A 57,047-nucleotide genomic window follows, 5' to 3' on the forward strand; every position below is an offset into this window, starting at 1 on the left:
AGTTGGCGCTGTACAAGGTCAACTACCTCCATCTGCACCTGTCCGACGACCAGGGCTGGCGCATCGCGGTCAACAGCTGGCCCAACCTCGCCACGTACGGGGGCAGTACGGAGGTCGGCGGGGGAGCGGGCGGCTTCTACACGCAGGCCGACTACACGGCCATCGTCGCCTACGCCTCCTCGCGGTTCATGACCGTCGTCCCGGAGATCGACATGCCGGGACACACCAACGCCGCCCTGGCCTCGTACGCCCCGCTCAACTGCAACGGCGTCGCGCCGCCGCTCTACACGGGCACCAACGTCGGGTTCAGCTCGCTGTGCGTGTCGCTGCCGTTGACGTACACCTTCATCGACCAGGTCGTCGGCGAGCTGGCCGCGCTGACCCCCGGGCCGTACCTGCACATCGGCGGGGACGAGGCCAGCTCCACCAGCGCCTCCGACTACACCTCGTTCATCGGGCAGGTGCAGCAGATCGTCGCCGCGCACGGCAAGGCCGCGGTCGGCTGGCACGACGTGACCAAGGCGCCGCTGCAGCCGTCCACCGTCGCCCAGTTCTGGGGCACCACGACGACCGACACCAACGTGGCGGCCGCGGCCGCGAACGGCACCAAGGTCGTCATGTCGCCGGCCAACAAGGCCTATCTGGACATGAAGTACACGCACAAGACCAAGCTGGGCCAGACCTGGGCCGGCCTGATCGAGGTCAACACCGCGTACGGCTGGGACCCCGGCGCCTACCTGTCCGGGGTCACCGGCTCCTCGGTGCTGGGCGTCGAGGGCCCGCTGTGGACGGAGACCATCGTCACCTCCGCCGACATCGACACCATGGCGTTCCCACGGCTGCCCGCCCTCGCGGAGCTCGGCTGGTCACCGTGGTCCACGCACGACGTCACCGCGTTCGACCAGCGGCTCGCCGCGCAGGGCCCGCGGTGGAAGGCGATGGGGGTGTCGTACTACCACTCACCGCAGGTGCCCTGGCCCGCGGGCTCCTGAACCGTCGCGCCGATCGCGGGCGGTCCCGTCCCCACGGGACCGCCCGCGGTCAGTTCCGGTACGCGGCGGCCGCGAGCTCCACGAACGAGCGGACCAGCGGGCCGGCGTCGCCGCCGCTCCACGCCACGACCGCCCGGCTCGGCGGCATGTCCGCCAGCGGCACCACCGCCAGGCCCCGCCCCGGCTCGTGGCCGAGCAGGGTCATGCCCACCGTGCCGTTCCACAGCACGGCCTGCCGGCACTCCTGGACGGCCCGCACCACCGGGCCCGCACGCTGTTCGCCGCCGTTCCAGTACGCCTGCCACAGCGGGTCGGTGCCGGGCGGGAACCGGAACCACCGGCGCGGCGCCAGGTCGGCGAGCGTGAGGTCCGCGCGCGCGGCGAGCGGGTCGTCGGCCCGCAGCAGCGCCCCCACCGGGTCGGCCCGCAGTTCCCGCACGCGCAGCCCGGTCCCGTCGAACGGGCCGCGGGTCAGGGCGACGTCGACGAGGCCGGCCCGCAACCCGCAGGTGGGGTCGGTCAGATCGGTCTCGCGGATCCGCACCTCGACGTCCGGGTGCCGCCCGCGGTACTCGGCGGCCAGCCGGGTCACGGCCGGATCGGCGCTGTCGCCGAGCAGGCCGACGGTCAGGCTCGCGTGCCCGGCCGCGGCGGCCACCCGGACCGCCAGGCGGTCCGCCCGGTCGAGCAGGGCCCGCGTCTCGTCGAGCAGCACCGCTCCGACGGCGGTGAGCCGCACTCCGGCCGGCGAGCGGTCGAACAGCACGGCGCCGAACTCCGCCTCCAGCTGCCGGATCGCCCGGCTCAGCGGCGGCTGGCTCATGTGGAGTCGCGCCGCGGCCCTGCCGAAGTGCAGCTCCTCGGCCACGGCCACGAAATAGCGCAGTGTACGCAGCTCCATGCTGCAACGATACCCGTCGGGTATCGGCGTTCCGCAACAGGTCCTGGACGCCCGCGGCACCGCGCCGGTGCAATCGGGTGCATGGACACCGCCTACTGGATCGTCGCGGGACTGCTCGCGCTCTTCTACCTCTACGGAGGCGCCCTCAAGATCGTCCGGACCCGCGAGCAGCTGCTGCCGATGATGGCCTGGGTCGACACCACCCCGATGCGCGCCGTCAGGGCCATCGGCGCGGTCGAGGTGCTCGGCGCGGCCGGCCTGGTGCTGCCGCCGGCCACCGGCGTCGCGCCCTGGCTCGCGATCGCGGCGGCCGCCGGCTTCGTCGTCCTCCAGATCGCCGCGACCCGCGTCCACCTCGCCCGCGACGACCGCGACGTGGCCCTCAACGGCGTCCTGCTGGCGGTCGCGGCCGTCGCCGTGTGGCTGGCCACCACCTGGCTGTGACGCTCGGGGGAGGGGCGGCGCTCGTGTGGCAGGGCCCACGGGCTGGTCCGATAGTGAGGAGCGGGGGACGCTTCCGAGACTCCGGGATGAGCCATGGACCGCTACCCCCCGATCGCCGACCACGGCCTGGTGGGCGATCTGCAGAGCGCCGCGCTGGTCTCCGCGGAGGGCGTCGTCGACTGGTTCGCCGCACCACGGTTCGACTCGCCCAGCATCTTCGCCGCGCTGCTCGACCACGACCGCGGCGGCTACTTCCGGTTCGGCACCGAGCACCCGGACGTGGTGCGCAAACAGCTCTACCTGCCCGACACGGCCGTGCTCGTCACCCGGTTCATGTCGCCGGACGGGGTCGGCGAAGTGATCGACTTCATGCCGCCCGACGGGTCCGGCACCGCCACCGACCGGCACACCCTGTTCCGCGTCGTGCGGGCGGTCCGCGGCGAGGTGGAGTTCACGATGGAGTGCCGGCCGCGCTTCGACTACGGGCGGGCCGAGCACGAGGCGCGGGTCGACGGCGCGAACGCGCTGTTCCGCGCGCCGGGCACGGACGCCCACCTGCGGGCCACGTTCGCGCTGGAGGCCGACGGCACCGACGTGCGCGGCCGGGTGGTGCTGAAGGCCGGGCAGACCGCGGGCGCCGCGTTCACGGTCTGCGAGGCCGGCGGCGAGGCGCCGCCCGCACCGACCTTCGACTCGGTCGCCGAGGAACTGCGGCGGGTCGTGGAGTTCTGGCAGGGCTGGCTGCGCAAGTCGCGGTACAGGGGCCGCTGGCCCGAGCTGGTGCACCGCTCGGTGATCACCCTCAAGCTGCTGACGTACGCCCCGAGCGGCGCGCTGGTGGCGGCGGCGACCATGGGCCTGCCCGAGCAGGTCGGCGGGGAGCGCAACTGGGACTACCGCTTCACCTGGGTGCGCGACGGATCGCTGTCGGTGCGGGCCATGCTCGACCTGGGCTTCGCCGAGGAGGCCACCGCATTCGTGCACTGGATGACGGCACGGCTCCAGGAGCGGGAGGGCACGGCGGACGAGCCGCTGCAGACGATGTACCGCATCGACGGGGACCCCGATTTGTCGGAGGAGACCCTGGACCATTTCGAGGGCTACCGCGGCTCCGCGCCGGTGCGCGTCGGCAACGGCGCCGCCGACCAGCTCCAGCTCGACATCTACGGCGAGGCCGTCTACGCGCTGTCGCAGGGCCGCGAGATCGGCCAGCAGGCGTCGTACCGCGGCTGGAAGTCCTTCGCCACGACGCTGGACTGGCTGGCGGACCACTGGGACCGGCCCGACGAGGGGATCTGGGAGACGCGCGGCGGGCGCAAGGACTTCACCTACAGCCGGGTGATGGCCTGGGCCGCCTTCGACCACGGGCTCAAGCTGGCCGAGGCGTTCCGCAGGCCGGCCGACATGGAGAAGTGGCGGGCCGCCAGGGACGCGATCTACGAGCAGGTCCTGCACCGCGGCTGGAGCGACAAGGAGAAGGCGTTCGTCCAGCACTACGACGGCGACGTGCTCGACGCCTCGCTGCTGCTGATGCCGCGGGTCGGGTTCGTCACCCCCCGGGACCCGCTGTGGCTGTCGACGCTCGACGCCATGGGCCGCACGCTGGTCTCCGACAGCCTCGTCTACCGGTACGATCCGGCCGCCTCGCCCGACGGGCTGCGCGGTTCCGAGGGCACCTTCAGCCTGTGCACCTTCCTGTACGTCGACGCCTTGGCGCGCGCGGGCCGGGTGGCCGAGGCCCGGACCACCTTCGAGAAGATGCTGACCTACGCCAACCATGTCGGCCTGTTCGCCGAGGAGATCGGCCCGAGCGGCGAGCAACTGGGCAACTTCCCGCAGGCGTTCACGCACCTGGCGCTCATCATGGCGGCGACCACCCTGGACGAGGCACTGGACGAGGCGCACGCGCGCGGCCGCTGACACCGGGACCGGCCGCTCCCGGGACGTCGCGGCTCCGACCACCCGTCACGAAATGTCCCTATATTGCCCTGCATGGCGATGATCGGTAAGAGCGGACCGCAATGGCAGGACAGGGTGCGCAGGGATCCCTCGCTGCTGGCGCCGCTCCTGGTGACCGTGCTGCTCGGCGGCCTCTCGCTGCTCACGCCGCACAACGTCCCGTTCACCCGGCTGCTGCCGACCGCACCGGCGCTGGCCGCCGCCCTGTGGACCGTCGGGCCCACGCTGCTCCTGGGCCTGGCCTGCCTGGCGGGTGTGTCGGTCTACGCCGTGGTGACCTCGGACCACTCCATCCTGTTCACCGCGGGCGCGATCGGCGCGGTCACCGTCGCCGCGACGTACGCCAGTTACCTGCGGCTGCAGCGCGAGACGGCGCTCACCGGGGTGCGGGCGGTGGCCGACACCATGCAGAAGGTCCTGCTGCGGCCGATCCCCGCCCGGGTCGGGGTGCTGGAGACCGGGAGCCTCTACCTGGCCGCCACGCCGCACGCCCGGGTCGGCGGGGACTTCTACGCGCTGGCGGACACCCGCCACGGCATCCGGGTGGTCATCGGCGACGTCCGCGGCAAGGGCCTGCCCGCGCTCGCCGCCGCGGCGGCCGTCCTCGGCTCGTTCCGGGAGGCCGCGTACGAGGCCGAGACCCTCACCGAACTCGCCCAGTGCCTGGAGACCACGCTGGTGCGCGACGACGCGTCGCTCGCCCACGGGGACCCGGCCGAGCTCTTCGCCACCGCCGTCCTCGTCCAGATCCCGCGCGACGGCAGTCAGGCCGCGCTGCTGACCTGCGGCCACCCGCCGCCCCTGCTCGGGCGGCGCGGCTCCGTCGAACTCCTCGACACCGACGACCCCGCCCCGCCGCTCAACCTCGGGGGCATGCTCACCGCCGCCGCGACCCCGCGGCCGTTCGTCTTCGGCGCGGGCGACCAGCTGCTGCTCTACACCGACGGCGTCACCGAGACCCGCAACGCCGCCGGAACATTCTTCCCCCTCGCCGCCTGGGCCCGCGACCACCTCGACGGATCGCCCCGCCAGGTCCTGACCGGCCTGCACCACGCCCTGGTCAAGCACAGCGGCAACAACCTCAACGACGACATCGCCGCCATCGCCATCCTGAAGACGGCGTGACGGCGTGACGGTGCGACAGACCCTAGGACCGGTAGTAGTCCTCGATCGGGACGCGGGCCTCGGAGAGCAGGGCCGGACCGTCCTGCACGACGTCCGGCCACGCGCCGGACGCCGGGTTCAGCTCGACCAGTTGCTCGGTCGAGAGCGCGTAGACGACGCGGCCGAGGCCGGAGCGCACGATGCCGCCGGCGCACATCCCGCACGGCTGGCAGCTGGTGTACATCGTGGTGCGCGCCGCCGTCGCCTCGTCCAGTTCCCGGGCCGCCCACCGGGCGAGTTTGAGCTCGGGGTGGGCGCTGATGTCGTTGTCGCGCCGCACGGTGTTGTGGGCCTCGGCCAGCACCTCTCCACCGGGCCCGGCGAGCAGCGACCCGTACGGCGCGTCGCCCTGGGCGACCGCCCGTGCCGCCAGACCGACGGCCCGCCGCAGCAGCGCCTCGTCCTCAGGGGTGATCATGCGGTCTCCTCCAGCGTCGGGTCGGCCGCGCGTCGGCGGGGCCGGGCGGTTCGGGCGGGCGGTTCTGGCGGGTGGCGGCCGGGTCACGCCGGGGCGCCGCCGGACCACCCCGGGATCGTCGGCAGCACCGCCTCGGCGACGCGGAACAGCACGTCGTCGTCCGGAACCGCCCCGTCGGCGCGCCAGAGGGTCACCTCGAACGAGCCGCCGCTGTCCTTTGTATCGCGGGCCACGACGAGACTGTGCTCGGGGACGCCCGGGCTGCTCTCGCTGTCACCCCCGCCGAGGCTGATCCGCATGCTGATGGTGCGGTCCGCGTACACGACCGCCGGGCGGCCCAGCAGGGTGTGCCGACGTGCCGACTGCCCCAGCAGTGTCGCGGCCTCGGCCACCGGGAGGCGGTCGTAACTGGCCTGGAGCGTCACCGTGTAGGTGTCCAGCTCGACCCGGGCCGAGGGTGTGGCGATCTTCGAGCCCGAGGCGAACGTGAAGGACCCGCCGCTGGAACTGGCGGACTTGGCCGTCTCCGCCGGCGTGCCCAGCAGTTCGGGGAGGTCGGCGCGGTTGAGCGCCGCGCACAACTGCCCCCCGGAGGCGTGGCCCGGCGCGATCTTCTCCTTCTCGTCCCACTCCCGGCACTTGGCGGGCCGGGCGGAAGCACCAGAGGTGTTCGACGCGTCCGAGGAGGAGGCCTGCAGCTTCCACAATCCGACGCCGAGTGCCGGCACCAGCACCAGGGCCGCCACCACCTGCTTCCACGCACTCGTTGCCGTTGCCGTTGCCGGCACGGTGGTCCCATGGGTCCCGGAAGTCCCGTCGGTCTCTCCGGTTCTCGCGGTTCCCGCGGGCGCGCCGTCGTCGTCCGTCATGTCCCCCACCTGTGGCGATTCCCCCATATGCGGAGGCGACCCTAGCCCTTGGCCTACGGGCCGACAACCTGTGACCACCGGGCGGACGGGCCGGACCGGCCGCTTCCCGCGACCGGCGGGCGGCCCGTGGGACACGCCGCTCCACCCCTCGCGTGTTCGATTTATGTTCGAGTAGGGTGGGCGGAGACGCGGGAGGTGGCCGGTGGGGACAGTGCGGCAGGCGGGAGCAGTGGGCGCGCACGTGCTGCACGTGCGGTGCCGGCCCGGCACGGGCGAGGCGGAGTACCGGGCGCTGCTGTCGCTGATCTGCGACATCTCGCCGGTGCTGCAGGTGCTGCCGCCGTCCGCGGCGCTGGTCGACGTCGCCGGTGCCCTGCGGTACTGGGACGCCTCGCCGTACGACCTCGCGCAGCGGATCCGGGTCCGCGCGCTGGCGCATCTGAACGTGGACGTGCGGATCGGCGCGGGGCCGAACTGGACGGTCGCGGCGATCGCCTCCAAGGGGCCGCTGCCGGTCACCGTCGTCACTCCGGAGCAGGTGCGCGGCTTCCTCGACCCGCTGCCGGTCGGGATGATGCACGGCATCGGCCCGGTGCAGGAACGCGAGCTCACCTCGTTCGGGCTGCGCACCATCGGCGCGCTGGCCGCCGTCCCGGAGTCCACGGTCCAGCGGATCCTCGGCGGCCGGGCCGGACGCCTGCTGCGCGACCGGGCGCACGGCGTCGACCCCCGCCCGGTGACCCCGACCGGCCTGCCCGGCACGACGAGCGAGCGCCGCCTGTTCGACGCCGACACCCTCGACCCGGCCCTCATCCGCGCGAGCCTGCTGGAGACCGCCGTCGTCCTGGGCGACCGGCTGCGCCGGCGCGGCCAGATCGCGGCCGGGCTGGCCGTGGAGGTCGCCTTCGCCGGCGGCTCGACCGTCAACCGCACCAGGCAGCTGCCGGAGCCCTCCCACCACACCGACGACCTGCGCTCCGCCCTGTACCGGATGGTCGACGGGCTGCACCTGCAGCGTGCCCGGGTCCGCGGGATCACGGTCACCGCGGAACGCCTGCGTCCGGCCGGCACCGCCGGCGGCCAGATCAGCCTGGAGCGGGTGCGGGAGAACCGGCTGCGCGCCGAGCCCGTCATGGACAAGGTCAACGCCAAGTTCGGCCCCGGCGCGGTGCGGCCCGCCACGCTGGCCTGGCGCAAGGCCGGCTGACCGGGGGCGGCCGCCGCCCCGCGCCGCGGCGCCCTGCCGCCACCCGCACCGGCCGCCTCACCCGAACCGGCAGGACCCGCGGGATCCTCCGGACCCGCCCGGATCGGCTGAACCTGCCGGATCACCCGGACCTGCCGGATCACCCGAACCGCCCGAAACGGTCGTGGAGCGTCCCGCACCCGGCTGTGAACGCGTCGGACATCAGCACCCAGACAGGCGCATGTCGTCAATTTCCTTCAGTGCACGAGAATGTGGTGACTCATCAGGTCCTCGTCCCTACGGTGAACCGCGGCGGACTCCGTGCCGCCGACCGTGTGACCCGTGACGACAAGGAGAGCTCCGTGGCCATACGCCTGATGCCCGCAGAAAGATCCCGGCCGCCCCGCAGAAGGGCGGCCGTCGCCGTGAGTACCGTCCTTCTGGCCGTCGGCGCCGGCTCGTTACAGCCGCTGTCCGCGCTCGCCGCCACCCCCGCGTCCGCGCCGCACTCCGCCGCCGCGGACGCCCCCGGCACCTCCACGCTGGTCAAGACCGCCCAGAACGTCACCCACCCCGGCCAGTCGACGGCCGGCCACGGCGACACCGTCAACTGGACCGTCGGCTACCACAGTTCGGCCTCCGCCGACCCGGCGTCCGCCACCATCACCGACGCGATCCAGGGCGCCGGCGAGAGCCAGAGCTTCGTGCCCGGCTCGCTGAGCGTGCCGCCCGGGTGGACGCCCTCGTGGTCCACCGACGGGACCACGTTCACCTCCGCCGATCCCGGCGCCGCCACGACCGCCGTCCGCGCGACCGACCCGGCCGCGACCTCCGACGGCACCGGCGTGCGCGCCTCCCTGCTGCCGCCGGTGCAGGCGGCCGCCCGCTCCACCGGCGGCGACGGCTTCACCCCGATCCTGTACCGCACCCCGTCGGGCGACGTCGAGGCGTGGAACATCTACCACCACACCGGCCCGGCCGTACCGCTCGTGGTCTGCAACGACCTGTCCAGCGGCCAGGCGTGTGCCGGCGGACCCTGGCCGCGCCCGCTCAACACGACGCCCGGCCCGCTGGGCAGCGGCAGTACCGGCAACGTGTACACGCCGCTGACTCCGCAGTACGTCCTCGACCCCGGCAGGCCCGGCGTCGTCTACTACCCGGCGGTCGCCGCGGGTGCCGTGGGCGTGGGATGCCTCGACATGGGCGCGCGCGCCAACTGCGGGTTCGTGCCGCTGCTCGCCTCGAACGGCACACCCTCCAGCGCCAACGGCCTGGCGGGGATCGTCGCCACCGGCGGCAAGGCCTACGGCGTGGCCAGCACCGGGCAGGTGCTGTGCATGGACATCGCCGCCAGGGCCGCCTGCTCCGGGCAGCCGTTCGCGCGGATCGTGCCCCCGAACCACGATGTTCCCGGCAACACCAACGCCCTGTACCAGGGCTCCACCGTGGTGATCGACGGGAAGGTGTTCGCCTCGTCGGCTCCGCAGAACGGGTCGACGGCCGGTGGCCCGCCCGCCCTCGGTTGCTTCGACCCAGCCACGGGCGACGTGTGCGCCGGCTGGACCACACCGCACCCGGCCGGGCCGTCCGCGTCCGCCTACACGTACAACGCCTTCGGGACCTGGGACGCCGCGGGCCACGCCACCGGGGTCTGCACGACCGACACCACCGCTGGCACCCCGGCCACGTCCTGTTACGCGCTGGACGGCAGCCCGGCCGCCGCCCCCGCCACCGGCCTCGACGCCCTGAGCGCGGGGACCCTCGTCTTCAACCCCGAAGTGGTGAGCACCGACGGCGACCTGCGCAGCTACTTCGCCGTCTGGGGCGGCCCGAACCCGGGCGACACCCTCTGCTACAGCTGGACGCACGCGGCGCCGTGCGCCGGCTTCCCCGCGTTGGCCGGGCACCCCGGCGTCAACGGGGGAGCGACCCGCGACTACGGCTACTCCTACGACGCCACGACCGGATGCCTCATCGGGCTCGGCGACGCGGGCGTGCTGTTCTCCATGGACCCCGCGTCCGGCCGCTCCCCGTGCGTGCACAGCGGCGCCACCGTGGAGTTGCGCCCCAGCGCCTTCTACTGCGACGGAGCCGGCGGCCACGTCCAGGGCTACACGCAGGCGCGGCTCGAGGACATCGACCTCGCGCACGCCGACCTGACCGCCTCGACGGTGACCGTGTCCGACACCGGCGGTGACGTCGTCGCCCGGCCCGCGCTGCCCGCGAACGGCATCATCGACCTGTCCGGGATCTCCGCGGCCGACCATCCGTCCCTCACCGTCACGGTCCAGCTGGTGCTGACCGACACCAGCGACTTCACGACGGACAACCACCCGGCGCTCACCGCGTCGTTCCAGGGCGACGACCCGCAGGTGTGCCTGCGCACGATGGTCGCCGCCGACTGCGCCACCACGCAGGTGACCGACACCGCGACCGGCGCCGACAGCACGGGCGCGCTGACGTCCAACGCCGTGTCCGTGGACGTCGAGCCGGGCGCCTCGTGCCGGCCGCACGTCACGGTCGACAAGCAGATCTGCACCGTGGCCTCGCCGCACGCCTGCGGACCCGGCGGCGCCGGGCCCTGGGCCAAGACGAGCCCGGTCGGGCTCCTGGGCCTGCTGGGCACGGCCTACTGGCGGATCACCGTCACCAACGACGGCCCGGTGGACGCCGTCGGCGTGACCGTCAACGACCACACGACACCGCAGTGCCACATCGCCGCGGGAACGTTCACCCTGGCGGCGGGGGCCAGCGCGCAGGTCTGGTGCAGCTCGTTCCTGCTCGCACTGCCCCTGACGAACACCGCGAGCGCGACCTACGGCGCGGCGCTCGACCCGCCGGGCACCCCGCCGGTCACGTCGGCCCCGTCGTCGGCCATCGCCTGCTCCCTGCTCTGCATCCTCGCGAAGGGGGACCGGGCCGCCTGAAACCGCCGGCCCGTCGCGCGCACCACGGTGCGGCGGGCCGGCACCCACCCCCTGGCAGCGGACTCACAGCCATCACCTAAGGTAAGGCTCACCTAATTCTTCAACGGTGAACCACATTCAGGGAGTCCTGCCATGCCATCTGGGCGCCGCGCCTCTGCCGCCCTCGCTGTCGCCATCGCCGCCGCGCTGGGCCTCGCCGCCTGCGGCGGATCCGGCAGCGGGGCCAAGGACAGCTCCGCCGGCTCCGGCACTTCCGCCGCGAAGGACTCCAAGTCGGTCGCGCAGGGCGGCAAGGACTTCGGCGACGCGGCCGACAGGACCGCCGCGCTCGGCACCGACGCCCGGCCCGGCCAGTGGCCGCGCACCGTCAAGCACGCCATGGGCAGCACCGAGATCAAGGCCCAGCCCAAGCGCGTGGTGGTCCTCGACGTCGGCGAACTGGACAACGTCGTGTCGCTCGGGATCAAGCCGGTCGGCCTCGCCGTCACCGAGGGCTCGCCGAAGCTGCCGTCCTACCTCAAGGGCGAGGCCGGCGACCCCGCGAGCGTCGGCACCATCAACAGCCTGAACCTGGAGGCGATCAACAACCTCCACCCCGACCTGATCCTGGGCAGCCAGCTGCGCGCCGCCGACTCCTACGACGAGCTGTCGAAGATCGCCCCGACGGTCTTCTCGATCCGCCCCGGCTTCACCTGGAAGCAGAACTACCTGCTGAACGCCGCCGCGCTCGACCGGACCGCGCAGGCGAAGGCGAACCTGGCCGCCTACGAGGCGCGGGCCACGGCACTGGGCGCCAAGCTCGGCGCGAAGAAGCCGACCGTGTCGATGGTCCGCTACATGCCCGAGGGCAAGATCCGGCTCTACGCCAACGACTCCTTCATCGGCACCATCCTCAAGGACGTCGGCATCCCGCGGCCCAAGAACCAGGACATCAGCGACCTGGCCGCCGAGATCAGCGCCGAGAACATCGACAAGGCCGACGCCGACTACATCTTCACCGGCGTCTACGGCGACCCCAAGGCCACCGACAAGTCCAAGGCCCAGGGCAACCCGCTGTGGAAGAACCTCCGGGCGGTCAAGGACGGCCACGCCCACGACGTCCCCGACGAGACCTGGTACCTCGGCCTCGGCGTCACCGCCGCCAACGCGGTGCTCGACGACCTGACGACCTCTCTCACGGCCTGACGGAACCCGACCCCACGGAACTCCCGGCGCGGGGGAGCGAGGGCTCCCTCGCGCCGGCACGAAGGAGAGTGAACGCGGCGGATGGCGCGACCCACCCGTAGCCGTATCGCCTGGCTGATCGGATGCGCGGCGCTGCTGCTGCTCGCCGTCCTGCTCAGCCTCGCCGTCGGCAGCCGGCAGATCGCCCCCAGCGAGGTGGTGCAGGCCCTGCTGCACGGCGGGACGAGCAACGACGCCGAGGTGGTGCGGTCGTTGCGGGTGCCCAGGACCGTCGTCGGCGTCCTCGCCGGCGCCGCGCTCGCGGTCGCCGGCGCCGTCATGCAGGGGCTCACCCGCAACCCGATCGCCGAGCCCGGCATCCTCGGCGTCAGCCAGGGCGCGTCCGCCGGAGTGGTGTGCGCCATCGCGTTCTTCGGCGTGCACACCCTCGGCGGCTACGTCTGGTTCGCCTTCGCCGGCGCCGCGCTGGCGGCCGTCGCCGTGTACGCGGTCGCGGCCGGCGGCCACCGCGGCGCGTCCCCGGTCAAACTCGCGCTCGCCGGCGCCGCGATGAACGCCTTCCTCGCCTCGGTCGTCTCCGGCATCGCCACGACCGACGCCCGCGCGCTGGACGAGTTCCGGTTCTGGCAGGTGGGCTCGATCAGCGGCCGCGGCACCGACGTCATCGAGCGGATCTGGCCGTTCGTCGCCGCCGGCCTGCTGCTGGCCGCGCTGATGGCCCGGGGTCTGGACGCGCTGGCCCTCGGCGACGACGCCGCGCGCGCCCTCGGCCACGACGTGGCCCGGCTCCGCGTCCTCGGGGCCGTCGGCGCGACCGTCCTCACCGGCGCCGCCGTCGCCGCGGTGGGGCCGATCGCCTTCACCGGCCTGGCGGTTCCGCACATCGCCCGCGCCCTGGTCGGGTCCGCGCACCGCTGGGTGCTGCCGGTCGCCGCGCTGCTGGGCCCGGTGATGATCCTGTTCTCCGACGTGCTCGGCCGGATCGTCTTCCCGCCCTCCGAGGTGCCGGTGGCCGTGACGACCGCGCTGCTCGGCGTCCCGTTCCTGATCGCGCTCGTACGGCGCAGGACGGTGGCCGCCGCGTGAACCGCACCACCGCCGGCGGTACTTCCGCCGCCGCTCCCACCGTGCCCGCCGCTCCCACCGCCGTCCGGTCCGCGGTCCGCCCGGCCGGCCACGCCGTGCTGCGGGCCGGTCGCGCCAGCTTCCTGGTGCACCGCAGGGCCGCGGTCGTCGCGACCCTCCTGGCCGTGCTGCTGACGGTCGCCGTCGTGGCCTACCTGTGCGTGGGGGAGTCCTTCGTCTCGCCCGTGCAGGCGGTGGACGTGCTGCTGGGCCGGCCCAGTCCCGACACGTTCGTGGTCGGGACGCTGCGGCTGCCCCGGCTGGTCGTCGGCCTGCTCGCCGGCGCCGCGTTCGGGGTCGCGGGCGCGCTCGTGCAGACCGTGGCCCGCAACCCGCTGGCCAGCCCCGACGTGATCGGCGTGACCCACGGCGCGGGCGCGGCCACCGTCGCCGCCATGAGTTTCGGCCTGGTCTCGCACACCTCGCTGCCGTACGTGTCCGTGGGCGGCGGCCTCGGTGCGGCCCTGCTGGTCTACGCGTTCGCCTGGCGCCGCGGCCTGAACGCCTCCCGGTTCGTGCTGGTCGGCATCGGCGTCTCGATCGCGCTCGGCTCGCTGACCCAACTGTTCCTCACCAAGGGCGACTTCCTCGTCGCCCAGCAGGCCAAGGTCTGGCTGACGGGCTCGCTCAACAGCCGCGGCTACGACCAGGCGGCGCCGCTCGGACTCGTGCTGCTGGTGGCGGTCCCGGCCGCGTTGTGGGCGGCCCGCGCCCAGCGTGGCGCGTCGTTCGACGACGACACGGCCGTCGCGCTCGGCATCCGGCTGGACCGGCTGCGGCTCGGACTCACCGTCCTCGGGGTGGTGCTGGCGTCCGTCGCCACCGGCGCCACCGGGCCCGTCGACTTCGTCGCGCTGCTGGCCCCGCAGATCGCCCGCCGGCTCACCCGCACCGCGCAGATCCCGCTGCTGTCCTCGGCGCTGACCGGCGCGCTGGTCGTCGTCGTGGCGGACCTGCTCGCACGCCGGCTGTTCTCGCCCGTCGAACTCCCTGTCGGCGTGCTCACCGCCGCGGTGGGCGCCCCCTATCTGATGTGGCTGATCGCCCGCACCCGAGGCCGTTCCGGAGGAAGCACCTCATGAGCCGTACCAGCCGACTCACCGCGCGGGCGCTCACGCTGGCGTACGAGGACCGGACCGTCGTCGACGGCCTGGACCTGGAGATCCCCGACGGCCAGGTCACCGTGATCGTCGGCCCCAACGCCTGCGGCAAGTCCACGCTGCTGCGGGCGCTGGGCCGGCTGCTGAAGCCGCGCGGCGGCGCCGTGCTGCTCGACGGCGCGGAACTCGCCCGCATCCCCGGCCGGCAGCTCGCCCGGACCGTCGGCGTGCTGCCGCAGAGCCCGACCGCGCCGGACGGCATCACCGTCGCCGACCTCGTCGCGCGCGGCCGCCAGCCGCACCAGAAGTGGTGGCAGCAGTGGTCGGAGGCCGACGAGCGCGCGGTCGCCGAGGCACTGGAGCACACCGGCACCGCCGAACTCGCGGACCGTCCGGTGGACGAACTGTCGGGCGGCCAGCGGCAGCGCGTGTGGATCGCGATGGCCCTGGCCCAGGACACCGACATCCTGCTGCTGGACGAGCCGACGACCTACCTCGACATCGCGCACCAGGTGGAGGTGCTCGACCTGGTCAGGCGCCTCAACCACGGCCGCGGGCGCACCGTCGTGGCCGTGCTCCACGACCTCAACCAGGCTGCCCGCTACGCCGACCACCTCATCGCCATGAAGTCCGGCCGGATCGTCGCCGAGGGCTCTCCCGCGGACGTGGTCACCACCGACCTGGTCCGCGACGTGTTCGGGCTGACCTCGGTGATCGTCTCCGACCCCGTCACCGGAAGCCCCCTCGTCGTCCCCGGCGTCCCCTGGCAGCCGCCCGCCCCGGAGTGAGGCGCCCGCGCCGCGCCGGCGCATGGGGCGGCGGACCGGACGGCCCGGTCGGGCTCCCCGAGGAGGCGGGTCAGTGCTTGCGGTAGTGGGGGCCGCCCATCAGGAAGAGCAGCAGGGCGACGGTGAAGGCGATCACGCCCAGTGAGAAGCCGATGGTCTCCAGCGCGCGCATCCCGGGACCTCCTCGCGAGTGCGGGCGGTGGCCTGCGGCACCGTGCCGCGGAGCCCGTGGCCCGTGGACGAAGCGGCCGAAGGCGCAGGTCACGCCGACCCCGGCCGCTCCCACCGTCGCACGGGCGCCGGCACCGCGCAGGGCGGCGTCTCGCCGGTCGGACTGCGCGTCCCGGCCTTCGGACCGGGGCCTGTGCGACCGGATTTTCGATTTCGTCATAATGGGCCGATGCGCCGACTCGTCCTGCTCGATGCCCCGTCCAATCTCGGCCTGCGGCCGCCCGCGGAAGGAGTGGTGCCCGGGTGCTACAAGCTGGCGGGAGCGCTGCGCGAGCAGCGGCTGCTGGCCCGGCTGGGAGCCGCCGAGGGAGGGGTGGTGGTGCCGCCGCGCTACGACCGGGGCAACTGGAAGCCCGGCGACGGGGTGTTCAACGCCGCCGCGATCGCCGCCTACACCCCCAGGCTCGCCGACCGCGTCGAAGGGCACGTGCGGGCGGGGGAGTTCCCGGTGGTCCTCGGCGGAGACTGCTCCATCCAGCTCGGCGCCTCGCTCGCGCTGCGCCGCATGGGCCGGTACGGCATCGCGGTGATCGACGGTTCCGCGGACTTCCGTCACCTGGGCAACGCCCCCCACGTCGGCGCGGCTGGCGGTGAGGAACTGGCCCTGGGGACCGGCCGCGGGCAGGCGGACCTCACCGACCTGGAAGGGCTGCGGCCCTACCTGCGCGAGAGCGACGTGCGCGTGTTCGGCATCCGTGACTACGACCCGGAGCGGGCCGAACTCGCCGCGGCCGGGATCGCGAGCAGCACCGTCGGGGAGATCCGCGAGCGCGGCCCCGAGGAGGCGGCCGCGGACGCCCTGCACGTCCTGGAGACCCCCGAGCTCGACGGATTCTGGGTGCACCTGGACGCCGACGTCCTCGACCCTGTGGTCATGCCGGCCGTCGACAGTCCCGATGACGGAGGCCTGCTGCCCGGCGAACTGGAACCGCTGCTGCGGACCCTCGTCGCGTCCGACCGGTGCGTCGGACTCAACCTCACCATCTACGACCCCGACCTCGACCCGGACGGCACCTGCGCCGCGCTTCTGGCCGACCTGCTCGTCTCCGCGCTCACCAGAGCCTGACCGCGACCGCGGCGCATCTGTCAAGGAATCCTTGACGGTCCGCATCTGTCAAGGCATCCTTGACGTGTGGCCGAACCATCGCCGTCGCTGACGGAACTGAGCACGTCGCTGGCCGAGCGGGCCGCGGCCCTGTCCGCGTCGCTGGGGCACCCGACCGCGCCGCCCGCCTACCTGGACCTCGTCCGCCAGGCGACGGACACCGACGGGCTGGCGGCACAGGTGCTCAAGCTGTGCGTGCAACAGGCCCGCGACGCCGGCCACACCTGGCAGGAGATCGGCGACCTCCTCGGGGTCACCCGGCAGGCCGCCTTCCAGCGCTTCGGCAAACCCATCGACCCCCGCACGGGAGAACCCATGGACAAGACCGTGCACATGACGGACGCCGCGGAACGCGCGCTGGCGATCGTCACCGACGTGCTCGAGGACCGCATGGACGACGCCCGGCCGTCCTTCAACGCCGAGGTGCTCGCCGCGTTCACCGACCAGGTGCGCGGCGACGCCCTCGCCTCGGTGGCCGGCCTCGTCGGCGCCTTCGAGGGCTACGGCGACGGCGAGCCGTTCGTGCGCCGCATCGGCGACCACACCGTCGTCGACATCCCGCTGCGCTACGAGGCCGGCGACATGAAGGCGCGGGTCGCGTTCGACGCGGACGAGAAGGTCGCCGGCCTCTTCATCGTGCCGCCCTCCACCCCCTGACCCGCCGTGACCGACATCGCCGGGTGGGCCGGACGCGCCGGGTGGGCCGGCCTGGCCGGCATCGCCGGCGGCTCCCCGCCGTCCCCGTGGGCCGCGCTCGTGCCACTGGTGGCGCTCGTCCCCGCCGTCGTGTGCATGATCGACATCACCCGGCACCCACACACCCGCGCCCTGACCCCGCGGGCGTGGCTCGCGATCTGCGCCTTCGGGAACGTGGCCGGGCTCGTCGCCTATCTGAAGTACGGCCGCGACGAGGACAGATGACCGCCGAAGTGCCGGCAGGGTGAGTCTCACCGTCCCCCGCCGTCGGCCGGGCCCATGCGGGCCGCGGCACGCACCCCGGGCTCCGTCACTCCTTGACCGAGCCGGCGTTGGAGCCGCGGACGAAGTAGCGCTGGAAGCAGAAGAACAGCGCGGCGACGGGCAGCGTCGACAGCAGCGCCGCGGCCAGCTTCAGCGGGTACTGCGTGCCGCCGCCGAGCCCGCCCGACACGAAGTGCGCGAGCCCCGTGGTGAGCGTGTCGTAGCGGCTGGACTGGGTGGACACCAGGAAATGGGTGAACTCGTTCCACGAACCCTGGAACGACAGCACCGTCAGCGTGATCAGCGGCGCCTTCGACATCGGCAGCACCACCGACCAGAAGATCCGCGGCACGCCCGCCCCGTCGATGCGCGCCGCCTCCTCGATCTCCCGCGGCAGCGACTCGAAGAACTGCTTCATGATGAACACGCCGCCCGCGTCGACCAGCAGTGGCGTGATCATGCCGCTGTAGCTGTCGAACATCCCGAAGCTCTTGAGGACCAGGAACTTCGGGATGAGCAGCACCACCGGCGGCACCGACATCGCCGACAGCAGGAACACGAAGAGCGTCCTGCGGCCCGCGAACGGCAGCCGGGCCAGCGCGTAGCCGGCCATGGAGTCGAACAGCACCCGGCCCGAGGTGACCGCCACCGTGACGAAGGCGGAGTTGCCCAGCCATCGCAGGAACGGCACGCTCTCGACGCCGCCGCCCGCCCCGAACAGCCGCCGGTACGCCGCGACCGTCGGGTTGCCCGGGAACAGCGTCATCGGGTGGGCGGCCGCGTCCGGGTCCGTCTTGAGGCTGGTGGCCAGCTGGATGAGGAACGGCAGCACGTAGAGCAGCGCGAAGGCGCACAGCGCGAGCCGGCCGGCGATCCGCGCCGGCCGCGGGAAGCGGCCCAGGACCGGTCGTTCGTCAGCCACGCGCCCCCACCTCCTCGCGCGGTGCCCGGAGCGGCCCGCGCCCACCGCGCCGCAGACGCCGCCCGCGCCCACCGCGCTCGCGCAGCACCCACCGCTGCAGCCCGGCCAGCGGCAGGATGATCGCCAGCAGCACGAATGCGATCGCGGCGCCGTGGCCGTAGTCGGCGTTGTCGAAGCCCGACGAGTACGACAGGTACGCGGGGGTGAGCGTGGTGTTGCCCGGCGCCCCCTTGCCCATGACGTACACCTGGTCGAAGACCTGCCACGTGGCGATCAGACCGAGTGTCAGCACCAGGAAGACGACCGGTCGCAGCGCGGGCAGCGTGACGTGCCGCAGCAGCTGGCGCCGGTTGACCCCGTCGAGGGCCGCCGCCTCCTCCAGCGAGCGGGGGATGCCCTGCAGCGCCGCGAGGAAGATCAGCATGAACGTGCCGGACGTCGTCCACACCGACAGCAGGATCAGGGTGCACATGGCGACCGACGGCCCGGAGAACCAGTCCGCCCACGACAGCCCCAGCACGCCGTGCCGGGCCAGCGGACCGCCCGGGTGGTCGGGGTCGGTGAAGCCCAGATCACCCAGCACCAGCCACACCACCCCGCGCGGATCGGCGAACCAGTTGGGGCCCTTCACCCCGATCCACGACAGCATCCGGTTGACCGAGCCACTGCCCTGGAAGAGGAACAGGAACACCGTGGACACCGCGATGGAGCTCGTCACGGACGGGAAGTAGAAGACCGTGCGCGCGACGCCGCGCCCCCGCATCATCCGCTGGTTCACCACGATCGCCAGGCCCAGCGCCAGCACCGTCTGCGCCGGGACGGTGAGCAGCACGTAGTACGCCGTGTTGCGCAGCGAGGTGGCGAACAGCGTGCGGCTCAGGCCGTCGCTGCTGATCAGGTCGCGGTAGTTGCCCAGACCCACGAAGTCCGCGTGCCCGGTGAACGGGTTCGACTGGCCGTCCCAGTGCAGCAGGCTCACCCACAGCGCCATGAGGATCGGCAGTGCCATGAACAGTCCCAGGACCAGGACCATGGGCGTGACGAACAGCCAGCCCCATGCTCCCTGGCGTATCCGGTCCCGCACCGGCCGGCGGCGGGTGACCGCCGCCGACCGGCGCGGTCCGGCCGCCGCCGGCGTGCCCAGCAGGCCGCTACCGGCCATTCTTCAGCACCTGTCCGCCGTTGCGCTGCAGTCCTTCGAGGATCTGCGCGGACGAACTCGTGCGCAGCGACTGCAGATCGGTGTTGAACTGGGTGAGCACCTGGTTGAACCCGGCGATGGTGACCGGCCGTTGGGCGTAGGCGATGCCGTCGACCCAGGCCTTGGCCGCCGGGTACTTCCGCGCGTACGTGGCCAACGCGTCGGTACGGGACGGCATGACGCCGAACGCGTCGGCGAACGCGAGCTGCTGGCCGGCCGACGTCAGGTGGCGCACCAGGTCGACGGCGGCCTTCTGGTGGCCGCTCCTGGCCGCCACGCCCCAGCAGTTGCTGAACACCAGAGTGCCCTTTCCGGCCGGGCCCGCGGGCAGCGGCACCACCGTGTAGCCGACGCTGGGGAAGTCCGCCTTCATCGCGCCGGCCAGCCAGTTGCCCTCGATCGTCATCGCGGCCTTCTTCTTGCCGAGGGCCTCGCCGCCCCACCCCGCGTCGACGTCGGACGCGTACTTCAGGGAACCGGCGGACATCATCGACTTCACGAAGTCCAGTGCCTGCCTGTCGGCAGCGCTGTCCGCGGTCATCGCCGTCTGGCCCGGGTCGGTGATCCAGCCGCCGGCCTCCTTCATCAGGGCGCCGAGCCGCTGGTAGTCGGGCGTGGTCACCAGCCCGGTCACGCCGCCCTTCGTCAGCTTGGCGGCGACCTTCGCCAACTGCTGCCACGTCGTGGGGTAGTCGGCCGCCGTCAGCCCCGCCTGCTTCCACAGGTCGGTGTTGATCGCCAGGCCCAGCGTCGAGCTGTCCTTGGGCAGGCACACGAGCTTGCCGCCGTAGGAGAAGGAGTCGCGCAGCGGGCCGGAGAACGCCGAGGCGTTCGGGATCTGGTCGCCGTAGGCGTACAGCGAGCCGCCCTTGGCGTAGTTGGCGAACTGGTCGGAGTTGACGTAGAAGACGTCCGGGGGCTTGTTGCCGGCGAACGCCTGCCCGAGCTGCTGGTTGATGTCGCTCGCCAGCTGCACCGTGACCTTGTTCCCGGTCTGCCGTGCCCAGGCGGCGGTGGCCTGCTTGACGGCGGCGGTCTCCGCGTCGCCCGAGGTGGCGATCATGACGGACAGGCTCTGCGGCGAGCCGCTCGACGACTGCTTGGGGGCCGAGGAGTCGAACCCGCCGCCGGACGAGCAGCCGGTCACGGTGAGCAGCACGGCGGCCGCGCAGGCCGCGGCCGCGCCGCCGAGCGATCGTGAAATGGGCATGCGTGATCTCCTGACGTAGGCGGTGTGCGCGGGCAGATGAGGTGCGGGGGAGTGCCGGAGGAGCCGGGGACGGGGGACGACGGGAGGAGCCGGCGCGGCGCGGACGGCCGGACGCGGTCCCTGAACGGCGGCGGGGAGGAAGGTCGGAGGGGGGAGGCGCGCCGGAGCCGGCGCTCAGATGCTGTCGCGGACGACGAGTTCGGGCGCGAGCAGCACGTGCTCGGCCGGGCGCTCGACACCGTTCAGCCGGTCGAGCAGCAGCCGCACGCACTCCCGGCCGACGGCCTCGATGGGCTGGGCGAGGCTGGACAGCGGCGGCCAGAGCATGGTGGCCGTCGGCGAGTCGTCGAAGCCGACCACCGCGACGTCCCTGCCGGGCGTGCGGCCGCGCCGGTGGAGCGCCTGATAGCACCCCACCGCCAGGGCGTCGCTCGCCGCGATCACCGCCGTCGCGCCGCCGTCCAGCAGGCGATCGGCCGCCTCGGTGGCCGGCCCGAGGTCACCCGGGCTCTCCACCCGCCGGTTGCGCACCGGCAGGCCCAGCGCCCGCATGGCCTCGTGCCAGCCCCTGGCCCGGTCGTCACCGGCGCCCGAACCCCTGGGCCAGCCGAGGAAGCCGATGCCGCGATGGCCCAGTGACGCGAGGTGGCGCACGGCGGCCGCGGTGCCGGCGGCGCCGTCGATGTCCACCCAGTCGCCCACGTCCCGGCCCGTCCAGGTCCGGCCGAACGCGACGAAGGGGACGCCCTTCTTGTGCAGCCACGCCTGGCGCGGGTCGCCCCGGTCGGTGCCGCTCAGCACGAAGGCGTCCGCGCCCTGCTCGTCCAGCAGTTGCTGGTAGCGGTCCAACTCCTCGTCCTGCGGCGCCGAGAACAGCACCACCCGGTACCCGGCCCGGTCGGCCGCGTCCGAGATGGCGTGCAGGAACTCGTCCAGCACCGGGCTGGCCACCCGTCCGGCACCGGGCCGGATCCCGTAGCCGATCAGCCGGCTCGCCCGGGTGCGCAGCGCCTGAGCGGCCCGGTGCGGGCGGTAGTTGAGCTCGTCGATCGCCCGGCGCACCCGCTCCAGGGTCTGCGGGCGCAGCAGTTCCGGGGCGTTGATCGCGTTGGAGACGGTCTGCCGGGCCACACCGGCACGCGCGGCGACCATCTCCAGCGTCACCGTGGGACCCGCCTTCGGCGGCACGGAAGGGCTTGCAGGCACAGGCACGTCCCGGATTCTGGGGCTCTTGCGGGTTTCCGTCCATCGTCAGGCCGGTCGCTCCTCCTTGGAGCGTTCCAAAAACTGCTGTCGCCGGTCTTGCCAGCGGGCATGATTTCTTGGAACGCTCCAAAAACAGCATCGATGGCAGAGAGGATCGGCCTCGTGGACGCACCTGTCAAGGCTCACGACGGCTTCGCCGAAGGTGAACCGCCGCCGCCACTGCAGCCGTTCCTCCACGACGCGTGCGTCTCGCTCGCCGCGCCGAGCCTGTGCGTCTCCGGTCCGGACGGGGCGATACGCGGCGGCGCCGACGGCTTCTACCACGGTGACCGCCGCCTGCTCTCACACCTCGACGCGACCGTGGACGCCGTCCCCATGGCGCCCCTCGGCGCCGCGACGCTGCCCGACGGCGAGACGGTGTTCCGCACGGTGCTGCGCGGCCTTGCCGAGCAGACCCCGGACCCCGCCGTCGTCCTCGAACGCCGGCGGACGCTGGCACCCGGGCGGCTCACCGAGCGGTACACGGTGCGCAACGCCGGCGGGCTCAGCGCGCGGCTGCGGCTCACCCTGACCGCGGCCGCCGACCTGTCGACGATGGAGCAGGTCAAGTCGGGCCGCCCGGCGGCTGCTTGGCCTGCGCGGCCGCTGCCCGACGGCGCACGGTGGAGCGACGGCGCGGTCACCGGCACGCTGACGCTGTCCGCCCCGCCCGACGAGCGGACCGTCGAGGCCGGCGGCGCCGTGACCCTGGCCTACGACCTCCACCTGCGGCCCGGCACGGCGTGGACCGTCGTCCTGCGCTGCGACGCGGAGCACCGCGACGGCGACCTGTTCCCCGCCCCGGCGACCGGCACCCGCTGGTGGAGCGTGCCCGCCGTCTCGGGTCCGGACCACCGGCTGGCGCACTGGGCCGCCCGGACCGACCGCGACCTGCGCGGCCTGGTGCTGAGCGATCCCCTGCGGGCACAGGACGTGTTCCTCGCCGCCGGAGCCCCCTGGTACCTCACCCTGTTCGGCCGCGACGCCCTGTGGTCGGCCCGCATGCTGCTCCCGCTCGGCACCGACGTCGCGGCGGGCACGCTGCGCACCCTCGCGCGGCGGCAGGGGCGGGCCGACGTGCCCCGGACGGAGGAGCAGCCGGGCAAGATCCTGCACGAGGTCCGCCGCGACGAGCCCGGGGGGCCCCGTGCCGGCGGTCTGCCACCGTCGTACTACGGCACGGCCGACGCCACGCCCCTGTGGCTGATCCTGCTGCACGACGCGTGGCGCTGGGGCATGCCCGACGCCGAGGTCGAGGCCCTGCTGCCGCACGCGGAAGCGGCCTGGAACTGGCTCGAACGGTACGCCGACGCGGACGGCGACGGCTTCCTGGAGTACGCGGACAGCACCGGGCGCGGGCTGTCCAACCAGGGGTGGAAGGACTCCTCCGACGGCATCCGGTTCCGCGACGGCCGGCCGGCCGTCCCGCCGATCGCGCTCAGCGAGGTGCAGGCGTACGCGTACGAGGCCGCGGTGAAGTCCGCGGCGCTCCTCGACGCGTTCGGCAGGCCGGGCGGCGAACGCCGCCGCGGATGGGCGGCCGAGCTGCGGGAGCGCTTCCGCGCCCGCTTCTGGGTCGAGGACGCGGCGGGCCGCTATCCCGCGGTCGCGCTCGACGGCGGCAAGCGGGCGGTGGATTCCCTCGCCAGCAACATGGGGCACCTGCTGGGCACGGGACTGCTCGACCCGGAAGAGGCCGCCCTGGTGGCGCGGCGGCTCGTGGGACCGGCGTCCGGCATGGACTCCGGGTTCGGGCTGCGCACCCTCGACGCGGCCGCGGCAGGCTTCAACGCCCTCGGTTACCACACCGGTTCGGTGTGGCCGCACGACACGGCGATCGCGGTGCACGGCCTGGTGCGGCAGGGGTTCACCGAGGAGGCGGGCCGGCTCGCCGCCGGACTGCTGGGCGCCGCCGAGCAGTTCGGGTACCGGCTCCCCGAACTGTTCGCGGGGTATCCGCGCGAGGAGCAGCCGCGGCCCGCGCCGTACCCCGCGGCCTGCCGGCCGCAGGCCTGGGCCGCGGCCTCGTGCGTGCTGCTCCTGCAGGCCCTCTTCGGCCTGGAGGCGGACGCCCGCGCCGGCAGCCTGCGGCACGCGGTCCGGGTTCCGCCCGGGTTCGAGGGCGTGACCCTGCGCGGCGTCCGCGTCGCGGGCCGGACCTTCGCCCTCTCCGCCGCCGCGGACGGCACGATCAGCCTCCACGAGGGGTAGCCGCGGTGGCGGCCCCGAGCACGGCACACCGCTCTCACCGTCTCACCCGCCCTAGCCGTTACCGCGGGGGCTGCTTGTAGGGAGTGACGGCCTCGGTGGTGGCGGCCATCGCCTCGGTGGTCTGGTCGAAGGTGCGCTGGGCGACGGCGATGTAGAGCAGGTCGAGCACGGCCATCTGCGCGTGGCGGCTCAGGATGGAGCTGTGGCCGGGCGCGTCGTGGCGGACGCACGTCGCCAGCAGCAGGTCGACGCGCCGCGCGAGGGGAGCCTCGGGATCGTTGGTGAGCGCCACGGTCGTGGCGCCGCGGGACGCGGCCTCGGCGGCGAGGTCGATGACCTCGCGCGTCCGGCCGCTGTGCGAGATCGCCAGCATCACGTCGTTCGGCCCGAGCAGCGCCGCACCCGTCAGGGCGACCTGCGTGTCGCTCCAGCACCAGGCGGGAACCCCGATGCGGAAGATCCGGTGCTGGAACTCCGAACCCATGCCGGCGCTGCCGCCCATGCCGCACACCTCGACCCGGCGGGCCCGGGCGATCGCGGTGGCCGCCTCCTCGACCGCGGACAGGTCCAGCCGGGACAGCGTCTCGCCGACGGAGTGCCGCACCGCGGCCGAGATCGCCTCGGCGACCTGCCCGAGCTCGTCGTTCTCCGAGATCTGGCGGCCCATGTTCGCCTGCCACGTCTCGCGTTCGGTGCGTCCGGTGTCCGCGGCCAGGGCGATCCGCAGCGCCGAGTACCCGGGCAGGCCGAGCGCGCGGCAGAAGCGGGTGATGCTGCCGGTGGAGACCCGGCAGGCGTCCGCCAGGTCGAGGATGGTCATCCGCGCGACGGCGGCGGGGTCGTCGAGGATCAGCGCGGCGGTCGCCCGCTGCGCCTCCGGCAGGCCGGGCAGCAGTGCCCGGATCCGTTCGACGACCCCGTCGTCGGAGAGCTCGGCGGCAGTGCGCATGGGGGGACCCTCTCGCAGACGGAAGCAAACAATTATTCTTCACAGTCCGCGAGTTGGGTGTCAACGTTGCGCGCACACCATTGACGGACCGGGTCGAGTGGGGGCACAGTCCAGCCGCGGAGAATAATTTTTCTCCGACCGTGACCGTGCAGCACCACCCACCTTCCGAACCTGGAGTGCGCACCCATGACATCCCTTGCCGAGCCCAGGCGCCGCCGGACCGCCGGACGAGCCCGGGGCAGAGCCACCACCGCCCTGGCCGCACTGCTGACATCCGCGGGGATGGCCGCGACCGCGCTGGCCGGACCGGCCGCCGCGGCCCCCGCCCCCGCGACCGGCACCGCCGCCGACGCGGCGCCCGCGCTGATCCCCGCCCTGCAGGACTGGACCCCGGGCAGCGGGGCCCTGCACCTCGGGCCGGACACCCGGATCGACACCGACGCCGCGGGCGAGGCCACCGCCCGCACCCTGGCGGGGAGCCTGCACGACGCCCGCGGCTGGGTGGTCCCGGTGGTCCGCGGTCCCGCGAAGCCCGGTGACATCGTGCTGCGCACGGACCCGGGCCGAAGCGAACTCGGCTCCGAGGGCTACCAGTTGAGCATCGGCGACGAGGCCGTCATCACCGGTGCCGGGGCCGCCGGCCTGTTCTACGGCACCCAGAGCGTGCTGCAGATGCTCACCTCCGGCACGGACCTGCCCGCGGGCAGCACCACGGACGTGCCGTCGTCGCGCGAGCGGGCGGTCGGCGTGTGCGCCTGCTACACGTACAACACCGACGCCTGGTTCACCCGCCTGATCAAGGACATGGGGTACCTCAAGCTCAACACCCTGCACCTGGAACTGAAGGTCAAGAACGACCAGTACCCGGCGGTCAACACCTTCTCGTACTACACCAAGCCGGAGATCCGGCGGCTCGTCGCGCTCGCCGCGCGGTACCACATCACGGTGATCCCGGAGATCAACTCCCCGGGCCACGTGGACCCGTACCTCACCCCGTACCCCGACCTGCAGCTGAAGAACGCCGCGGGCACGCCCGACCCCACGCGGCTGGACGTCACCAACCCCGCCTCGTTCGCGTTCTACACGCAGCTGATCGACAACGACCTCAGCGTCTTCCCCGGCCCGTACTTCCACATGGGCGCCGACGAGTACATGATCAACTCGGCGTACTCCAACTACCCGCAGCTGCTGGCCTACGCGCGGCAGAAGTACGGCGCGAACGCCACCCCGCAGGACGCGTACATCGACTTCATCAACCGCGTCGACGCGTACGTGCGCTCCAAGGGCCGGACGCTGCGGATCTGGAACGACGGCCTGACCGGGGCGAACACGATCCCGCTCAACAAGGACATCGTCATCGAGCACTGGCTGCCGGAGAAGGAGACCACCCAGCAACTGCTGGACTCCGGCTACCAGGTGATGAACGCCACCGACGCCTGGTACTACGTGCGCGGCGGCTACCAGCCCGACGCGCAGCGGCTCTACAACGCGAACTGGTCGCCGCTGGACTTCGCCGACGGCACGGTCACCGACCCGGACTCCCGGGTCACCGGCGCCGAGTACATGGTCTGGCCCGACAACTACGGCAAGGAGAACGAGAACACCGTCCAGCAGCGGATGTTCACCTCGCTGCGGGCCTTCGCCCAGGGCACGTGGGGCAGCCCGAGGCCGGCCGCCGACTACACCGCCTTCACCACCCTCGCGGCCTCCCTCGGCCACGCCCCCGGATGGGGTCCCCAGTGGGTGCAGCCCCTGCCCGCCGGCACCTTCCGGATCCACGGCACCGCCGGCGCGCTGACCGCCCCCGCGACGGCCGGCTCCCCGCTCGGCATCGACCCGAACGCCCCGGCTGGCAGCGGCAACTGGCAGCTCCAGCCGACCAGTGACGGCTACTACCACCTCGTCGCCGCGGACAGCGGCCTGTGCGCCGACGTCAGCCGCGGCCAGACGAACAACATGCACGTCGTGGAGCAGGCCGGCGCGGCCGCCACGGCCGAGACCTGCGGCACGTCCGAGAGCCAGAAGTGGCAGCTCGAGCCGGCGCCCGGCGGCTACCGGATCGTCGACGCGATCACCCAGCAGGCCCTGGACGCGCCCGGTTCCGGCGCCGTCGTCCAGCAGCCCCGGGACGCCGCCGCACACGACGTGTGGCACTTCGAGACCGCCGGGGGTGCCGCATGATCAGCCGCAGGGACCTGATCGCCACCGGTACCGCGGCCGCAGCGGCCCTGGCGACCTCCGGACTGGCCGCCACCGCGGCCCGGGCGGCGGACGGCGGCACGCCGGCGACGGGCACCGGCGCGGGCACCGCGGGAAGCGGCGGCGCCGAGCGGATCAAGCCCGCCTCGATCCTGCCCGTCGACCCCGCCGACACCCCCGAGCGCATCATCGCCAAGGCCGCGGCGATCGTGCCCCGGCCACCCCAGGTCGCCTGGCAGGAGCGGAAGGTCACCGGCTTCACCCACTTCGGGATGAACACCTTCACCGACCGCGAGTGGGGTTCGGGCTGCGAGGACGAGGCGACGTTCGCGCCCACCGCCGTCGACATCGACCAGTGGATGCGCGCGTACGCGGCGGCGGGCATGCGCCAGGTGATGCTCACCGCCAAGCACCACGACGGGTTCGTGGTGTACCCCACGCGGTACACCAACCACTCGGTGGTGGCCAGCCCCTGGTGGTACCGCGGGGCGCCCGACGCGACCGCCGCCGCGGCCCGCGCACGGGCCGCCGACGCCCGCGGCGACGACTACGCCGCCTTCTGGAAGATCCGCGGCGAGGGCAACGTCAACCCCGACGGCGACATCCTCGGCACGTACCTGGCGGCCGCCCGCAGGGCCGGGCTCAAGGTGGGCGTCTACCTGTCCCCGGCCGACGGCGCCGAGCTCCCGCACGCCTGGCACGAGACGTTCGTGGCACAGATCGTCGCCAAGCACGACGCGGGCAAGCCGCTGAGCACCGAGGAGCAGTCGACGTACGACGACCGCGACCGGACGCCCTCCGGCATGGGCCGCTACGGCAGCGGCAGCACGGTCACCGCGCGCACCATCCCGACGCTCGTGGAGGGCGACGACCGCGCCGGCGCGGTGGCCGCCGGACGGCTGCCGGTCTTCCGGGTCACGGCCGACGACTACAACGCGTACTACCTCAACCAGCTCTACGAGCTGTTCACCCAGTACGGCCCGATCGACGAGCTCTGGCTGGACGGCGCCAACCCGTGGACGTCCAGCGGCATCAGTGAGGCGTACGACTTCACCACATGGTTCAGGCTCATCCACGAACTGTCGCCGGACACCGTGACGTTCGCCGGGCCGCAGGGCACCCGCTGGGTCGGCAACGAGGGCGGCACCGCGCGGCTCACCGAGTGGAGCGTCACCCCCGCGACCGCCGACCCCGCCACCGCCCACGGCGAAGGGCTGCTGCCGCGCGGCGCCCAGGTCACCGACATCGGCTCGGACGCCGCGATCACCGCGCCCGGCGTGAAGTACCTGCAGTGGTTCCCCGCCGAGGCGGACGTGTCGATCCGGCCCGGCTGGTTCTGGCACGCCGACGAACAACCCAAGACGGCCGAGCAGTTGGTGAGCCTCTACGGGACCTCGGTCGGCCGCAACGCGGTCCTGCTGCTCAACGTCCCGCCGAACACCTCCGGCCGGGTCGACGACGCGGACGTCTCCGAACTCACCAGGTTCGGCACGGCGATCGCCGCCACCTACCGGCGGAACCTGCTCGAAGGAGCCAGGCCCGCGGCGCTGGCCGGCACCCTCACCGACGGGCGCCTCGACTCCTCCTGGCAGCCGCCCGCCCGGGCGACCACGGGCAGCTTCGTGCTCCAGCTCCCCGACGGCGTCGAGTTCGACCAGGTCCTGCTCGGCGAGGACATCACCCGCGGCCAGCACGTCCAGGGGTTCACCGTCGAGGCCGGCGACGGCACGACGTGGACCCCGCTGGCCTCCGGCACGACGATCGGCTACTCCCGCATCCTCACCGTCCCCCTCCAGACGGGCCCGCACGCCCTCCGCGTCACCATCACCGAGGCCCGCGCCACTCCCCACCTCTCCACCCTCGCCCTCCACCGCACCGCCCCGCCGCCCCCCGCCTCCTGACCCACCCCTGCCACGGGGCCCGGACCACCGGTCCGGGCCCCGCGGCGTGGCACGGCGGGACCACCTTCCGGAGAGCCGTCTCTCTGGCCGAACTCGGCGACTGGGAGGCGGTGTTGACAGGGCGGGCGTGGTCCGTCGCAGGGCCCGCTGTAGTGTCCTGAGCTCCGTGCGAGCTCCTGTGGAGGAACGATGTCCCGTCCCCTGCTTCCCCGTCCTGCGGCGGGCGAGGTTCTGATGGTCAGCACCTGCTACGAGGAGGGCGGGAGCCTGTGGGGGGCCGTGCTGGAGGGTGTCGGAGGGCGGCGGGAGGGGGATGTGGTCGTGCTCGGGGAAGGCGCCGTGCGGCTGCGGCTGGTGGGCGACGACGCGCTGGACGAGGTGTACGCGGGCGGGGTGCCCGCACTGTTGCCCGGGGAGCACGGCGGGGCGGGGCCCAAGGTCGTGGTCCTGGTGGACATACCGGCGGTGTACGGCGGGGGAGAGCCGCTGCTGGTGGACGTCGCTCAGGTGCCGGGGCGCGGGGTGCGGGTGACGGCGCCGCGACTGGCGGAGGTGCTGACGGAGCTGGAGGAAGGCGCGCTCGGCTTCGACGACCTGGTGCGGCGCATGGACCTGTACGGCCTGTACGAGGGTGACGGCGGCCGGCCGGCCGTCGCCGCGCCCACCGGCCTTCCGCACCGGGCCTTCCCCCAACTGCCGCCCACCGCAACGTCCTTGCTGGTCCGCACCTCCTTCGACGACGAGGCGGGCTGGCAGGCGCTGCTGTCCGAACTCGGCGGCGTGGACGCGGACGGCATGGTGGGCGCCGGGCTGGACCCGGACGAGATCGACGTGGACCACTACCCGCTGGAGGCACGGGTCGTCGACGACCGGGCCTACGAGGGACTGTGGCCCGGACAGGTGCCCGCCCTGGTACCGCCGGGGGAGGAGACCGTCCTCGTCGCCCTCGCCGACGCCCGGACGTTCAGCGATCCCGACCACCCGCTGACCGCGGTCGACCTGTACGACACACCCGGGCAGATCGCCGTGCTGCCCTGGTCCATGGCCGGCTCGCTGGCCTGCAACCTCGAACTGGCCAACATGGACTTCCACGAGTTCGTCCTCGCGGAGGGCGCCGAACCCTGGTGGGAGTGAGACGCCCCGCGAGCGGCGAACCGCCCGCGGGACACCCGGCGCACGCGGCAGGTCAGGTGGCCGCCTGGCCGTCCTGGGGCGCCAGGAACTGCATGTCCAGCTCGATCCTGACGGTGTTGCCCACGGACAGCCGGTTGAAGTCGAAGCCGAAGTCGGGGAGGTGGATCTCGCCCGTCGCCTCGAAACCGGCTCGCGGGATGCCGTCGAGGGGCCCGTCGACGAGCCCGCCGAACTCGACCGCGAGCGACACCGGCCGGGTCACGTCACCGATCGTCAACTCCCCGTCCATGGAGTAGTCCTCGCCCGCGCCCGTGATGCCGGTCGACGAGAAGGCCATCGTGGGGCGCTTCTCGACGTCGAGCAGGTCCGCCGAGCGCACGTGCGCGTCGCGGTCGGCGTGACCGGTGTCGAGGGAGGCCGTCGCGATCGTCGCCGAGACGCGCACGTCGTTCAGGGACTCGCCCACGTGTAAAGCGGCCTCCAGCTCGGAGAAACGGCCGCGCACCTTCGCGATGCCCAGGATGCGCACCGTGAAGTGCACGCCCGAGTGCGCGGGGTCCATCGTCCAGTCGCCCGCCCGCAGAGGCAGTTCCGTTGCTGAAGTGGTCTGTGTGGAAGCAGAGTGGGAATCAGTCATGCGGCCGACTATAGGCAACTCGGCCACCGTGCAGAGGCGGTTCAGGCCAGCGACGACCGGCTCGCGAGCACCCGTCGCGGGGCCGCCGTCACCGGGCGGCGGCCGCGCGGGAGGCGCCGGCGTCAGCCGATCCTCACGACCTCGCCGCCGGTCGCCGAGACCGTCGAGGACGTGGTGCACGCCGGTGCGTCGGTGCAGGCCGGCCACATGATCGCCTTGTTGGCCACGTACACCGAGCCGTCGCGGCCGGCCAGGAACCCGGTGGGCGCGAACAGCTTGCCCTGCCCCAGGACGGTCCGGGTGCCGTCCCGGCCGATCTGCACGACCGCGCCGATCGGGTCCCCGGGCGGCAGGAAGCCCGTGGTGTCCAGCTCCGTCACGTAGAAGTCGCCGTTGGCGCCGAAGCCGCAGCCGCTGATGGCGCTGAACCCGCTCTGCCAGACCGAGAGCCGCCCGGTGTGCGGTGCGTACCGGTACACCTTGGCGGCGGTGTTGTCGTTGCCGTACCCCGTGATCTCGCCGACGTACACCGAGCCGTCCGGGCCGACGTCCAGGCAGGACGGCACGGCGTCGGTGCCGGCCGGGGTGTCCGGGATGAACGACAGGACGCGGACGTTGCCGTGCGCGTCGACGGAGTCCAGCGTGTTCGCCGACGCGTCCACGACGTAGAAGCCGCCGCCCGGCCGCGGCTTGAACGCGTACGGGTTGGCACTCGGATAGTCGTTCGGCTCCAGGTCCTTGTGCTCGACGGTCCACGCCCAGTCGTACGTGCCGGGGTCGGCGACCACCGAGACGTGCCCGCCGGTGACGTCGAGCAGGGCGCCGAACCGCTGCTTGAGCCGGGCGGTCAGGTCCGCCGGCAGGCCGTCCGGCACCTGCTCGGGGGAGGCCGTCTCGAGTGTGTACAGGTGCCCGCCGGTGTACGCCATCGCGTCGGGGCCGACGACCTCCTCCTCGTCGAACACCGAGGCCAGGTGGTCCACGACGTGCACCGGCGTACCGGAGGAGAGGTCGGTGATGGACCCGGTCTCGCCGTAGCAGACCGTGGAGAACCCGCTGCCCTGGCACAGCGCCGGCGGCGTGCCCGCCTCGGCCACCAGCAGGTGGCCGCCCGGGCCCCAGATCATGTCCTTCGGCTCGCTCAGCCCGCTCGCGATGACGGTGACCGGCGCGTCGGCGGTGAGTTCGCCCGGACGCCCGGCCGCCGAGGCGGCCGCCGCACCCGACGGACCGACTCCCAGGCCCACCAGTGCGGTCGCCGTCGCGACCGCGGATAACAGTACGCGGCTCGTTGTCAGACGTCGCATCGTCCCGTTCCCTCCTTGTGGCCGGCAACAAGAAAGGCGCCCTGGCCTGCGGGGATCTGAGGAACGGCGCCGGTGCTCGTGACGCCGGAACGGGTGCAGGACCGGGAACGCCTTCTGGTGGGCGAGTGTAGCGAGGGGTCAATGGTCCGGCTGTGACGAAGGCTCCGACCGTGAAGGCCATAAAGAGCCGTTTGAATAGAAGGCACCGCGCCGGCGGCGGGAATTCACGCGGGTTCGAGCATTTCGGGCGGCTGGAAAGCGACGCACGCTGTGGCCGTATTCTGGCGGAACTCCACCGGACCTGCGACGGAACGCGGTCCGGAATCCAGGAGTTTGCCGCGCCGGATGGAGGCAAGGCGAGGGCCAAGAGCGGAAGTTGGGGAGGCAGGCAATGTCCGCAGCAGCGATTGTGGGTCTGGTTGTCGCCGTCGTGGTCCTGGCCGCCGTCGTCGCGGCCGTCACCCTGATGCGCGGCGGCACGGGGCTCGGTGGCGTCGGGCTCAAGCACCGGTTCGGACCGGAGTACGAGCGCGCGCTCGCGCACCATGACGGCGACCCGAAGGCGACACGCCACGAACTGGCGCAACGCGTCAAGCGATACGGCACTCTGGACCTGCGGCCGCTGGCGGCGCAGGACGTCGAACAGGCCGAGGCGGACTGGTCCGAACTCAAGGCGGAGTTCGTCGACAGCCCGGCCGGGGCCGTGACCGGCGCGGACCGGCTGATCGGCCGGCTCGCCGAGAAGCGGGGCTTTCCCGAGTCCGAGTCGCCCGAGCACAACGACGCGCTCTCGGTGCACCACCCGCACCAGTTGCAGGGCTACCGGCGGGCGCACGAACTCGCCGGGCAGGCCACACCGCTCGGGCCGAAGGCCACCGAAGAGCTGAGGCAGGCGATGGTCGCCTCCCGCGAGATGGTCGACGCGCTGCTCGGCACGGCGCCTGCGCCTGCGTCCAGGGCCGCGGTCGCGGTCCCGGCGGTCTCGACCCCGGCGGCCGTTCCGCCGCCTCCGCCCGCGCCGGCCCCTCACGGGACCGACGCCCGCGCGGAGACCGGCGACCGTGGTGGGGAAGAGACGGCGGCACGCGACGACGAGAGCGGTGACGTGCCCGACGAGCAGTCCGGTCCGCACGGCGGCGACTCCCGCCGTCGCTCGCCGCTCGGAACCCGCCTCGCCGCCCTGACGGCGACCGGCAGCCGCAAGACCGACACGGACGCGAGGAGTTGAGCACGGTGAAGCTGACCCGCGGATCGGGCGCGCCCGCGCCCGCGATGACGAAGGAACAGGACGGCGCTGCCGAGAGCGTGGAGCCGGCCGACGCAGACCGGGCCGACCGGGACGACGCGCCCGCGCAGGCGCAGGCCGACGAGGCGGAGGGGGCCGCGCGGCGGTCCACCGAGTCCGCCGCGGCCACCGAGTCCGAGCGGTCCACCGCGTCCGCACGGTCCACCGAGACTGACCGGCCCGTGGCGGCGCGCCCCGCCGAACGCGCCGGGGAGAGCGTCCCGGAAGCCGCCGGCCACGAGGGCGGAAGCCCCGGACGGACCGACGGCCCGGACACGGACGTGGACGCGGACCGGGGCCGCTCCGGACCCGCCGCCTCCGGCGCGAGGCCCGCGACGGGCAGCACCGTCAGCACCGGCGGCAAGGACAGCGCTGCTGGCGCCGGCAGCACGGGGACGACCGGTACGACCTCGTCCGGTACGAGCAGGACGCTCTCCGGCACGACGACGTCCGGCATCGCGACCTCCGGCACCGCGAGCAGCGCCGCCGCCGACATCGACCGGCTCAGCCGGCGCATGGACCGCGCCGTGCACGGCTTCGTGGACGACCCGAAGCGCGCCGTGCGCGAGGCGGACGAGGTGCTCGACGCGGCCGCCGGCCTGTTCGAGCAGCGCCGCGAGGAGATGCGCCAGGGCCTGGGCGACGGCGGCGACACCGAGGCGCTGCGCCTGGCGCTGACCCGCTACCGGGACCTCACCAGGCAGCTGATCTCCCTGACTGTCGCTCCCTGACCGCGGGCGGCGGCAGGGAGCGACAGTCAGGGGCTCCGCCACAGGAGCGCGACAGAGCGTGCCCCGCGGCACGAGGGCGCCGCGGGGCCCGAGCCCCCGGGCAGGGGAGCAGAAGGGGCCGGGTTCAGGAGGTCGCGACGTCGCCATCACGGTCGACGAAGCGGCCCGATCCTGAACCCGGCCCCTCCGTCGCGAGCCGGACGATCGCGTCGGTGCCCTCGGTCACGGTCTGCGGCCCGCGGTGCCCGTTGAGGTCGGTGGCCGTGTAGCCCGGGTCGGCGGCGTTGACCCGGACATCGGTCAGCGCCTTCGCGTACTGGCTGGTGAGCATGGTGAGGGCGGCCTTGGACGCGGTGTACAGCGGGGCGACCACGGACGACTCGGGACGGTCCGGGTTCTGCGTCAGGGCGATCGAGCCCATGCCGCTGCTCACGTTGACGATCACGGGGTCCTCGGACGCGCGCAACAGCGGCAGGAACGCGGACGTCGTGCGGACCACGCCGATGACGTTGACGTCGAGGACGCCGAGCGCGTCCGCGCCGGTGAGAGCGGCCGGGTCGCCGGTCGGGCCGTGCACGCCCGCGTTGTTCACGAGGACGTCGACCACGCCCTCGTGCGCGGCGACGTCGGCCGCCGCGGCGGCCACGGACGCGTCGTCCGTGACGTCGATGCGCACGAAGCGTGCCCCGAGCGCGGCCGCTGCCGCGGCGCCCCGCTCCGGGTCCCGGGCGCCGAGGATCACGGTGTGCCCGAGGGCGATCAGGCGGCGGGCGGTCTCGTGGCCCAGCCCCTTGTTGGCTCCGGTGATGAAGGTGGTGGTCATGCTTCGATCGTGCGCCGGACGCCGCCCCCGTTCCAGGGACGCCCCGACCCCAGGAACGCGATTACCAGGCTCGTCCGCGTTCCGCGCCTGCCGCCGCCGCCGGCGCCGCGCCGTTACCGGGTTCACGGCGGGTGGGGGACGATGGACGGTATGGCAGGACGAGAGGACCCGCGGCTGGGCGCCACGATCCGGGCATGGCGGGAGCGGCTGTCCCCGCAGGACGTGGGCCGGACGCCGGGGACGGCCCGCCGCCGCGCCACCGGGCTGCGCCGCGAGGAGCTGGCGGATCTCGCGGGCGTGTCGGTGGACTACGTGGTGCGGCTGGAGCAGGGCCGTTCGGCCGCCCCGTCCGCGCAGGTCGTCGCCGCGCTCGGGCAGGCGCTGCGGCTGTCGGCCGCCGAGCGCGACCACCTGTACCGTCTGGCCGGCCTGGCGCCGCCGGACGACGGACCGGTCCCGGACGACCTGCCGGCCGGCGTGCGCCGCGTGCTGTCCCGGCTGGGCGACGTCGCGGTCGCCGTGTTCGCCGCGGACTGGCACATGATCTGGTGGAACCCCGGCTGGGCCGCGTTGCTCGGCGACCCGGAAGCCGTGCCCGCGGAACAGCGCAACTTCGCCCGCGAACGCTTCCCGGTGGGACCCGACCCGGTACGGATCGCCCGCTGGCCGGTCCTGGTGCGCGACGGCGAGGCGTCGGACCTGGCGATCGTCTCCGACCTTCGCCGGGCCACCGGCCGCTTCCCGCGCGACGCGCGCCTGTCCGCGCTGGTTCGCGAACTCACCGCGGGCAGCGACGCGTTCGCCCGGCTGTGGGCGGGCGGCACGGTGGCCGCGCACCGCGAGGACCACAAGACCGTCGACCACCCGGCCGCGGGCGCCGTCGAGGTGGACTGCGACGTGCTGACCGACGGCGACTCGGAGTTCAAGATCGTGCTGCTGACCGCCGTCGCCGGTGCGGGCAACGAGGACGCCTTCCACCGCGCCCTGGGCGCGGCACCGCCCGCCGCGCCCGTGCCCGCGCGCTGACCCGCCCCCCGGCTCGCCCCGGTGCCGGGCCTCGGCCCGCTGCTGACGCCTCGTCGGGGCGCGGCCGGCCGCCGCTCCGGGATGAGGAGCGGTGGCCGGTTCGTGCCGTCACCCACCCGGCGGCGCCGAGACGGAACGGGGGTGCCTCCCGGAACCGGGAGGCACCCCCGTCGCGGTGCCCGGTGGTGCGGGCGGGGTCAGGAGACGTTGAGGGCCGTGTCGTCGAAGACGAAGTCGGTCGTCCCGCCGTTGGCGTCCGTCTCGGTGCCGGTGAACTTCAGGGTGACGGTCTGGCCGGCGTAGGCGCTCAGATCGTGGCTGTGCTGCGCGTAGCCGGTGAGGTGGTCGAGGTTGGAGTAGGTGTGCAGGGTGGCCAGCACGCTGCCGGTGCTGCTGAGGACCTGGACCTTGAGCGTGTCCGGGGTCGCGGTCGTGGTGCTCTCGGTGGTGTCGACGTGCAGCCAGTAGCTGAACGACGCGGTGCATCCGGCCGGGATGGTGACGGACTGCGCCACCGTGTCCGTGTCGGCCGCGCTGTCGCCGTTCAGCCACGCCAGCCAGCCGCCCGCGTGCGCGGCCTCGTCGGTGCTGGACGCGGTCACCGGGGCGAAGCCCAGCGAGGAGGACTGCGTCCAGGGCGCGGGGTTGCTGCCGTTCTCGAAGCCCGGGTCGCCGAGGAGCTGCCCCGCGGTGCAGCCGCTCCCGCCGGAGGTGACGGTGAGGGTGTACGTGGCGGTGTGGCTGCCGGAGGCGGCGGTGCCGGTCACCGTGACCGGGTAGCTGCCCGCGGGTGTGCCCGTGCCGGTGGTGACGGTGAGCGTCGAGGTCCCGCCCGCGGTGACGGACGCCGGGCTGAACGAGGCGGTCGCGCCCGACGGCAGACCACTGGCGGACAGGGCGACGCTCTGCGCGCTGCCCGAGGTGACGGCGGTGCTGACGGTGGCCGTCGCGGACGAGCCGGCCGCGACCGACCCGGCCGAGGGGGACACCGCCACCGAGAAGTCGTTGGCGGGGGCCGTCGCGCTCGCCGGGTTCCAGTAGTCGCCGGCCATCACGATGGCGACGAGCGTCTTGATGCTCTCGCCGTAGTAGCCGTCACCGAACGGGTTGGTGCCCAGCTGCTTCCAGATCGCGTCGGTCCACGCCTGGTCGCCGGCCGCCATCGCCGCCGGTCCCACCGAGTCCCCGGCCTCCTCGGCCTGGTCACTCGTCGAGTACGGCGTGCAGTTGAGCTTGGTGTGCGGGTAGACGTTCTGCGGGTTGCCGCCCGCCTCGGCCTTGAGGCAGGCGGACTCCTTGGTCGCCAGACCGTAGGCCGTGGCGGCGGTGGTGGTCCCGTTCAGCAGGGCGTCGGTGCCCATGTGCCAGGGCACCCGGATGGAGTTGTAGCCGACGATGTTGTCGGGCTGGCTCTCCTGGTAGTCGGCCGGGGCGGGCTTGGGGCTGCTGGTGTTGGCGCCCACGACGAAGTCCGAGAGCAGGCCGGTGCTCGCCGAGTACGCCGCGCTGAACGCGCTGTCGACGGCCTCGGTGCGCTGGACGACCTTGTTCCAGTCGTGCGCGGTGTCGTAGGCGGCGAACGCCCGCAGGTGGTCGAGCATGTGGTCGGACGGGCGGGTGTCGGTGGACGGCCCGTCGTCCTCGCACTTCAGGTGGCCGTCGGAGGCGACGTCGTGGGCGTAGATGTTCGCCAGCCACGCCTTGGCGTCGGTCGTGTACCCGCCCCACTGCTTGTCGGCGAGTATGAGGCCGTAGCCGATGTCGAGGTCGCCGTCGGTGGCCGAGTCGGGCGTGCCGGTGTCGGTGTAGGCGCAGGTCTTGCCGTCGAGCTGCCACTGCATCAGCCCGTCGGCGTCCTTGTGGTCCTTCACCAGCTGCCACAGGCCGTTGAACTCCGTCTGCGCGGCGGCGTCGTAGCCGGCCATCAGCGGCACGATGTTCATGCCGTAGCCCTGGCCCTCGGAGACCGGGCCGTTGTTGGGGGCGTCCCCGTCACCCTTGGTGGAGACGTAGTACTCGTTGGACGCGCAGCCGTGGACGAGGTAGGTCGCCTTCCACGAGTCGTACTGCTTCTCGACCGCGGCGTCCCGGGTGGACTGGGACGCCGAGGGGGTGACGCCGACCTTGTAGGCGGTGTGGGTCGGGAAGGGGTGGCTCGCCGTCGCGGCCTGGGCGGGGGACACGGCCAGTGCGGTCAACGGCAGGGCGAGGAGGGCGGAGACGGCTGCGGAGGCGAGCAGCCGTGAGCGTAAGGCGCGAGGACGCATGCGGGACTCCCAGCAGTTAGTAAAGCTTCCTAACTTCGGGCACAGGGTTGTCCGTCGGCGGGTGTCAGGTCAAGAGGCCCGGCAGGAACCGTTGTGACGCCGTGCCGGAAAGCGTTCGTGCCAGGGCTTGTCAAGACTGTTTCCACCCGCCTTGCACCGCCGTGTCCCTGGGCGGCCGGGCGCGACCGGCGAGCGTGAGGGCGGCGGCCGTGGCCGTGGCGGCCGCCAGTCCCGCGCCGACCGTGACGGCGGCCACGACGGGAACCGAGCTCAGCGACCGGCTGCCGACCGCCGGCAACAGGCCCGCGCGGAACGTGATCGCGGCCTGGAGGGCGACACACCCCGTGACCACCGAGGCCTCGGCCACCCGCCGCGCGCGGGAGCGCGGCGGCCGGGTCACGAAACCGGCCAGCGTGTTGCTGACGACGCAGAAGGCCAGGTGGGACGCGGTGAGTGCGACCAGCATCCAGGCGATGAGCAGCGGGTCGGTCCAGCGCTCGCCGACGGCCTGAGCCGCCGTCAGCGCCGCCGCCGCGCACACGCTCAGCGTGACAAACACCGTCCACGCATGGGCGCGCACCCACGCCGCCGCCCCGGGCGCGGCCCAGCGCCGCAGCACCGGGACACGCCCGGTGACGAGGAGCGCGTCGCCGAGCCAGTCGTGCCGCCACCCCGCGGACGAGCCGAGGGGGCTGCGGCCCCGCACCAGCAGCCGCGCCGTGCCGAGGACGAGGAGCGACACCGCGGCCAGCCCGCCGGTCAGCAGCCACGTCCAGCCGTCGCGGTCCGCGCGGTGCCGCCCGCCGAGCAGCGCGGCCCACTCGAACCCGGCGGCGAGTGCCGCGAACGCCGTCGCAGCCCCCGCCGCCCGCACCGTCTGCTGGGCCCGGTCGGGGCCGCCCGGAGCCCACCACACCGTCAGCCGCAGCGCGATCACCAGGGCGAGCACCGGCACCGCGAACTCGGCCAGGCCCACCACGGCGTCGTAGGGGTCGTCCTGCCAGGGGCTCGCCGCCCGCACCGACTTGTCCTGGGTCGCCAGCAGCGACAGCGGCTCGAACAGCACCGCCGTCCCCAGGCCCGCGCCCACCGCCGCCAGTGCCGCCTGTCCGCCGCGGGGCTCGCGGCCGTTCCCGTTTCCCATGTTGGCTCGCATGAGACGCATAGTACGCGCCACGTAGTACGCGTCAAGGAGCATCGTGTGGCGTACTATCGACTCGGGAGGCAAGGAGGCCAGGGATGCACAGCAACGACGCGCAGATGCTCGTGCTCACCGTCCTCGCGGACGGGCCGCTGCACGGCTATGCCATCAACACGGCGATCGAGGACCTCACCGGCCGCAGACTCGGCCCGGGCAGCCTCTACGGCGCGCTCGCCCGGCTGGAGGCCCGCGAACTGATCGAGGCCGCCGACGCGGGCGGCGAGGCGGCGGAGCGGCACCGCACCATGCGGATCACCACCACCGGACGCGACCAACTCCGCGCGGAACTCCAGCAGATGGCGCGCATCTCGGCGGCCGGGCTGCGCGCGCTCGGACCGGGGCCGGCATGAGCGCCGCGTCGTTCCTGACCGGCCTCTACCCGCCGCCGGTGCGGGAGCGCTGGGGCGGCGAGATCAGCCGCGAGGTCGCCGCGTCCGGCATCCGGTGCTGGCCCGACACCGTCGCCGGTGCCGCCCGGCTGTGGCTGCACCCCACCCACTGGCCCGAGGCGCGGGCCGGCCAGACCCGGCGGGTCGTGGTGGTCGCCCTCTCGGCGGTCACCGCTGCGACCGTGCTGCTGCTGCGCTCCCTCATCCCCACCACCACGCTGACCGCCGACGTCCGGCACCCCGCCACGAGCCTGTGGCTCGTCCCGCTGCTACTCGGCGTGCTGCTCGCGGTACCCCTGCCGCCGCTCGACCGCACGCTGTTCGCCCGTCTGGTGGCCGCCGCGGCCCGCACCCTCGCCGCCCCGGCCGTCGCGGTCGCGGCTCTGCTCGCCCTCGCGTGGAGCGGCGCGGTCCGGCAGGCCACCGGGCCCGCCGAGGCCGCCCTCGTCGCGTACTACTGGCTCACCCTCGGCTTCGTCGCGGTCCGGCTGTGCGCGTGCGTCGCCCGCGCCGCCGCGCTCACCACCCCGCCCGGCACGCGCCGCCTGTCCGCCGCCGTGCTCTCCGTCGGAGCGGGGCTGGCCGCGGCCGCCGTGCAGACGCTCGCGGCGCTCGCCGCGTCCGGCGGCCACCCGGCCGCCGCCGCCGAGGGGTCGGCGCTCGCCCTGGCCGCCGTCGTCACGCTCGCCGCGGGCCGTGATCTCGGGAGCCTGACGGCGTGACCCGTGGTCAGGCCGGCTCGGGAACCGCTCAGCCGAGGCTGCGGCCTGGCCCGTCGGCGTGGCCGCGCCCGTCGGCATCCACGGCCACGCACCCGGGTCCGTGGACCGTGAGCGGCGGCGTGACCCGGACGGCCGCCAGGTCGGCGGCGGAGGCGAGGACGCCGGGGCCTGCCAGGCCGATGCCGACGCAGCGCATACCGGCCGAGCGGGCCGCGTCGAGGCCGATCGGCGCGTCCTCGAAGACCAGGCACCGCTCCGGTGCGGCGCCGAGCTTCTCCGCGGCCAGCAGGTAGCCGTCGGGCGCGGGCTTGCCCCGGTCGACGTCGTCGGCGGTGATCAGCAGCGCCGGTTCGGGCAGGCCCGCGGCGGCCAGCCGCCCCCGGGCGATCGGGGGAGTGGACGACGTGACCACCGCCCAGCGGTCAGGTGGCAGCGCGGCCAGCAGGGCGGCGGCGCCGGGCATCGCCGTGACCCCGTCCATGAACCCGAGTTCGAGCGCGGTGATCCGGGCGACCTCGGCCGCGACGTCCAGCGCGGGCGCCACCTCGCGGACCAACTCGGCGTCACGCCTGCCGTGCGCGAGCGCGAGGACGGCGTCCCCGTCGAGCCCGTGCAGCGCGGCCCAGGCGCGCATGCTGCCGTCGATCGCCGCGCGCGAGTCCACCAGGACCCCGTCGAGGTCGAACAGCAGCGCCTCCACCGCGCCCGCCGTCCATCCGTGGTCCACCGCTCGCCTCCCCGCTCGGGCACGCCGTCCCCGGCGGTGCCGCCGCCGCTCCGGGGACGGCCGCGAAACGGCCGCCGCGGAATCCGGAAGAATTCTCACGTGAGGGAGTACGCGATGACCACCTACCTGAACGGGTGGCACGCCCACCCGTTGAGGTAGGGGCGGAAGACGTATGCCGCCGATTCCGCTCCCGGGCGCCGGTCATTCGAGTGGTAATGATCCCCGGCCGCCTCCACTACAGTCGCCGCCATGACGTGGGATATCGCCGGTATGGGTGCCGTCGCGAGTGTGGGCGCGGATCCCGGCCGGATATTCGAGGCCCTGTGCGCGGGGCGGGACGGGCGGGCCCCGCTGCGGGTCTTCGACCCCTCCGCGTATCGCATGCGGTACGCCTACGAGATCGACGACCGGCCTGAGCCGGGACGCGACGAGCCCGGACGCGCGTCCAGGTGGCTGGGTGACGCGGTGGCCCAGGCGCTGCGCGACGCGGACGTCGACCCGGGGTCCGCCGAGGTGCCCGTGCTGGTCGGCACCACTCTGCGCGAACAGCGCAGTGCCGAACTCTGGTGGCGTGACGGAACGCCTTTCGCACCGCGCGACCTGCATTTCGACGCGGCCCTGCGCAGCCGGATTCCGGGCGCCTCGAGTTTCACCTTCGCCAATGCCTGCTGCGCCGCGCTCTACTCCCTCGCACTCGCCGGTGACCTCATCGAACTCGGCCTCGCGGACACCGTGGTGGCCGCCGGTACCGATTCCCTCTCGGAAAGCACCTACGGAATGCTGGACCGGGTGCAGAACGAGACGCCCACCGCGGCACGCCCCTTCGACGTCGGCCGCAAGGGAATGGTGATGGGGGAGGGCGCCGTCGCCGTCGTGCTCCGCCGCACCGGCACCGGCTCGGGCCGCGTCCACGCCCGCCTGCGGGGTGTCGGCGTCAACTGCGACGCCTTCCACGCCACCGCGCCCGACCCGGCCGGCATCGCCCGCGTCATCGCGGACGCCCACCGGCGCGCCGGGGTCGGCGCCGACGACATCGACCTCGTCATGCTGCACGGCACCGGCACCCAGCTCAACGACCAGACCGAGGCGGAGGTGCTCGGCGCGCTGTTCGCCGGGGGCGCGAACCGGCCCCTGATGACGGCCGTGAAGTCCATGACCGGCCACACGCTCGGCGGCTCCGGCCTGCTGAGCCTGGTCGTCGCCGTCCTGGCCATGCGCCACGGGAGGGTCCCGCCGGTCCACGGCCTCGACCGGCCGGTCCCCGCCGCGGACGGCCTGCACCTCGTGCGGCACCGCGCCGCCACCGCCGACATCACCACCGCGCAGGTCAACGCGTTCGGCTTCGGCGGGATCAACGCGGTGGCCGTCGTGGAGGCGGCGTGATACCCGGGACGGCGCACCCCGCCGTCACCGGGACCGGCACCGCGGTGCACGGACTCGCGGGACCCGCGGACCTGGTCGGACGCGGAGACGGCGGACCGGCGTTCGACACGGCGACGGCCCTCACCGGCCGGGACATGCGCAACAAGGACCGCGGATCGCGGCTGGCCATCCGGGCCGCGGGCGCCGCGCTCGCCGCCGCCGGGCTCCTGGACGCCTCGGGCCGCGTGGCCGACCCCGAGGGAACGGCGGTGGTCGTCAGCTCCAACTTCGGGAACCTGGGCAGCGTCGTGGAACTCGCCGACACCATCGCCGCGGAGACCGTCACGGGCCTCAATCCGCTCAGGCTCCCGGAGACCGCGTGCAGCGTCATCGCCGCCTGGGTCGCCATCCGGTTCGGCCTGCGCGGCCCCAGCCTGACCGTCTGCAACGGCACCAGCGGGGGCCTCGACGCGCTGTTCTGGGCGAGCAGCCTCCTCGCGACGCGCCGGGCCCGCGCCGTCACCGTGATCGGCGTGGAGCCCACCAACGACGCGGTCCGCAGGCTCCTGGGGGCCGACAGCGTCGACGGCGCCGTGGCCGTGGTGCTGGAAACGGCCGAGGCGGCGGACGAGCGCGGCGGCCCCGCCCCCGCCGCTTTCCTCACCGGCTACGGCCGCGGCCCCGACGCGGCCGGTGCGATCGCCGCGACGGGTCTGCCCGGAGCCGGTGGCCGCCACGACCTCGGCCTGTGGCTCACCGAAGTCGATCGGCCGGACGGCGCGTTGAGCATGGTCCGGACGTCCGGCGGTGTGCTCGGCCTCGAACGGCGGCTCGGCCGCTGCTCGGGGGCCCTCGGCGTGCTGCAGTGCGCCGCCGCGGCGGCCCACCTGAGCGGCGGCGGCACCGGCCCGGTGCTGGCCACCGCGGGCGGCGCGGGGGAGCCGGTCGCCGCCGTGCTGCTCACCGGCGCCGACGCCACGCCCGCACCGCTCGCGAGCACCGAAGTCCCGCACAGCACACCGCACGTCACTCGTGCGGTCCCCACCACGGCCTTCACCGACGCGGAGAACACCGACCCGGAGGTCTCCGTCCGACACCGAAAGGGTTCCCGCCATGCCGAGCGATGAGCAGCCGAGCACCGCCCACACCGCCGAACTGCACAGCCTGATCGCGGACGTTCTCGAACTTCCCGTGGAGGAGATCACCGCCGAGAGCCGGTTCATCGACGACCTGGAGGTGGACTCGCTGGCCTCCCTGCAGATCGCCGTCCAGGTCGAGAAGCGGTTCGGCGTCAGCATCGGCGAGACCCACCTGGCGTCCATCGGCTCCGTCGGCGAGATGACCGAACTCGTGGAATCCCGGATGGCCGGGAAGTCGGGCGGCTGACGGTGGGTGCCACCGTCCTGTTCCTCCCCTCGCCCTCCGCGTCGGGCAGTTGGGGCTCCACCGTGCGCCTCGCGGCCATCGCCGAGGAGTGCCGCAGGCGCGGTGACCGGGTGGTGTTCCACGCGTGCGAGCCCACCGACGCGCTGCTGCGGGAACGCGGCCTGGAGGTGGCCCCCTTCCGCGGCATCGCGCCCGCGAGCCTGGCGCGCGGGCCGATCGACACCTTCCACGACATCTGCGAGGTGCTCGGCTTCAGTGAACCGGCCTCCTGGGAAAGGCTGTTGCGGGACGAGGACGACATGATCGCCGAAGTGGCGCCGGACGTCGTCGTCGCGGACATGCGCCCGACCGCGCCGCTGTCCGCCGCGCGGCACGGCGTCCCGCTGGTGGCCTGCGCCTGGGCGGGTGCGGACCCACGCCTGCACGCCTCGGGCGACCACCCGTACGACGACCTGGCCCGCGCGGTCGCCGCGAAGTGGTGCGACCTGGTGCCGGACTCCATGGCGGAGCTGATGTTCTGGCGGTCCGACCGCCAACTGGCGCTGTCCTTCCCCGCGTTCGAACCCGAGCTGGCGGACGCGCCCGCCGTCGCCTACACCGGCTACCTGCGCGACACCTGGCGCCCGGCGGGGGGCGAGGCACGGCCGCCGGTGCCCGAGCGCCTCGTCGTGGTCTACGCGAGCTCGTCGCCGTGGGGCGTGCCGCGGATCGCCGACGCGCTCGACGAGGCGGCGCGCCGCGCGGCTGTCACGGTCTGGTGCGTGCTGCGCTCGGACACCCCGGCCCGGCGCCTGTCGGACCGCTGCGAGGTGTTCCGCTACCTGCCCATGGACGACGTGCTGCCGGAGAGCGCGGCCCTGGTCTTCCACGGCGGGCTGAGCACCGCGCTCGCCTCGGTCCACTACGGCGCGCCCGCGCTCGCCGTGCCCGGGCGGCACTACGAGCGGCGGCGCAACGCCGACCGGCTCGGTGCCATGGGACTGGGCATCACGGGGGAGCTGGGCGACCTGCTGCCCAGCAGGCTCAGCGCCCTCTTCGAACGCCTCGTGGACGACACCGGGTTGACCGCCGCCGCGGAGACCGCCCGCGCGGAGGCCGCCCGCTACGGCGGGGCGGCGGCCGCCGCCGACGCCGTCCACGGGCTCCTGTGACCACCCCGCCCGGCCGGAACCCGGGGTAGGCCGGCCCGCACCCCGCACCCCGCACCCCGCACCCACCCCAGCGCCGGCGACCGGCACGGCACATCCCGCCCGCGGCCCTCACGCACCGCCCTCAGGACGCACGGAGGCAGAGCCCATGAAGACGATCCCCGCGCCCGCGACGCAGGCGGTGTACCACGACTTCCTCGCCGCACCCGACACCTACCTCCCCATCAAGCGGATGTTCGCGGCCGTCGCCCTGGACTCCGTGCTCGACCGCCGCCGTCTGGAGGCGGCGATCCGCGCCGTCGCCGGCGCCCACGAGATCCTCCGCACCTGCCCGGTGACGGTCGACGGCCAGGTGCTGCAGGAGATCCGCGAACTCCCCGAGATCGACGAGCCGTTGCTCGTCACCACCGACTGGGACGGCAGCGCCGAGGCCGTCACGGACCTCAAGACCGGTCTGGAGAACTGGTGGGCCGCACCACGGCAGCTGGCCGTCCGGCCGATCCTGGCGACGTCGGGGACCGGCCGGTCCTACCTGCTGTGCGCCTACAACGGCTGCAGCATGGACGGGATCTCCGCGCACTTCCTGCTGGACCAGATCAGGGCCCACTACAGCGGCCGCCCCTTCGTGACGGCACCGGTCCAGTTCAGCGACTACTCGGCCGCCATGACGGAGGAGGGACACGCGCTGGCCTACGACGACTGGATGCGCCTCATCGACCGCTCCGCGTCCGTCCTGCCCGACGCGCTCGCCAAGGACCGGGAGAGCATCCCCAAGGCGTGGATCAGAGTCCTCCCGTTCGAGCTGTCCCCGGACGTGACCGCCGCCGTGGGCACGCTGTGCCGGACCTTCGCGTGCACCCGGTTCGAGGCGCTCGCGGTCGCCACCGAGCTGTACTTCCGGCGGGACGACGACCGGCCCGCGAGCGTCGGCGTCCTGCACGGCGGACGGCGCGGCCCGCGGTCCCTCGAGGTCGCCGGACTGCTGCGCACCCAGGTCATGGACGTGGTGCAGATGGACGGCAGCCCCACCGCGGGCGCCGCGTTCACCGCCCAACTCGGCAGCCTCCGCGCCGCGCTGCGCCACCTCGCGCGCCTCCCCGTCGAGGAGGTGTGCCGCAGGGCCGGCCTGCCGGGCGGATTCCGGTTCGGCGAGCGGCGGTTGTGGGAGGTGTCCATCATCAGCCGCTTCTCGCGGTTCCTGACCGGCCCGTTCGGTGAGGCCGCCATCGAGCCGCTCGACGCGCCGATGCGGGACGACTGGTTCTGCGAGAACGGCGGGCCGGTCTTCAGCGTCAACTTCACCCTCGGCAAAGGCGCGTTGACCGGCGGCCTGCAGTACGTCGACCCGCCCGTCGACCCCGGGACGGCCGCCGCCGTCGTCGCGGGCATCCAGCAGACGGTCCTGCGCGTCGCCGGCGACCCCGCCGCATCCGTCGCCTCCGCCCCGGCGTTCCTGCGCCTCGTCTCCTGAAGGCGGTGCCGACGGCCATGAGCAGGAAGCCGCGGTCCACGCCGGGCCTGCGCCCCGCGCTCGCCTCCCTGCGGGAGCCCGTGTTCCGGCAGTGGTTCCTCAGCCAGATCCTGTCCTCGTCCGGATCGATGACCCAGGGCGTCGCGCTGTCCTGGCTCGTCCTGAGACTGACCGGCAGCGGCGTCGCCCTCGGGCTCATGACGTCGTGCACGTTCCTGCCGCTGTTCCTCGTGGGCCCGTTCGCCGGGCGCCTGGTCGACCGGGTGGGCCCCCGGCGCGTGCTGGTGTGGACGCAGATCCTGCTCGCCGCGCTCTCCCTGCTCGTCGCGCTGCTCGCGGCGACCGGCACCGCGAGGATCTGGATGCTCTACGCGACCGCCGCGGTCACCGGCCTGGTCAGCTCGCCCGACGCCACGGCCCGCCAGGTCTACGTCGTCGAGCTCGTCGGGACCGAGCGGGTGACCAGCGCGGTCGCGCTCAACGAGGTCGTGCTGAACGCCTCCCGCGTGCTGGGTCCCGCGCTGGGCGGTGCCGTCCTCGGCACGGCCGGGGTCGCGTGGTGCTGCGTGCTCAACGCGCTGTCGTTCCTGCCGCCCCTCGCGGTCGTGCTGCGGCACCGTCCCGCCACCGCGCGCGAGCAGGCGGCGCCGGGACCGGGCGAGTCCAAGGCCGGCGGGCTCCGCTACGCCTGGCGTGACCCGGCGATCCGCGCCTGCCTGATGCTGGCCGCCGCCTCGGGCATGCTGTTCAACCTCAACGTGCCGGTCCCGCTGCTGGCCACCGGCGTCCTCCACCTCGGCGGCGCGGGGTTCGGCCTGATGATGGCCACGTTCGGACTCGGCTCGATCCCCGGCGCGGTGCTGGCCGCCGCGGGACCCGCCACGCCCCAGGGCCGCACGGTCGCCCTGCTCGCCGCCGCCACGGGTCTCGCCGTGCTGGGCACCGCCTACGCGCCCGACGTCGCACTGGCCTTCACCGGCATGGCCGTCACGGGCTGCCTCTCCATCTGGTTCATCTCGCTGGCGAACACCCTCGTGCAGCTGTCGGCCGAACCCGGCATGCGCGGCCGGGTCAACGCCGCCTGGACCATGGCGCTGCCCGGCTGCGAGCCGGCGACCAGCCCCTTCGTCGGCTGGGTCGCGGGCGCGGCGGGCCCGCGCGAGGGCTTCGGTGTCGCGGGGCTCGCGCTGCTGCTGGCCGCCGCGGCGGGCCGGCCGGGGCTGACGCGCCCTCCGCGAGCGGACCGGCACCATCCCGTGCCGGTCCCCGCCGCCGCGCACCACGCCCTCGACGAGACCGTCGGTGACTGACCGGGCCAGGCCGCCGGCGCTCCCGCCGTGGAGTGGGACAGGCCAACCCGCGGCAGCGCTGGACGAGTTGAGCGAGATGCGGCGCGGGGGCCGAGGGGGCCAGGGGGAGCGGGGCCGCCCGGACCCCGGCGCGGGAACCGCAGCGCGCGTCAGCGGTCCTGCCCGCACAGGTCGGTGAGCAGCGTGGCGGCGATCCCCCGCCCGTTCTGCGTCAGCACCGACTCCAGGTGGAACTGCACCGAGCTGAACCGCTTGCTGCGCAGGGCGTGCACCTCGCCCGTGCGGTCGTCCCGGCTCACCTCGACCGACACCCCGAGCTCAGGGCTGGTCAGCACGTCCCGGTCGCACTCCGCGACGTAGGAGTTGTACGAGCCGACGCGCTGCGGTTCGCCGAACAGGCTGATCCGCCGCTGCACGCCCTGGTGGGCCTCGCGGCGCCGCCGGATCGGCAGGCCCAGCTGCGAGCTGAGCACCTGGTGGCTCAGGCACACCGCGAGGAACGGCACGCTGCCGGCGAGCAGCGTCCGGACGACGGCGTGCAGCCGCGCGATCCGCGGGTCGTCGAGCGCCAGTGGGCTGCCCGGGCCGGGGCCCAGCAGCACGCAGTCCACGCCGTCCAGCGTGAACTCCTCGGCCACCGAACGGATCCCGACCGGGCAGCCCAGGGCGCGCACGTGGTGCGCGAGCATCGAGGTGAAGGTGTCCTCGGCGTCGAGCACCAGCACCCGGGGGCTGCCCGGCACGGTGGCCTCGTCCTGCGACGCTTCCCCGACGCCGCCTGCGTGCGGGGCCACGGGCCCGTCCACGGACCCGTCCGCACGGGCCGGGCCGAGCCAGAACCCGTTGAGCCGGGTGTTCCTGGCCAGCAGCGCCTGCCGCACCCGCGGATCGTCCTGCGGGGCGGCGGCCGTACCCGGCTGCCCTCCGGCGTTCGGCCGGTGCGCGGCGGGCGGCCCGCCGACGCCCATCGCGCCCAGCAGGCCGCGGACCTTCGCCCGGGTCTCGTCCGCCTCGGCGGCCGGCCGCGAGTGCCGTACGACGGTCGATCCGGCGCCGACCCGCAGCCGCCCGTCGGGACGGATCTCCGCGGTGCGGATGAGGATCGCGGAGTCCAGCCGGTCGCCGCCGTGCGCGTCCCTGCTGATCAGCGCGGCGACACCGCTGTAGTAGCCGCGCCCGCCGCGCTCGTGGCGGGCGATCACGCGGAAGGCGTTCACCAGCGGGCTGCCCACGACGGTCGGCGCGAACATCGTGCCGCGCAGGATCCGCGCGGGCGGCAGCGCGGTCGGGCCGGAGATGACGTACTCGGTGTGCGCGAGGTGCGCCATCATGCGCAGCCGGGGGCCGTCGACCCGCACCCCGGTGCCGCAGACGGCGGCCATCATCTTCAGTTCCTCGTCGAGCACCATGAACAGCTCGTCGGACTCCTTGCCGTCGCCGAGGAACCCGACGAGCCCGTCGGCCGTCGGCCCGCCCTCGGGGTACCGGTAGGTGCCGCTGATCGGGTTCATCGTCGCGACGCCGCCGGCCAGCGTGACGTGCCGTTCGGGGGTGGCGCCGACGAGCGTGCGGCCGCGGGTGCGGACCAGGAACGTCCAGTAGGCACCGCGCTCGTGCCGCAGCAGGTGGTGGAACACCGCGAGCGCCTTGGCCACCGAGAAGTCCGGTATGTCGGCGAGGAACGAGCGGCTGATGACGAAGTTCGCGCCCTCGCCGCCGCCGATCTCGTCGGCCGTCACCCGCCGGACCGTCTCCTCGTACGCCGAGTCGTCGACGTCGAACGCGCCGGTGGCGACGGCCCGCGACGTCGCGGGGTCCACCGGTCCGGGGTCCTGGAGCGTGACGCGGAGGTGGTCGTGCACCCGCATCGCCAGCAGCGCGGCGTCGTCCTCCCGGCAGCGCATCCCGCGTTCGGCGGCCGTGCGGTAGGGGACGAGCAGGAAGACCGGCGAGCCGTCGTGGTCGTCGGGCGCCGGCACGTCGTCCAGGCCGGCCAACTCCCGCACCGGTCCGGCGAGCAGTTCGACGACAGGGCGGCCGTCGACGTCGGCGGGGAGCACGCCGTCCGCACCAGGGCGGCGCAGCAGCACGAACTCGGAGGGCAGCTCGGCTGGTTGCAGCAGTCCCGCGTACGCAGGCGTGCCCGTGGCCCGGCCCGGCGAGCGGCTTCCCGCGTCCCCGCCCGCCTCCGCCGGACCGGCGCTCACCGTCCGGCCCCCGCCAGTGCCAGCGCGCCGAGCACCTCGTCGGTCGTGGTCGGGACCGCGCAGCGCCCGGCCGCGTACTCCAGTGCCATCTTGTGGTCGGCCGCGGAGAAGTCGGCGAGCGCGTCGGCGGCCAGAAAGGGCTCGATGTCGTGGGAGTAGGCGTCGACGGCCGTGACCAGGCAGCCGATGTGGGCGTAGACGCCGCAGACGACGAGCTGGTCCCGCCCCTGCTCACGCAGGAAGGCGAGCAGACCGGTGCGGTGGAAGGCGCTGTAGCGCCACTTGGTGAAGACCTGGTCGCCGGGTGCGGGCGCCAGCGGTTCCACGATCGCCCGTGCCGCCGGGTCCCTGCTCATCCCCGGGCCCCAGAACTCGCTGAGCAGCCCGCGCTCCCGCGCAGTCATGCCGCCGGGCTGGGCGGTGTACGCGACCGGCACCCCGGCCGCGCGGCACCCCTCCCGCAGACGCGCCGCGTTGGCGACCAGGGTGGTCACCGGCTCGCGACCGGCGGGGAACATGTCGAGGAAATAGTGCTGCATGTCGTGGACGAGCAGCACGCACCGCTGCGCGTCGAGCCGCCAGCGCGCGGTGCCGGCCGGAAGATCCTCACGCGTCGGCATCGGGTACGCCTCGATCGGCGGTATCTGCATGGTGCCCTCCCAGGCTGGGGGTCCGAGCGGCCTCTGCGCGGCGGGTGTCATGCGCCGAGCACGGCGCCGCCGTCGACGCACAGGTCCTGCATGGTGATGTGGCCGGAGCGCGCGGACAGCAGGAACAGCACCGCGTCCGTGATGTCCGCGGGCCGCGCCAGCTTGCGCAGCGGGATGCCGAGCCGGTACGCGGCGGGGTCGCCGTCGACGGTGTGCACGGGGCCCGAGTCGTCGGTCCACATCGACCGCAGCATGGGCGTGTCCGTCGACCCCGGGCTGACGACGTTGCAGCGGATGCCGAACGCCGCCGCCTCCAGCGCCAGCGACTTCGCGAAGTGCGCGGTCGCCGCCTTCGACGCCCCGTACGCGGCCATCTGGGCGCGCGGCACCCGCCCGGCGTTGGAGGCGACGGTGACGATCGTGCCGCGGCGCCGCGGCATCATGCGCCGCAGCACCGCCCGCGACAGGTGGAACACCCCGTCGACGTTGACCGAGAAGATGTGCCGCCAGTCCTCGTCGGTGGTCGTGGCGACGTCGCCAAGCCGCAGCACCCCGGCCGCGCTGACCAGGTGGTCGATGGGGCCGCAGGCGTCCTCCACCTCGGCGACCGCACGGTCCACGGCGCCCGAGTCGGCGACGTCCACCGCGACCGGCAGCACGGAGAATCCGGCTGCGGCACACTCCTCCGCGGCCGCACGCACGGCCTTCGCGTCGCGGTCCAGCAGCGCCACCGTGCTGCCGCACGCGGCCAGCGTCTGCGCGACGTGGCGCCCGATGCCGCTGCCCGCGCCGCTGACCACCGCCGTGGTGCCCGCGAACTCCCCGTCCGTCACCGGGTCGTGGCCGTTCATGCCAGTACCTCCCCGTCCACCGTCGCGTGCGTTCCGCCGGCCGCCGCGAACGCGGAGAGGTCGGCGTACCGGTCTCGCAGCAGGCGCTTGAGCGTCTTGCCGGTCGGCCCGGTCGGCACCGCCTCGCCCGCGCCGGTGAGGTCGAGCAGCCCCAGCGCCGGCTGGCCGGCAGCGGTGAGCGCGCGGTTGGCGCGCGCCAGCAGATCCCGGGGATCGGGCGTGCCAGGTCCGGCGTGCGGGCGCACCAGCGCGACCGCGACCTCGGCACCGTCCCGCCGCCCCGCGACCACCGCGCAGTCCGCGACGTCCGGCAGCCCCGCCAGCAGGATCTCCTCCATCAGCAGCGAGTAGCCGACCCCCTGCCCAGCCGGCCTGATGACGTCCACGACGCGGTCCATGTGGAAGAACTGGCCGTGGGCGTCGCGGTACACCAGATCCCCGGACAGCCAGTAACCGCCCAGCATGCTGCGGTAGTAGCGGTCGCTGTCGTCCCAGTAGCCGGGCGTCACCGAGTCGCTGCGCACCCCCAGCCGGCCCACCTCGCCCGCCTCGGCCTCGGTGCCGTCGTCGCGGAACACCCGCACGTCCGCGAGCTCGGTGGTGGTGCCGATGTAACCCGGCCTGGACGGCATGTCGTCGATGACCACGCGGTGCAACGCGGCCCAGCCCAGCTCCGAGGAGCCGAGGCCGTCGCCGAACACCGAGCCCGGACGCCGCCTCTTGCGCACCACGTGGTGTCCGAGAGCGGTGAGGCGCCTGATGTGCTCGTGGTGCGCGGAGTCGCCGATGTTGATCCAGCTCGCCACCGAGTCGAACGCCTCCGTGTCGATCTCGGAGGTCGCCAGCGCCGAGAAGGCCTCGTTGAACGCCAGGACGATGGTGGGGCGGTGGCGGCGGGCCGCCTCGGTCAGCCGCCCCGGACCGGATCCGGCCACGGCCACCAGCGGGAGACCGGCGAGCAGCGCGTAGAAGGTGAAGCCGATCGCGCCCGAGTGGGACTGCGGGAGCGCCGACAGCAGCACCGAGTCCTCACGTTCGATCTGGGTGCGAAGCCGGAACCGCGGTCCCGCGGCGCTCTGCCCGTGCGACCAGACGACGAGCTTCGGCAGGCCCGTCGTGCCCGAGGTGTGGCAGATGCCGATCGGGTCGTCCGCGCTGTGCCGGTACCTGGCCGCGTCGGGCAGCCCCGTCGCCCCCGCCGGTTCGCCGCCGGTGCCGCACCGCGTCCAGCGCAGGGACGGCGCCAGGTCACCGGGCGACGGCAGCCGCGCCAGGCGGGACCGGTCGGTGTAGAGCCCGACGGGGTCGGCGCGCGCGATGAGCCGGGCCGCGACCCCGGGGTCCATCCGCCCGTTGAGCAGCACCGGGATCGCGCCGAGCTGCGCCAGCGCGGCCAGGTGCAGCTGGTCCTCGAAGGAGTCGTCGACGTAGACCACGACCCGGTCACGCGGACGCACCCCCAGATCGAGGTACCAGGCGGACAACGCGTCGGCGCAGACGTTGAGTTCGGCGATGCTGAACACCGTCCGCGCGGACCCGTCGGGAGCCGGCAGCGGTGTGTCGGTGGTGAGCAGCGGCGCGTCCGGTGCCGCGCTGTGCTCCAGGGCGGTCCGCCACACGTTGCCGCCGCCGAACGTCTCGGCCCCGCCGAGGCGGGTGCGGGCGGGGCCGTCCAGCAGCGTGCGGGAATTCGGCATGTGTCACCTTCGCTACCTGGCACGTGGATTCACGCTGAATCTAGGTCGGCGGCCGGAGGGCGATAACCCGCGCGAACGGGTAGGCGGCAGGACAGAGCAGGTGGTGGCGGCCCGGCTACCCGACCGCGGGGGTTACCCGGCCCCGCGTGCGAACGGAGGATGTGACGAGCAGCTGCGACCGGAACCGGGACCGGCGGACGCGGCCGGCGGCAGGACGGCCGGCCCGCGCGCCGGGTGCCGGCCCGGCGCCCCGACACGAGGAGACCTGGTGCCCGCCACCCCGGAAGCCGCCACGCGGGAGCGCCTGCGGGCGATCCTCGCGGACATCCTCGAAATGGACGTGACGGACGGCGACGTGGACGCGTCGTTCTACGACGACCTGGGTGTCAGCTCGCTGGAGAAGGTCGCGATCGTCACCCGGGTGGAGAACGAGTTCGCGGTGACCCTCACCGACGGCGAGGCCGCCGCCATGACGAGCCTGCGCAGCGCGGTGACGGTGCTCGCGGACAAGGGCGTGCGGTGAGCGGCACCGATCTGGTCGGACGGCTGACGGGTACGCAGCTGGCCGCCGGCCGCGGCGGGCACACCGCCTACGCGGACCCGGACGCCGGAGAGGTCTCCTACGCGCGGCTGCACGCCGCCGCCCGGCGGTACGCGCGGGCACTCGACGCGTCCGGTGTCCGCGCCGGGTCCCGCGGGCTGATCGTCGCCGAGGACTCGGTCGCCACCGTCGTCGCGGTCCTCGGCTCGTGGTGGCACGGCAGCGTGCCCGTCCCGGTCAGCCCGTTGCTGCCCGACGCCGACATGGACCACGTCGTCCGGGACTGCGCGCCGCGGTTCGTGTACCTCGACGTGCGGGCCAGGCGCGCCGGCCGGCTGCTGCGGTTCGCCGGCGGCGCGCCGGCCGTCGACGCCGCGGCGGTGCTCGCGGCGGTGCGCGCGGACGCCGGACCGCACGAGACCCTGGGGGAGGAGTTCGTGGACGACGTGCCGGGTCCGGCCCGCTGGCCGGACGGCACCGACGCCCTCGTCCAGTACACCTCCGGCAGCACCGGCGCACCCAAGGGCGTGCGGCACTCCGCCGACGCGATCACGGCCATGCTCGCCGGGTTCGGCAGCACGGTTCCGCTGCGGCCCGAGGACCGCGTGCTGGCCACCGCGCGGATGAGCTTCGGCTACGGCTTCGGCAGCTCGGTGCTGTGCCCGCTGGCCGCGGGCGCGACCGTGGTGCTCATCCGCGGCGCGGTCGACGTCCACTCCGTGACGGCCGCGGTGCGACGGCACCGTCCGACGGTGCTGTGCTCGGTGCCGCGGATGTACGCCGCGCTCCTGGACCACGTCGAACGCCGGGACTCTCCGGACCTGGACCGCGGCGACCACCGGGAAGGCCAGGGCACGCGGGAGCCGTCGGAACGCCGCTCGGACGACGCGTTCGGCACGCTGCGGCTGTGCCTGTCGGCGGGCGAGAACTGCCCGCCCGAGCTGGCCGGGCGCATCCGCGCCTCCTTCGCACCGGACCTCGTCAACTGCCTCGGCGCCACTGAGGCGTTGCACGTGGTACTGGCGGGCCACGCCGGAGGCGGGGCCGTCGGAGCGCTCGGTCACGCGGTGGCGGGGACGACCGCGACGGTGCGCGACGAGGAGGGGCGCGAGGTCTCCGCGGGGACCCGGGGGCGCCTGCACGTCGCCGGCCCCACCGTCTCCCTCGGCTACACCGGGCAGCCCGGCACGACCGCGTTCGCCGACGGCGGCCTGTACACCGGGGACGTCGTGCTCCGGCACCCGGACGGCAGCTTCGACTACGTGTGCCGCAGCGACGACCTGCTGATGCTCGGCGGCCACAAGGTCGCGCCGGGGGAGATCGAGTCGGTCGTGCGCGCCGCCGACGGGGTCGGGGACTGCGCTGTGGTGGGCAGCGACGACGAGCACGGCCTGACGGTCGCCGTCGTGTACGTGGTTCCGGCGTCCGGCGCGGAACCGGACGCGGTCCGGCGGTCGGTCGCCGCGGCGCTCCGTGCCGGACTGCCCGCCTACAAGCGGCCCTCGGGCATCCGGCTGCTGGCGGAGCTGCCGGTGACGGTCACCGGCAAGGTCGCCGCGCACCGCCTGCGCGCACAGAGCGCCACCCGCACCCGCTGAACCGCCCCCCGGCAGTCGCCGACCGGCCACCGGCCGTCGGTACGTGACGGCCGGTGGCCTCCGGACGCTCCATCGGCCGCCGGGCAGCACCCGGAGGCCGGAGGACCACTCGCGCGCGGGGCCGGTTCAGGCGCCTTCCCGCAGGCAGTACGTGGCAAGCTCCACCCGGGAGCGGATCTCCAGCTTCTCGAAGATCCGCCGCAGGTGGTAGTTCACGGTGTGCGGCGAACGCCGCAGCGAGTGCGCGATCTGCTGGTTGGTCATGCCGGACGACACCAGGTGCGCGATGCGCAGCTCCGTCGTGGTGAGCAGGCTCGCCGCGCGCTCCGGGACCTCCGAACGGGCCTGCCGGTGCGGCGTCGCCACGGCGACGAGCTCCGCCTCGACGGTCCTGGCCGGCTCGCGGCGCCGGTCGAGCGACCGCAGGTGCTCGCCCGCCAGCCGGGCCGCCCACAGGTCACGGTGCGCCGAGGCGGCCTCGCGCAGTGCCTCCGTGTCGTGTCCCAGCAGCGCCCGTGCGTGCAGCGCGGTGGCCCGCACCGTCGGATACCCCGGGTTGCCGGCCGCCAGGCGCTCCACGGCGGCGACGACGCTCGTGGCCAGGAGCACGTCCCCCGCGGTCTGGGCCAGCCGCACCAGCCAGGGTGCCGCGGCCGCGTCCATGACGAACAGCGCGGGGCAGTCCAGCAGGTCGGCGTACTCCTCGGTGAACGTCTCCACCGCCCGCTCGGCGTTGAGGCCGATGGTCGACACCAGGTACTCGCACCACCGGTACGCGAACGACGGGCGCACCAGCGGGTCGCCGGTGAACTCGGCCCGGCACTTCCACATCGAGTCGCAGGCCGCACGCAGGTCGGGGCGGCGCAGGTCGGTGAGCGCCAGCAGCAGCAGCCCGTACCGCGTGGTCCAGTCCGCTCCGGCGCCCGCGGCCCGCCCGACCGTCCCGGAGATCTTCCGCCGCGCCGCGCGGAACATGCTCGACGCGTACAGCAGGCGGCCCTTGCCGATCTCCACGTCCACCGCGGCCGGATGGTCCTCGCGGTGCGCGGCCGCCGCGTCCGCGGCCTTGATCAGGACCTCGGCCTCGTCCAGTTCGCCGATGTCCAGCAGCTTCTCCGCGAGCGCCAGGCACGGGTAGGGGCGCCAGGGGTCAGGGACGCCCTCGCCGTTCAGCGCCACCGCGTGGCGGCCCCAGCGCATGCCCTCGTCGAGGTCGCCCGCCTCCCAGGCCAGGTTCGACAGGACCGTCGCCGCGACCACCGTCTCGGCCGTCCCGGCGTCCGCGGACAGGATCTCCCGGGCGCGTTCCGCGGTTCCGCCGTCCGGCGAGAGGAGGCCGGCGATGCGCTGCGCCTGGCGGCCGAAGTCGCCCAGCCCGTAAACGA

General features: G+C 73.9%; 49 protein-coding genes (2 of these 49 cut by a window edge). 30 read left to right on the top strand and 19 right to left on the bottom strand.

Annotated elements, in window-relative coordinates; genetic code table 11:
- Positions 1 to 992, top strand: partial view of a beta-N-acetylhexosaminidase gene (locus BMW99_RS17300; protein ID WP_069465171.1) — the 3' portion only. It extends 574 nt beyond the left edge of the window; the window shows 992 of its 1,566 coding nt (coding positions 575-1,566); its start codon lies off the left edge, out of view; its stop codon occupies positions 990 to 992.
- A 49-nt stretch (positions 993 to 1,041) separates the two neighbouring features.
- Here BMW99_RS17300 and BMW99_RS17305 read toward each other — a convergent pair whose 3' ends face one another.
- On the bottom strand, positions 1,042 to 1,893 hold the full coding sequence (locus tag BMW99_RS17305) for a LysR family transcriptional regulator (protein WP_069465172.1): 852 nt from the start codon (positions 1,891 to 1,893) through the stop codon (positions 1,042 to 1,044).
- An 81-nt stretch (positions 1,894 to 1,974) separates the two neighbouring features.
- Between BMW99_RS17305 and BMW99_RS17310 the strand changes: the two genes are divergently transcribed.
- From BMW99_RS17310 to BMW99_RS17320, 3 genes are all read left to right on the top strand, one after another.
- Positions 1,975 to 2,337 (top strand): DoxX family protein, encoded by a 363-nt coding sequence (locus BMW99_RS17310; RefSeq protein ID WP_069465173.1) that lies wholly within the window; start codon positions 1,975 to 1,977, stop codon positions 2,335 to 2,337.
- A 93-nt stretch (positions 2,338 to 2,430) separates the two neighbouring features.
- A complete protein-coding gene (locus BMW99_RS17315; protein ID WP_069465174.1) occupies positions 2,431 to 4,257 on the top strand; it encodes a glycoside hydrolase family 15 protein in 1,827 nt (608 codons plus the stop codon).
- A gap of 72 nt (positions 4,258 to 4,329) precedes the next feature.
- A complete protein-coding gene (locus tag BMW99_RS17320) occupies positions 4,330 to 5,421 on the top strand; it encodes a PP2C family protein-serine/threonine phosphatase (RefSeq protein ID WP_075017090.1) in 1,092 nt (363 codons plus the stop codon).
- Between the two features lie 22 nt (positions 5,422 to 5,443).
- Here the strand turns inward: BMW99_RS17320 and BMW99_RS17325 are convergent, their stop codons facing one another.
- Both BMW99_RS17325 and BMW99_RS17330 read right to left on the bottom strand, forming a co-directional pair.
- Positions 5,444 to 5,878 (bottom strand): nucleoside deaminase, encoded by a 435-nt coding sequence (locus tag BMW99_RS17325; protein WP_075017091.1) that lies wholly within the window; start codon positions 5,876 to 5,878, stop codon positions 5,444 to 5,446.
- An 83-nt stretch (positions 5,879 to 5,961) separates the two neighbouring features.
- Positions 5,962 to 6,747, bottom strand: coding sequence for a DUF6215 domain-containing protein (locus tag BMW99_RS17330; protein ID WP_245791503.1), 786 nt, complete (start codon positions 6,745 to 6,747; stop codon positions 5,962 to 5,964).
- 202 nt (positions 6,748 to 6,949) lie between these two features.
- On the opposite strand from BMW99_RS17330, the gene BMW99_RS17335 reads away from it, so the two are divergent.
- From BMW99_RS17335 to BMW99_RS17375, 9 genes are all read left to right on the top strand, one after another.
- Positions 6,950 to 7,954: a DNA polymerase Y family protein gene (locus BMW99_RS17335; RefSeq protein WP_069465369.1), complete on the top strand. Its 1,005-nt coding sequence runs from the start codon at positions 6,950 to 6,952 to the stop codon at positions 7,952 to 7,954.
- A gap of 404 nt (positions 7,955 to 8,358) precedes the next feature.
- Entirely contained in the window at positions 8,359 to 10,860 is a 2,502-nt protein-coding gene (locus BMW99_RS17340) for a DUF11 domain-containing protein (protein WP_245791504.1), read from the top strand.
- Positions 10,861 to 10,992: 132 nt separating this feature from the next.
- A complete protein-coding gene (locus BMW99_RS17345; protein WP_069465368.1) occupies positions 10,993 to 12,045 on the top strand; it encodes an ABC transporter substrate-binding protein in 1,053 nt (350 codons plus the stop codon).
- Between the two features lie 81 nt (positions 12,046 to 12,126).
- On the top strand, positions 12,127 to 13,131 hold the full coding sequence (locus BMW99_RS17350; protein WP_069465367.1) for a FecCD family ABC transporter permease: 1,005 nt from the start codon (positions 12,127 to 12,129) through the stop codon (positions 13,129 to 13,131).
- 41 nt (positions 13,132 to 13,172) lie between these two features.
- A complete protein-coding gene (locus tag BMW99_RS17355) occupies positions 13,173 to 14,252 on the top strand; it encodes a FecCD family ABC transporter permease (RefSeq protein WP_069465371.1) in 1,080 nt (359 codons plus the stop codon).
- Positions 14,249 to 15,058, top strand: a complete 810-nt coding sequence (locus BMW99_RS17360; RefSeq protein ID WP_075017092.1) for an ABC transporter ATP-binding protein — start codon at positions 14,249 to 14,251, stop codon at positions 15,056 to 15,058. The genes BMW99_RS17355 and BMW99_RS17360 overlap by 4 nt, the downstream gene beginning before the upstream one ends.
- Positions 15,059 to 15,458: 400 nt before the next feature.
- A complete protein-coding gene (locus tag BMW99_RS17365; protein WP_069466538.1) occupies positions 15,459 to 16,355 on the top strand; it encodes an arginase family protein in 897 nt (298 codons plus the stop codon).
- A 66-nt stretch (positions 16,356 to 16,421) separates the two neighbouring features.
- Entirely contained in the window at positions 16,422 to 17,051 is a 630-nt protein-coding gene (locus BMW99_RS17370; RefSeq protein ID WP_079138921.1) for a DUF3887 domain-containing protein, read from the top strand.
- A 6-nt stretch (positions 17,052 to 17,057) separates the two neighbouring features.
- Entirely contained in the window at positions 17,058 to 17,315 is a 258-nt protein-coding gene (locus tag BMW99_RS17375) for a hypothetical protein (protein ID WP_069466539.1), read from the top strand.
- Between the two features lie 85 nt (positions 17,316 to 17,400).
- On the opposite strand, the gene BMW99_RS17380 is transcribed toward BMW99_RS17375, so the two are convergent.
- From BMW99_RS17380 to BMW99_RS17395, 4 genes are all read right to left on the bottom strand, one after another.
- Positions 17,401 to 18,276, bottom strand: a complete 876-nt coding sequence (locus BMW99_RS17380) for a carbohydrate ABC transporter permease (protein ID WP_176735665.1) — start codon at positions 18,274 to 18,276, stop codon at positions 17,401 to 17,403.
- A complete protein-coding gene (locus tag BMW99_RS17385) occupies positions 18,269 to 19,438 on the bottom strand; it encodes a carbohydrate ABC transporter permease (protein ID WP_079138922.1) in 1,170 nt (389 codons plus the stop codon). The genes BMW99_RS17380 and BMW99_RS17385 overlap by 8 nt, the downstream gene beginning before the upstream one ends.
- Positions 19,428 to 20,687 carry a sugar ABC transporter substrate-binding protein gene (locus tag BMW99_RS17390; RefSeq protein WP_075017093.1) on the bottom strand — a complete coding sequence of 420 codons (1,260 nt, stop codon included), beginning with the start codon at positions 20,685 to 20,687 and terminating at the stop codon, positions 19,428 to 19,430. The genes BMW99_RS17385 and BMW99_RS17390 overlap by 11 nt, the downstream gene beginning before the upstream one ends.
- A gap of 174 nt (positions 20,688 to 20,861) precedes the next feature.
- Complete coding sequence (locus BMW99_RS17395; protein ID WP_322900205.1) at positions 20,862 to 21,899, bottom strand: LacI family DNA-binding transcriptional regulator; 1,038 nt, start codon at positions 21,897 to 21,899, stop codon at positions 20,862 to 20,864.
- A gap of 156 nt (positions 21,900 to 22,055) precedes the next feature.
- Between BMW99_RS17395 and BMW99_RS17400 the strand changes: the two genes are divergently transcribed.
- Positions 22,056 to 24,143 carry an amylo-alpha-1,6-glucosidase gene (locus tag BMW99_RS17400; protein WP_245791505.1) on the top strand — a complete coding sequence of 696 codons (2,088 nt, stop codon included), beginning with the start codon at positions 22,056 to 22,058 and terminating at the stop codon, positions 24,141 to 24,143.
- A 58-nt stretch (positions 24,144 to 24,201) separates the two neighbouring features.
- On the opposite strand, the gene BMW99_RS17405 is transcribed toward BMW99_RS17400, so the two are convergent.
- Positions 24,202 to 25,092: a MurR/RpiR family transcriptional regulator gene (locus BMW99_RS17405; protein ID WP_069467355.1), complete on the bottom strand. Its 891-nt coding sequence runs from the start codon at positions 25,090 to 25,092 to the stop codon at positions 24,202 to 24,204.
- 186 nt (positions 25,093 to 25,278) lie between these two features.
- Between BMW99_RS17405 and BMW99_RS17410 the strand changes: the two genes are divergently transcribed.
- The 3 genes from BMW99_RS17410 to BMW99_RS17420 all read left to right on the top strand — a co-directional run bounded on the left by BMW99_RS17410 (position 25,279) and on the right by BMW99_RS17420 (position 30,326).
- Positions 25,279 to 27,273 (top strand): family 20 glycosylhydrolase, encoded by a 1,995-nt coding sequence (locus BMW99_RS17410; RefSeq protein WP_079139073.1) that lies wholly within the window; start codon positions 25,279 to 25,281, stop codon positions 27,271 to 27,273.
- On the top strand, positions 27,270 to 29,192 hold the full coding sequence (locus BMW99_RS17415; protein ID WP_079176092.1) for an alpha-L-fucosidase: 1,923 nt from the start codon (positions 27,270 to 27,272) through the stop codon (positions 29,190 to 29,192). The genes BMW99_RS17410 and BMW99_RS17415 overlap by 4 nt, the downstream gene beginning before the upstream one ends.
- Positions 29,193 to 29,381: 189 nt before the next feature.
- A complete protein-coding gene (locus BMW99_RS17420; RefSeq protein ID WP_075017094.1) occupies positions 29,382 to 30,326 on the top strand; it encodes a DUF6924 domain-containing protein in 945 nt (314 codons plus the stop codon).
- A 52-nt stretch (positions 30,327 to 30,378) separates the two neighbouring features.
- Here the strand turns inward: BMW99_RS17420 and BMW99_RS17425 are convergent, their stop codons facing one another.
- Together BMW99_RS17425 and BMW99_RS17430 are read right to left on the bottom strand one after the other, a co-directional pair.
- Positions 30,379 to 30,963 carry a YceI family protein gene (locus tag BMW99_RS17425; RefSeq protein ID WP_069465950.1) on the bottom strand — a complete coding sequence of 195 codons (585 nt, stop codon included), beginning with the start codon at positions 30,961 to 30,963 and terminating at the stop codon, positions 30,379 to 30,381.
- A gap of 122 nt (positions 30,964 to 31,085) precedes the next feature.
- Positions 31,086 to 32,270 carry a ScyD/ScyE family protein gene (locus BMW99_RS17430; RefSeq protein WP_107451684.1) on the bottom strand — a complete coding sequence of 395 codons (1,185 nt, stop codon included), beginning with the start codon at positions 32,268 to 32,270 and terminating at the stop codon, positions 31,086 to 31,088.
- A 391-nt stretch (positions 32,271 to 32,661) separates the two neighbouring features.
- Here BMW99_RS17430 and BMW99_RS40110 point away from each other — a divergent pair, with 391 nt between their 5' ends.
- Positions 32,662 to 33,498 (top strand): hypothetical protein, encoded by an 837-nt coding sequence (locus BMW99_RS40110; protein WP_141726343.1) that lies wholly within the window; start codon positions 32,662 to 32,664, stop codon positions 33,496 to 33,498.
- A gap of 5 nt (positions 33,499 to 33,503) precedes the next feature.
- Positions 33,504 to 34,286 (top strand): hypothetical protein, encoded by a 783-nt coding sequence (locus BMW99_RS17440; RefSeq protein ID WP_075017095.1) that lies wholly within the window; start codon positions 33,504 to 33,506, stop codon positions 34,284 to 34,286.
- Between the two features lie 124 nt (positions 34,287 to 34,410).
- Here BMW99_RS17440 and BMW99_RS17445 read toward each other — a convergent pair whose 3' ends face one another.
- Positions 34,411 to 35,109, bottom strand: a complete 699-nt coding sequence (locus tag BMW99_RS17445) for an SDR family NAD(P)-dependent oxidoreductase (protein WP_069467440.1) — start codon at positions 35,107 to 35,109, stop codon at positions 34,411 to 34,413.
- A gap of 141 nt (positions 35,110 to 35,250) precedes the next feature.
- On the opposite strand from BMW99_RS17445, the gene BMW99_RS17450 reads away from it, so the two are divergent.
- On the top strand, positions 35,251 to 36,135 hold the full coding sequence (locus tag BMW99_RS17450) for a helix-turn-helix transcriptional regulator (protein ID WP_075017096.1): 885 nt from the start codon (positions 35,251 to 35,253) through the stop codon (positions 36,133 to 36,135).
- A 197-nt stretch (positions 36,136 to 36,332) separates the two neighbouring features.
- On the opposite strand, the gene BMW99_RS17455 is transcribed toward BMW99_RS17450, so the two are convergent.
- Both BMW99_RS17455 and BMW99_RS17460 read right to left on the bottom strand, forming a co-directional pair.
- A complete protein-coding gene (locus BMW99_RS17455) occupies positions 36,333 to 38,402 on the bottom strand; it encodes a glycosyl hydrolase family 8 (protein WP_069466649.1) in 2,070 nt (689 codons plus the stop codon).
- A 130-nt stretch (positions 38,403 to 38,532) separates the two neighbouring features.
- The gene (locus BMW99_RS17460; RefSeq protein ID WP_069466648.1) at positions 38,533 to 39,558 is read right to left on the bottom strand and encodes a hypothetical protein; all 1,026 of its coding nucleotides are present in this window, start codon (positions 39,556 to 39,558) and stop codon (positions 38,533 to 38,535) included.
- A gap of 83 nt (positions 39,559 to 39,641) precedes the next feature.
- Between BMW99_RS17460 and BMW99_RS17465 the strand changes: the two genes are divergently transcribed.
- Together BMW99_RS17465 and BMW99_RS17470 are read left to right on the top strand one after the other, a co-directional pair.
- Entirely contained in the window at positions 39,642 to 39,953 is a 312-nt protein-coding gene (locus BMW99_RS17465; protein WP_069466647.1) for a PadR family transcriptional regulator, read from the top strand.
- The gene (locus BMW99_RS17470) at positions 39,950 to 40,714 is read left to right on the top strand and encodes a hypothetical protein (protein ID WP_107451729.1); all 765 of its coding nucleotides are present in this window, start codon (positions 39,950 to 39,952) and stop codon (positions 40,712 to 40,714) included. The genes BMW99_RS17465 and BMW99_RS17470 overlap by 4 nt, the downstream gene beginning before the upstream one ends.
- 28 nt (positions 40,715 to 40,742) lie before the next feature.
- Here BMW99_RS17470 and BMW99_RS17475 read toward each other — a convergent pair whose 3' ends face one another.
- Entirely contained in the window at positions 40,743 to 41,441 is a 699-nt protein-coding gene (locus tag BMW99_RS17475) for an HAD-IA family hydrolase (RefSeq protein ID WP_075017098.1), read from the bottom strand.
- A gap of 249 nt (positions 41,442 to 41,690) precedes the next feature.
- Between BMW99_RS17475 and BMW99_RS17480 the strand changes: the two genes are divergently transcribed.
- From BMW99_RS17480 to BMW99_RS17505, 6 genes are all read left to right on the top strand, one after another.
- Complete coding sequence (locus BMW99_RS17480; protein ID WP_075017099.1) at positions 41,691 to 42,824, top strand: beta-ketoacyl synthase N-terminal-like domain-containing protein; 1,134 nt, start codon at positions 41,691 to 41,693, stop codon at positions 42,822 to 42,824.
- The gene (locus tag BMW99_RS17485; protein WP_075017100.1) at positions 42,821 to 43,930 is read left to right on the top strand and encodes a beta-ketoacyl synthase N-terminal-like domain-containing protein; all 1,110 of its coding nucleotides are present in this window, start codon (positions 42,821 to 42,823) and stop codon (positions 43,928 to 43,930) included. Before BMW99_RS17480 ends, BMW99_RS17485 begins: the two co-directional genes overlap by 4 nt.
- Entirely contained in the window at positions 43,917 to 44,189 is a 273-nt protein-coding gene (locus BMW99_RS17490; protein ID WP_069465514.1) for an acyl carrier protein, read from the top strand. The genes BMW99_RS17485 and BMW99_RS17490 overlap by 14 nt, the downstream gene beginning before the upstream one ends.
- A gap of 2 nt (positions 44,190 to 44,191) precedes the next feature.
- A complete protein-coding gene (locus tag BMW99_RS17495; RefSeq protein ID WP_075017101.1) occupies positions 44,192 to 45,340 on the top strand; it encodes a glycosyltransferase in 1,149 nt (382 codons plus the stop codon).
- Positions 45,341 to 45,485: 145 nt separating this feature from the next.
- A complete protein-coding gene (locus BMW99_RS17500; RefSeq protein ID WP_075017102.1) occupies positions 45,486 to 46,808 on the top strand; it encodes a condensation domain-containing protein in 1,323 nt (440 codons plus the stop codon).
- Positions 46,809 to 46,825: 17 nt separating this feature from the next.
- The gene (locus tag BMW99_RS17505) at positions 46,826 to 48,118 is read left to right on the top strand and encodes an MFS transporter (protein WP_075017103.1); all 1,293 of its coding nucleotides are present in this window, start codon (positions 46,826 to 46,828) and stop codon (positions 48,116 to 48,118) included.
- Between the two features lie 149 nt (positions 48,119 to 48,267).
- On the opposite strand, the gene BMW99_RS17510 is transcribed toward BMW99_RS17505, so the two are convergent.
- The 4 genes from BMW99_RS17510 to BMW99_RS17525 are packed head-to-tail and all read right to left on the bottom strand — an operon-like array spanning position 48,268 to position 53,523.
- Positions 48,268 to 50,325 carry an anthranilate synthase family protein gene (locus tag BMW99_RS17510; protein ID WP_079139150.1) on the bottom strand — a complete coding sequence of 686 codons (2,058 nt, stop codon included), beginning with the start codon at positions 50,323 to 50,325 and terminating at the stop codon, positions 48,268 to 48,270.
- Positions 50,322 to 50,975 carry an isochorismatase family protein gene (locus BMW99_RS17515; RefSeq protein WP_075017104.1) on the bottom strand — a complete coding sequence of 218 codons (654 nt, stop codon included), beginning with the start codon at positions 50,973 to 50,975 and terminating at the stop codon, positions 50,322 to 50,324. The genes BMW99_RS17510 and BMW99_RS17515 overlap by 4 nt, the downstream gene beginning before the upstream one ends.
- A 47-nt stretch (positions 50,976 to 51,022) precedes the next feature.
- A complete protein-coding gene (locus BMW99_RS17520) occupies positions 51,023 to 51,826 on the bottom strand; it encodes a 2,3-dihydro-2,3-dihydroxybenzoate dehydrogenase (protein ID WP_069461702.1) in 804 nt (267 codons plus the stop codon).
- The gene (locus BMW99_RS17525) at positions 51,823 to 53,523 is read right to left on the bottom strand and encodes a class I adenylate-forming enzyme family protein (protein ID WP_069461701.1); all 1,701 of its coding nucleotides are present in this window, start codon (positions 53,521 to 53,523) and stop codon (positions 51,823 to 51,825) included. The genes BMW99_RS17520 and BMW99_RS17525 overlap by 4 nt, the downstream gene beginning before the upstream one ends.
- Before the next feature lie 268 nt (positions 53,524 to 53,791).
- Between BMW99_RS17525 and BMW99_RS42090 the strand changes: the two genes are divergently transcribed.
- Together BMW99_RS42090 and BMW99_RS17535 are read left to right on the top strand one after the other, a co-directional pair.
- Complete coding sequence (locus tag BMW99_RS42090) at positions 53,792 to 54,046, top strand: acyl carrier protein (protein ID WP_069461700.1); 255 nt, start codon at positions 53,792 to 53,794, stop codon at positions 54,044 to 54,046.
- Positions 54,043 to 55,662, top strand: coding sequence for a class I adenylate-forming enzyme family protein (locus tag BMW99_RS17535; RefSeq protein WP_075017105.1), 1,620 nt, complete (start codon positions 54,043 to 54,045; stop codon positions 55,660 to 55,662). The genes BMW99_RS42090 and BMW99_RS17535 overlap by 4 nt, the downstream gene beginning before the upstream one ends.
- Positions 55,663 to 55,788: 126 nt before the next feature.
- Here the strand turns inward: BMW99_RS17535 and BMW99_RS40115 are convergent, their stop codons facing one another.
- Positions 55,789 to 57,047 carry the 3' portion of a helix-turn-helix transcriptional regulator gene (locus BMW99_RS40115; RefSeq protein WP_143080545.1) on the bottom strand. The gene runs 145 nt beyond the window's last position, so only the last 1,259 of its 1,404 coding nucleotides appear in the window; the start codon falls outside the window, past its right edge — the gene reads right to left on this strand; it ends in the stop codon at positions 55,789 to 55,791.

The organism is Actinacidiphila rubida (assembly GCF_900110255.1).
In the GTDB taxonomy this organism is placed as follows: Bacteria; Actinomycetota; Actinomycetes; order Streptomycetales; family Streptomycetaceae; genus Actinacidiphila; species Actinacidiphila rubida.

Coding starts and splice junctions, on each gene's coding strand:
- BMW99_RS17305 (WP_069465172.1), bottom strand. CDS start 1,893: ATGGAGCTGCGTACACTGCGCTATTTCGTGGCCGTGGCCGAGGAGCTG.
- BMW99_RS17310 (WP_069465173.1), top strand. CDS start 1,975: ATGGACACCGCCTACTGGATCGTCGCGGGACTGCTCGCGCTCTTCTAC.
- BMW99_RS17315 (WP_069465174.1), top strand. CDS start 2,431: ATGGACCGCTACCCCCCGATCGCCGACCACGGCCTGGTGGGCGATCTG.
- BMW99_RS17320 (WP_075017090.1), top strand. CDS start 4,330: ATGGCGATGATCGGTAAGAGCGGACCGCAATGGCAGGACAGGGTGCGC.
- BMW99_RS17325 (WP_075017091.1), bottom strand. CDS start 5,878: ATGATCACCCCTGAGGACGAGGCGCTGCTGCGGCGGGCCGTCGGTCTG.
- BMW99_RS17330 (WP_245791503.1), bottom strand. CDS start 6,747: ATGACGGACGACGACGGCGCGCCCGCGGGAACCGCGAGAACCGGAGAG.
- BMW99_RS17345 (WP_069465368.1), top strand. CDS start 10,993: ATGCCATCTGGGCGCCGCGCCTCTGCCGCCCTCGCTGTCGCCATCGCC.
- BMW99_RS17350 (WP_069465367.1), top strand. CDS start 12,127: ATGGCGCGACCCACCCGTAGCCGTATCGCCTGGCTGATCGGATGCGCG.
- BMW99_RS17360 (WP_075017092.1), top strand. CDS start 14,249: ATGAGCCGTACCAGCCGACTCACCGCGCGGGCGCTCACGCTGGCGTAC.
- BMW99_RS17365 (WP_069466538.1), top strand. CDS start 15,459: ATGCGCCGACTCGTCCTGCTCGATGCCCCGTCCAATCTCGGCCTGCGG.
- BMW99_RS17385 (WP_079138922.1), bottom strand. CDS start 19,438: ATGGCCGGTAGCGGCCTGCTGGGCACGCCGGCGGCGGCCGGACCGCGC.
- BMW99_RS17390 (WP_075017093.1), bottom strand. CDS start 20,687: ATGCCCATTTCACGATCGCTCGGCGGCGCGGCCGCGGCCTGCGCGGCC.
- BMW99_RS17405 (WP_069467355.1), bottom strand. CDS start 25,092: ATGCGCACTGCCGCCGAGCTCTCCGACGACGGGGTCGTCGAACGGATC.
- BMW99_RS17410 (WP_079139073.1), top strand. CDS start 25,279: ATGACATCCCTTGCCGAGCCCAGGCGCCGCCGGACCGCCGGACGAGCC.
- BMW99_RS17415 (WP_079176092.1), top strand. CDS start 27,270: ATGATCAGCCGCAGGGACCTGATCGCCACCGGTACCGCGGCCGCAGCG.
- BMW99_RS17420 (WP_075017094.1), top strand. CDS start 29,382: ATGTCCCGTCCCCTGCTTCCCCGTCCTGCGGCGGGCGAGGTTCTGATG.
- BMW99_RS17425 (WP_069465950.1), bottom strand. CDS start 30,963: ATGACTGATTCCCACTCTGCTTCCACACAGACCACTTCAGCAACGGAA.
- BMW99_RS17430 (WP_107451684.1), bottom strand. CDS start 32,270: ATGCGACGTCTGACAACGAGCCGCGTACTGTTATCCGCGGTCGCGACG.
- BMW99_RS40110 (WP_141726343.1), top strand. CDS start 32,662: ATGTCCGCAGCAGCGATTGTGGGTCTGGTTGTCGCCGTCGTGGTCCTG.
- BMW99_RS17445 (WP_069467440.1), bottom strand. CDS start 35,109: ATGACCACCACCTTCATCACCGGAGCCAACAAGGGGCTGGGCCACGAG.
- BMW99_RS17450 (WP_075017096.1), top strand. CDS start 35,251: ATGGACGGTATGGCAGGACGAGAGGACCCGCGGCTGGGCGCCACGATC.
- BMW99_RS17455 (WP_069466649.1), bottom strand. CDS start 38,402: ATGCGTCCTCGCGCCTTACGCTCACGGCTGCTCGCCTCCGCAGCCGTC.
- BMW99_RS17460 (WP_069466648.1), bottom strand. CDS start 39,558: ATGCGAGCCAACATGGGAAACGGGAACGGCCGCGAGCCCCGCGGCGGA.
- BMW99_RS17465 (WP_069466647.1), top strand. CDS start 39,642: ATGCACAGCAACGACGCGCAGATGCTCGTGCTCACCGTCCTCGCGGAC.
- BMW99_RS17470 (WP_107451729.1), top strand. CDS start 39,950: ATGAGCGCCGCGTCGTTCCTGACCGGCCTCTACCCGCCGCCGGTGCGG.
- BMW99_RS17480 (WP_075017099.1), top strand. CDS start 41,691: ATGACGTGGGATATCGCCGGTATGGGTGCCGTCGCGAGTGTGGGCGCG.
- BMW99_RS17490 (WP_069465514.1), top strand. CDS start 43,917: ATGCCGAGCGATGAGCAGCCGAGCACCGCCCACACCGCCGAACTGCAC.
- BMW99_RS17500 (WP_075017102.1), top strand. CDS start 45,486: ATGAAGACGATCCCCGCGCCCGCGACGCAGGCGGTGTACCACGACTTC.
- BMW99_RS17505 (WP_075017103.1), top strand. CDS start 46,826: ATGAGCAGGAAGCCGCGGTCCACGCCGGGCCTGCGCCCCGCGCTCGCC.
- BMW99_RS17515 (WP_075017104.1), bottom strand. CDS start 50,975: ATGCAGATACCGCCGATCGAGGCGTACCCGATGCCGACGCGTGAGGAT.
- BMW99_RS17520 (WP_069461702.1), bottom strand. CDS start 51,826: ATGAACGGCCACGACCCGGTGACGGACGGGGAGTTCGCGGGCACCACG.
- BMW99_RS17525 (WP_069461701.1), bottom strand. CDS start 53,523: ATGCCGAATTCCCGCACGCTGCTGGACGGCCCCGCCCGCACCCGCCTC.